Raw genomic sequence first — 56,364 nt, 5'->3', positions numbered from 1 at the left:
GCGGTCTCGCCACGGTGCGCGGCGCGTCGCCCATTCAGGGAATTCGTCGGCTGAGGCGACGATATCGGCGTAGGTGGGTTCGGACGCCACGTCCGAGGTGACGGCGCCGTCTGCCGCGATCGACCACGCGCCGCCGCCGGACCCGGTCAGCGTGAGGCTCACGGGTTGGTGCATCCAGTCCTGCGGCGTTTTGCGCAGTTGGTTCGACAGCACCGCCAGCATCCACTCGATGACCACCGACATCCGGCTGGCATCGGTCGGTGGAGACACCTTGCCGATAGCCGGGGCCATGTCAAAGCGCAGGTGGGTGTGTTGATCGAAGACCATTGCTGCACCAAGGAGCAATCCGGTTGGGAAGGAACCCAATTCGGCTAAGGGGAGCCGAACTTGGGCAATTGGGGTAGCGCCGATCAAGCCCGACAACCGGGTGACCCACCCGCTCCAGCGGGTGTACTCGTCGAGCACCTGCCCTGGTTCCCACGACCGACGGGTCGCGACCATGGTGTCGTTGGTGCTCTCGATGTCCTTGCTCAACAACACTGCCGCTGCCGAGGGGGTGAACAGCGAGTGGCATCCGGACCCCATGTGCGCCAAAACATCTTGGACCCGCCATCCGCTGGCGTTGCTTGGTGCGGACCATTCTTCGGGGCTCAGCTCAGAACAGAAGCGCAAGACTTCGAGACGTTCGGCGCGCAGGGCCGACGTACGGTTCGGGATCGATTGGAGTGGCATCGCGGCTCAGGCCCCCTTCTGGCTGACGGCGTAGTGGCTCGTCCCGTCAGACTCCGTGCGCTCCAATATCCCGCGGGTCGCCAGAAGCTCAACATGGGCCAATATCTCGAGGACGGCAGTCATGCCGTGTACCGGACCGAGCTCGTCGACGGTGCGTTCATGTCGGGTCCACAACATCTGCTTGGCGATTTGATAGGCGGTCGAGTTGCCCGCCGCCACCAGCTCGCGGGCTTGATCGAGACGTTCTCGGTGGTGTTCGATGAGTGCTTCGGCCCGTGTCTTGACACTCGGGCTGACGTCACCGTGGGCAGGGAGCATCAACGTGTCCGGCAGATCGACGAAGAGCTGCAACGACGCCAGATATGACCGCAGCGGCAACGCTTCCGGTACCCGTTCCAGGGCGATCGACGGCGTGATCCTGGGCAGGATGTGGTCGCCGGTAAACGTGAGGCCTGCTCGGTGGTCCTCATAGACCAGGTGACCCCGGGTGTGGCCTGGCGTGGCCCGGGCAACGAGATCGATTCCACCGCAGTCGATGTGCTCACCGTCGTCCAGCCAGACGTCGGCGGGTCCCAGCGGGACATTTCGTTCGAAGGTCTCCAGCGGATAGTCGGCAATGGTCTGCGAGAGGTCGGTCGCCCCGGCCGCGAGTAGGAGTCGCGCCTGTAAGGGGTAGGCACGGGTTCGCTCGTCGAAGGCTTCGATCGAATGCCGCTCCTCCCGGCCGATCATCACCACGGTCCCGTAACGCCGTTGCCAATCGATGGCTCGTGAGTAGTGATCCCAGTGGTGGTGAGTGACAACGATGCGCCGTATGTCGGCGGGGGTGTAGCCGAGCCGGTCGAGGGCGTCGACCAGGACGGTCTCACTGTGTCCGTCGGACCAGCCCGAATCCACCAACGTCACGCCGTCCGTTCCCAAGATTGCGTAGACGTTCACCACCTTCAGGTCTTTCATCGGCAGGGGTAACGGAATCTTGACGACGTGAGGTGGCAGATCAGCTGCGGTACACGTCTCTCGGTCGTCGGCTAAACGATGGTTCGACATCTTGGCGAATCCCTCTCCTCCGACGGCAAAATCGCAATTTAACACACAGTAAAAAGAGTGGGTTGCCGTGCGTTGGCTGGACAGTGAACCGTCGAGAAAGTGAGCGGGGTGGTTGAACCAATCTCGCGGGTAGTTTAATATTGATTAGAAAGTAGTCCCTCTCAGGTTTGGAGCCGCATAACCCATGGTCGATTCCCTGCTTGCCGAGCGCGTCGCCATCGTCACTGGGGCAGGTCAGGGGATTGGCCGCGAGATCGCCCGGTCGCTGCACGCACATGGCGCACACGTGGTGCTCGTCGACCTAGACGGGGACGCAGCCAAGGCCGCTGCCGACGAGATCGGTGGTCTCGGGTTGGCCTGCGACGTCACCTCCGAGGATCAGGTGAAGGCGGTCGTCCGCGACACCGTGGGCCAGTTCGGTCGCCTCGACGTGTTCGTCAACAACGCCGGTATCACCAGGGACGCCTCCTTGAAGAAGATGACCGTCGATCAGTTCGACGCCGTCATTACCGTGCACCTGCGCGGCACCTGGCTAGGGGTGCGCGAGGCGTCGGCGGTGATGCGAGAGGCCAAGACGGGCAGCATCATCAACATCTCGTCGCTGTCCGGAAAATCCGGCAACCCCGGACAGACCAACTACAGCGCCGCAAAGGCCGGCATCGTCGGATTGACCAAATCCGCGGCCAAGGAGTTGGCGCACCACAACGTTCGGGTCAACGCCGTGCAACCGGGACTCATCCGCACTCCGATGACCGAGGCCATGCCCCCGGAAGTCTTCGCTCAGCGCGAAGCCGACGTCCCGATGAAGCGCGCGGGGGAGCCGGCCGAGGTTGCGGGTGCGGTGGTTTTCCTGGCCTCGGATCTGTCGAGCTACATCACCGGAACGGTGATCGAGGTCGGCGGGGGCCGATACATATGACATCGGTGTTGGCCACGGCCGCTGCCGGAGTCGGCCGGATCACCCTGAGCCGTCCGGATCAGCTGAATGCGATCAACGTCGAGTTGGCGGAAGCACTCCAGCGGGCACTTCACACGTTGGGATCGGATCCGGCGGTGAACGTGATCCTCATCAGAGGCGCAGCGGGAAACTTTTGCGCCGGAGGCGATTTCGCGGAGGTGGAACGGCTTCGCGAGCAGGGCTCAGACGCGCTGCGTACCTTGTTCGAGGCTTTTCGACGGGCATGCGACGCCATTGCCAGCGTCAACATTCCCGTGGTGGCAGCCGTGGAGGGCGTCGCCGCGGCCGGCGGGTTCGAGTTGCTGCAGGCCGCCGACATCGTGCTCGCCAGCGACGATGCGCGGATAGCGGACAACCACGTCCGATTCGGAATGATCCCCGGTGGGGGCAGTACCGCGCGACTACCACGACTCGTTGGCATGCAGCAGGCGATGGGGCTACTGCTCAGCGGAGACAGACTCTCGGGTACCGACGCCGTGCGGTTGGGCCTGGCCTACCGCAGCTTTCCGCAGTCCGAATTCGATCGGGCCACAGAGGAATTCGTGACCACCATGGCAGGGCGGCAACGTGACGCGCTGGTGACCATCAAACGATTGGTGATCTCCGGCCTAGGCGAATCCCTGTCCGCCGCACTGGATGATGAACTCAACGCGGTCGTCAACCACATCAGCCACGGAGCCGGCCGCAACGGCGCGTCGGCGTTCAGCGAACGAGGAGCAACACGATGACCGCCATCGACAACACGACACCCGTCGCGCTCGACGTCGACGGCGGCATCGCGCGCCTGCGGCTAAATCGGCCCGAGGTCTCCAACGGACTGAACGTCGAGCTGCTGAGGTCGCTGCATCAAGCGATCCTCGACTGTCACGCCGATCCGAGGGTGCGCGTGGTCCTGTTGACCGGCGAAGGACGCAACTTTTGCGCCGGCGGCGACATTCACACCTTCGAATCCAAGGGCGCCGACCTGCCCAACTACCTGCGCGAGGCAACAGCGTGGCTGCAGCTCGCGTCTGCGGCGTTGATTCAGCTTCGCGTCCCGGTGGTGACCGCAGTGCAAGGCTTCGCCGCCGGCGGTGGCGGGCTCGGACTGGTGTGCGCCTCCGACATCGTCATCGCCGCTGAATCGGCCAAATTCTTCTCCGGCGCGGTGCGGGTAGGCATGGCCCCCGATGGCGGGGTGTCGGTGACGCTGACCCAACTCGTTGGTCTGCGGCAGGCGATGCGAATTGTGCTGACCAACCCGACCATCACCGCCGCCGAGGCCCGCGACATCGGATTGATCACCGAAGTCGCTGCGGACGACCAGTTTCAGGTGCGAGCCGAGGAGGTTGCCGCACAGCTCGTCGAGCTGCCCACTCAGGCGCTGTCGGCGAGCAAGCGCCTGGTCTGGAACGGGGTGGGTGCATCCGTTGAGCAACGGCTGGCCGAGGAAGCGCGTACCGTTTCAGAGCTTTCCGGCACAGCTGATGCACTCGAAGGATTGCGAGCCGTCATCGAACGCCGGCCGCCGAGGTTCCAGAAGTGACCACCGCTGCTGTGCTGACCGAGCAGATCGGTGCCGTTGCGGTGGTGACGCTGAACCGCCCCGAGAAGCTCAACGCGATCGACATCCCGTTGCGATTGGCGCTGGCTGACGCGATCGAGGCCGCCGCCGCTGACGCGGGCGTCCGCGCCATCGTCTTGACCGGTGCCGGCCGGGCATTCTGCTCCGGCGGCGACATCGCATCGATGCAGCGAATGGGTACCGAGGAGGCGCTACAGCGCGCGAATCTCGCGCAGCGCGTCATCCGCGCCATCTGGAGCACCGGTAAGCCCGTCGTCGCCGCGGTCGAAGGAGCGGCGTTCGGCGCAGGCACCGCTCTGGCCGCCGCGTGTGACCGCGTGGTGGCCGCGCAGGATGCCAAGTTCGCAACGACGTTCACCAGGGTCGGACTGGCCGGCGACATGGGCGCATACGTCTCGCTGCCCACACGCGTCGGCATCGCACGTGCCCGCCAGATGCTGCTGCTTCCCAAAACAATTGGAGCGCAGGAAGCGTTGGAGATCGGGCTCGTCGATGCGCTCGTCGAGACGGGGACCGCACGCGCCGCTGCGCTGGAGGATGCGACGCGCCTGGCTGCCGGTCCGGCTGAGGCGTTGGCCGTCATCAAGTCGTTGCTTGCCGAAGCGCCCGGTCTCTCACCGTTGGCCGTCCTCGACCGGGAGGCGGCCGAGCAGGCTGCACTCTTCGGCAGCGACGACTTCGTCGAGGGCATCACCGCGTTCGCAGAAAAGCGTTCTGCCGTTTTCGGTACCACTAGAGGAGTTGGGGAATGACTTCAGGACTGACGGGGACCAGCCGAGTCGCACCGCTGATCCAGCGGGACAAGGTGCACGCTTCGCTTTATACCGACCCAGGGCTCTTCGCCGAGGAATTGCGGAAGATCTGGTACCGCACATGGGTATTCGTCGGTCACGAGAGCGAAGTCAGCCAACCCGGTGATTACGTGCGCAAGAAGCTCGGCCTGCAGGACGTCATCATGACCCGTGATCGCGACGGGCAGGTCCACCTGCTTCTGAACAGGTGTGCACACCGCGGTAACCAGGTGTGCGACGACGCCAAGGGCAACTCGTCGACCTTCCGCTGCCCGCTACACGGGTGGACGTTCCGCAATACCGGCGAGCTCATCGGGTTTCCGTTCTACAAGGGTTACGGCACTCGCAAGCTCGATCTCGCGATGGGTCGCGTGACACGGGTCGATTCGTATCAGGGCTTCGTGTTCGGCAGCTTCGCCGAGGACGGTCCCTCGCTGATCGAGCATCTCGGTGCTGCCGCCGGTGAGATCGACCGGTTGGTGCGACTCTCACCGGAAGGCCGCGTCGAACTGACGGCCGGCTGGCTCGGGCACGAGACCCACTCGAATTGGAAGTTGTTGGCTGAGAACGAGACCGACGGTTATCACCCGCAATTCGTGCACGGGTCGATCTTCGGTGTCACTGGCAGCACCATCGCTCCGCTCTACAGCGACGCCTCGACCGCCGTCACGCGCGACCTGGGCAATGGCCACAGCGAGAACGACCTGCGCCCCGAGTTCCGCAAGTTCGCCGAGCCCATGCGCTGGTTTGGCACCACCGAAGAGCGGGTGCCGGACTACGTCGCGGCGATGCGGGCACTGCACGGCGAAGACGCCGAGCAGATCCTCATCGAGGGTGCACCCCACGTGATGGTCTTCCCCAACCTGTTCATCGCCGAGATCCAGGTGTTCAACATCCAGCCCGTGGCGTTCAACCAGTGCACCCAGTACTCCACTGCGGTCCAACTGGTAGGCGCACCGGAGTTGAACAAGCGCATGGTGTCCCAGTGCGTCGGGTCGGTGGGACCGGCCGGCATGTTGCTGGCCGACGACACCGAGATGTATGAACGCAATCAGTTGGGTCTGGAAGCGCTGCAGCCGGAATGGCTGCAGATCCGTCGAGGCTTGCAACGCGAGACCACCGACGAGAACGGTTTCACCATCGGTGGAGCGACCGACGAGACCGGCATGCGCGGCTTCTGGTCGCACTACGCATCGTTGATGGAGGCGGAATGACCAGCGCGATCGACGCAACCTCTGAGTTGGTTTCGGTACCCGAGGGATTCGACGTCCGCGAGGTCGAGCAGTTCCTGTTCCGCGAGGCGCGCTTCGCCGACGAGAGCGACTATGACTCGTGGGAGGCGTTGTGGACCGACGACGCGTTGTACTGGGTTCCGGCCGGTAACGACGGACCGGATCCGCTGCAGGTGATGTCGGTGTACTACGACAATCGCAGCCGTATCTCCACCCGGCTCAAGCAGTTGCGGACGGGCCGACGCTATGCGCAGGCACCGCCGTCGAATCTGCGGCGGCTGATCTCCAACGTCGAAATCCTTGGCGGACGGGCGGTTTCCAATGGCGGCGTGGACCTGGAAGTTGGCGCCAACTTCGTGGTCTTCGAATCCCATGACCGCGCCGACCGGTCCTGGGCCGGCCGGGTGACCTACCGCCTGCGCCGCGTCGACGGCGAGCTGCGGCTGTCGTACAAGAAGGTGGTTCTGGTGAACAAGGACAAGCCGCTCCCGACTCTCGGGTTCTTGATCTGATGTCCATCGAGTTCAGCGGGGACGTACCCCTGAGCGTGCCGGGTATCGGCCCGTTGGTGGAAAGCGAATTCGCCCAGGTATCGGTCAACATCGACAATGCGGGGAACTCGCCACGGCTTCGGCTCGAGGACCTCCGGACCGGACGGGTGCGTTATCTCGACGCACTGGAGCTGGAGACCATCGTCTGGCTGCCCGAGGGCAAGATGGCCCAACTGCTCGATCCTTCCGCCGATCGGTGGAGCGGCGAATGAGGCGCGCAGCGATCGTCGCCCCGGTGCGCACTGCTGTCGGCACCTTCGGCGGCAGCCTGAGGCCCATGCGTGCCGAGGATCTGGCCGCCAAGGTGGTCGAGGCCACGGTGCAGCGCAGTGGCGTCGACCCGGAGCGCGTCGAGGACGTCGTCTTCGCGCAGTCCTATGCCAACTCCGAAGCCCCGTGCATCGGACGGTGGGTGGCCCTGCACGCGAACCTGCCCATCACGGTGCCGGGTCTGCAGATCGACCGCCGCTGTGGCGGCGGACTGCAGGCCGTCATCACTGCGGCGATGACCGTGCAGACGGGCGCCGCCGATGTCGTGATCGCCGGCGGTGTGGAATCGATGAGCAATATCGAGCACTACACGACCACCGCCCGCTGGGGTGCCCGGTCGGGCAACCAGGTGCTCTACGACCGTCTTGATCGCGGTCGCGAAAGGTCGCAGCCCACCTGGCGTTTCGGTGAGATCAGCGGAATGATCGAGACCGCCGAAAACCTCGCAGCTGACTACGGCATCGACCGCGAGGCCGCTGATGCCTTCGCCGCACGCAGCCACCAGCGGGCAGCCGCTGCCGTGGCCCGCGGTGCCTTCGATGCCGAACTCGTGACCGTCGAGGTTCCGCAGCGCCGGGGCGAGCCCTTCGTGTTCGACCGTGACGAGGGCATCCGCCCCGACACCACGGCGGAATCGTTGGCGAAGTTGCGCACGATCACGCCCGGTGGCACGGTCACCGCAGGCAACTCCAGTCAGCAAAACGACGCTGCCGCAGCATGTTTGGTGGTGGCCGAAGACAAACTCGAAGAGCTCGGTCTGGAACCCATCGGATACCTCGAGGGCTGGGCGGCGATGGGATGCGAGCCGTCGCGGATGGGTATCGGTCCGGTCGGCGCGGTGGACAAGCTGTTCGGCAAGACCGGATTCGGCTTCGACGATCTCTCCCTGATCGAGATCAACGAGGCTTTTGCGGTGCAGGTGCTCGCGGTGCTGTCCGGATGGGGGCTCAAGCTCTCCGACGTCGAAGACCGGCTCAACGTCAACGGCTCCGGAATCTCGCTCGGCCATCCCATCGGTGCCACCGGCGTGCGAATCCTCACCACCATGCTGCATGAATTGCAAACCCGTGGTGGGGGATTGGCGCTGGAGACCATGTGCATCGGTGGCGGCCAGGGTATCGCCGCAGTCTTCCGGGGAGTCTGATGGCGACCACGGGATTGCTGGCCTACGGCGCCTACCTCCCGCGTCGCCGGTTGGCTGGCGGTGACATCGGCCTGCGCAAGGGTGACCGCGTCGTCGCGTCCTATGACGAGGACAGCACGACCATGGCGGTCGCCGCCAGCGCCCAGGCCATCCGCGGACAGTCGCTACCGACCAATCTCTACTTCGCCACGAGCAGCCCGGCCTACGCCGACAAGACCAATGCCGTGGCGATCCACGCCGCATTGGGATTGCCCGAGAGTGCATTCGCGACCGACCTGTGTGGCACTGGTCGTAGCACGGTCGCCGCGTGGCGATCGGCGGCGTCGACCGGAGGCCTGGCGGTCAGCGCCGATGTCCGGGTCGGGCGGCCCGGATCCGCGGATGAACGTCTCGGTGGTGACGGCGCCGCGGCCCTGCTGTTCGGTGCGGGCCCGGCGATCGCCGAGATCGTGGCGAGCAGTTCACTGTCGGCGGAGTTCCTCGATCGGTGGCGGTCGCCGCGATCGGTCACCGGTGAACAGTGGGAGGAACGCTTCGGCGCCGATCACTATGCGGCGCTCATCCGTACGGCGGTTGACAGGATTCTCGACGAGGCCGGTCTGGCTGAGGTCGATCACGTTGCGGTCGCCTGCCCCAACAGTGCGATCACCAAGCGAATCCCGACTCTGGTCAAGGCGGGCAAGGCCACCCACGTGTCACCCGTCGGGTTCTCCGGCGCTGCCGATGCCGCTATCGCACTGTGCTCGGCTCTCGATGTCGCCGCTCCCGGCGAGACGATCCTGGTGATCACCGCATACGACGGCTGTGACGCCCTGTTGTTGCGTACTACGGAGTCGTTGCCGTCGGCTCGGCAGGCGGCGCCGGTCAGCGCGCAGCGCTCAGGCGGCATCACGGTGCCGCACTTGACTTATCTGTCCTGGCACGGACTGGTAGAACTCGAGCCGCCGCGGCGACCGGAGCCCGATCGCCCTGCCGCGCCTCCAGCTGCCCGTGCCGGGCAATGGAAGTTCGGCTTCTCCGGAACGCGTTGCCGCAATTGTGGTTTCGTGCATCTTCCGTCCATTCGGGTCTGTCGAAACTGCGGAGCCCTCGATGAGATGGACCCCGCTCCGGTGTCGAAGTTGCAGGGCAGCATCGTCACCCACACGGTCGACCATCTTGCGTACTCACCGTCGCCACCGATGATCCAGGCCGTCGTCGACGTCGACGGCGGCGGACGCTGCACCATCGAGGTCACCGATGCTCAGCCGGCGGAACTACGAGTGGGTGCCAGGGTGGCCTTCACGTTCCGGCGCCTGTTCACCGCCGGTGGTGTGCATGACTACTTCTGGAAGTCGCATCTGTTGAACGACGGAGAATCGGGGAACGATGGCTAGCCGCGGGATTACCGACAAGGTCGCAGTCGTCGGGATGGGATGCACACGCTTCGGCGAGCGCTGGGACAGCTCGACCGAGGACCTCATCCTCGAGGCGTTCGGTGAGTGCATCGGGTCGACGCCGAACATCGCCAAGAACGATATCGACGCGTATTGGCTTGGCACGCTGAATTCCGGTCAGTCCGGTCTCACGCTGAGTCGGGCGATCTCGACCGACGACAAACCCGTCACGCGGGTCGAGAACTACTGTGCCACCGGCTCCGAGGCGTTTCGCAATGCGTGCTACGGCGTGGCCTCGGGCGCCTATGACGTCGTGATGGCCGTCGGCGTCGAGAAGCTCAAGGACTCCGGTTTCTCCGGTCTGATGCGCAGCGACCCGCCCGGCGATGGCACCTCGCCGGAATTGTCGATGACCGCGCCAGCGGCGTTCTCGCTGCTGGATCCCGCCTACTGCGCCAAACACGGCGTTCACCCCGACGAAATGCGGGCGGCGATGACTCACGTCGCCTGGAAGAATCACGACAACGGATCACGAAACCCCAAGGCGCAGTTCCGCTCACCGGTGGCCCCGGAGACCATCGAGAAGGCCGTCAAGGTCGCCGGCCGTCTCGGTGTCTTCGATTGTTCGGGCGTCTCCGACGGTGCGGCATGTGCGCTCATCGTCCCGGCGGACCGGGCTTTGGAGTACACCGACACCCCGATGTACGTCAAGGGCCTGTCTCTGGTAGCGGGTTCAACCCGGGGCTCGTTCGACTCGGCCTTCGACTACACCACGTTCCCCGAAGTGGTCCGCGCCGCGCGAGATGCGTACGACCAGGCCGGAATCAGCGATCCGAGCAGCCAGCTGTCGATGGCCGAGGTGCACGACTGCTTCACCCCGACCGAGATCGTGCTGATGGAGGACCTGGGCTTCTCCGAGAGCGGGCAGGGCTGGAAGGACGTGCTTGGCGGCGAATTCGACGCCGACGGCCGCCTACCGATCAATCCCGATGGTGGACTCAAGTCCTTTGGTCATCCCGTCGGTGCCAGCGGCCTGCGCATGCTCTATGAGGCATGGCTGCAGTTCAAGGGTGCGGCGGGGGAGCGTCAACTCTCCGATCCGCACACTGCGCTGACCCACAATCTGGGCGGGCGTCCTGGCGGCTGCGTCTCGTTCGTCTCGATCGTCGGACGCGAACTCGGGCGCTGAGGTCGGTGCTGGGACGCGCGCCACGAAGTTGGCGAGCAGTTCGCGCCGGCTACGTCGACGTATTCGGTATCGAGGGTCTCACCTGATTCGTGACCGGTCGACCTATGTTGGGGTCATTGTGTGGCGGAACGATCGACATCCTCGGCGACTACGTCACGGGTTGGCGCATGAGGGACCGTCTATGCGTCGTGGGTTTCAGCCCGTCACGTCACGCCCAATGAGCTGACGAGCGATGATCCACTGCTGGAGTTCGTTTGCGCCTTCGAAGATTTCGAGAATCTTGGCGTCCCGGTACATTTCTTCGAGTCGGACGGACTCGCCGGATTCCGCGACCTGCCGGGCGAAGCCCACTGCGCCGTGGATCTGGATGGCTTCGCGCACCAGGTCGTTGGCCAGGCGGGTGCCGTAGGCCTTCGCCATGGCCGCTTCAGGTTCGGCGCTGCGGTCACCACGGTCGAGCAGGGTCGCCGCCTTCTGATACAAGGTGCGGGCACACTCGATTTCGGTGGCGCGCTGGGCCATGGTGAATTGCCAGTGCTGCATCGCGCCCAGCGGGCCGCCGAAGACCTGCCGGGTCCGCAGTCGTTGGACGGCGAGGTCCAGGGCGGCTTGCGCCACTCCGACCCCGGCAGCGCCGATCCCGATCCGGCCGCGCACGAGTGCCGACAATGCGACACCGAGCCCGCCGCCCGCGGCACCTAGGAGATTCTCGTGCGGGACGACGACATCGGTGAACACGATATCGGCGGTGATCTGACCGCGGTGTCCCATCTTGAGGTCGGGTGCACCAATTCGTACGCCGGGTGAGGATAGGTCGACCAGTAGCATCGTGGCCCGGTTGCTCCCGGCGCCGGCACGTACCAGCACCGAAACCCAGCCGGCCACAATGCTGTTGGTGATCCACCGCTTTCGGCCGTTCACGACGAAGCCTTCGCGGGTCTCCTCGGCGACGGTCTGCATCCGTTCGGCGGTCAGATCGGAGCTGGTCTCGGGCTCGGTGGTCGCGAACGAGAACGCCGTTCGGCCGCTGATCAATTCCGGGATCAACCGGGTACGCAGGGCGTCGCTGGCATAGGTCAGGGTCTGCGGAACCAGAATGCACTGACCGTCGTACACGCCGGCCATCGACGACGAATGGTAGGCGATCTCCTCGGTGACGGTGCACGTGCCGAGCATCGGATGCTGCAGGCCCCGGCCGAAATCGGAGCCAAAGGGCACGGCGAACAGTCCTTCGTCGGCCAGTCCGCGAAAGGCATCCCAGGGAAAACTGTCGCGGGATTCCTCCCGCTGCCCGATCTCCCGCGCCCGGGGAGCCAGCTGCTTTTCCACCGCGGCCCGGGCCTGCGCGCGCAACTCGACGATCTCATCCGGTAGCCACACATCGTGTGACATGCGGTCTTGAGTCCTCGGCACCGCGGGTACAGGTGGCAGAGTGTCAGCCGACGTCATTGGGTCCTCCTCTTGCCTAGCGGCGTTCGTGAAATTTGGGCGGGAATTGCAGCCGAAACTCGCCGAGGTTTCACGAACGGCGATCGAGAATGAAATCGGTTGCGCGAAAGGCGATCATCATGGTGGGGGCGTTGGTGTTACCGGAGGTGATGGCTGGTATCACCGAGGCATCGGCGACGCGTAGACCCTCGACGCCGTGCACGCGCAGGTCCGGGCCGACGACAGACCCGTCATCGGTTCCCATCCGGCAGGTGCCGACCGCGTGATAGATGCTGCCTTCGACGGTCGACAGCCAGCGGCGCGCGTCGTCTTCGATCGGGGTCAGATTGGCGCCCGTCACCCCGCGCATGGCCGATTGGGATTCGATGAGATCGCGGGTCAACTCCGCACCTTCCAGGAGCCTGCGCACGTCCTCAGGGTGCCCCAATCGGTCGAATTCGATATACGGTGTGCCGTTGCGAACGCCGACCCGCCCGCGGCCCTCGGGATGCATCAGCACGGTGTAGGCAGTGAAGGCGTTGGCGCGTCTTATCACGGCTCGGCCGGTTACGGGATTGAGCTCGTATCGCATTGGGGTCACCGCGATCTGCAAGTCCTCGGTGAAGATTTGGGCTTCGAATGGGGTGGTGGTCATCGGACCCTCACCGCGGGTGAAGAATTCGCGAAGAGCCTTGGAGGCGCCGATCGGGCCCATGCTGTTGATCGTCGGCACCTTCGATGCCCAGCACTGGGAGACAACCAGGTGGTCATGAAAGTTCTCGCCGACTCCTGGCAGGTCGGCGACGCTTCCGCCCGCGGCGATGCCGGAGTTCATCAACAACGCCGCAGATCCGATTGCGCCGGCGCACAACACGACTTCTTGGCGTGCCCTGATGACGCGGTCACCGATGCGAACGCCGACGGCCCGCCCGTTCTCGACAACCACGCCCGTGGCGGTGGCCCGGGTCAGGACACGGGGACGCTGCTCACGGGGGAGTCGGCGGAGGAATTCCCGGCCCGATGAGCTGCGATAGCCTCGCCGCTGGTTCACCTGGCTGCGCGCCACCCCCAGTTGGTCGGCACCGTTGGGATCCGGGTTGAGGCGGTGACCGGCGTCCACAGCTGACTGGATGAAGGCACCGTCGACCTCGTGGTGATGACCGCACCAGGACACCGCGATGGGCCCGGAGTCGCCGCGGTACTCGTCGGCACCGCCGACCCAGCTCTCCAGCGCCTTGAAGTGGGGGAGTGTGTCGCGGTAGGACCAGCCAGCCGCCCCGGCTTGCGCCCAGCCGTCGTAGTCGGCCCGTCGGCCCCGGGCGTAGACCATCGCATTGATGGATCCGCTTCCGCCGACGATTCGCCCGCTGGCAAAGGCGCTTGCCTTTCCGTCCTTACCCGGTTCCGGTGCGGTGGGGTACTTCCAGTTGGCCGTCAGATAGAGCGAGGCGATCCCCAGTGGGAGGGCCACGTCGGGGCGTCGATCGGTACCGCCCGCTTCCACCACGGTCACGCTCGCGCCCGCCGCCGCCAGTCGGCTCGCGATGATCGATCCGGCCGATCCCGCACCGACCACGATGTAGTCCGCGGTGTACTCCGGTGTCATGTCGACCTCTCCTCAACGCGTGAATGGCGCCGGGCCCACGACGATGGTCAACACCGCCGGTCGGTGACGCAGAAGTCATAATTTAACATGGATTCGAAACGTGTTTTTGGCGATCTCCAGAAGTGGTCGGCAGACATCGGCCGCATTCTGAAAGCGATCTTTCACCGGTCCGCCAGGGCTCGCCGTGCCACCTCGATCACCGCTGCTGGACCGATCACCATAGAGTGCTCTATGGTGATCGGCATCACCGCGCCGAACACATTTCGGTTCAGCTGCCCGAGAGGAGCGCCCAATGGCACCCAGTCTTGACGTCACGGCGGAGAGCGACGTCGCAGGCTCCGACGAGAGTGTGCTAAAAGCAGATTTCCGAATGCTGCGCGTGGCGACGTGGTCGGTAGTTGTCTACTGCGGGCTCGGACTGCTCGGATTCGCGGTGCTGGCCGGCTTCTGGCCCCCGCCAGGCGAATACCTGGGCGCCGTCGACATCGCGGCCTACTTTCGTGAGCACGAGACGGCCATTCGCATCGGCATGGTGATGATGGCGATGGGTGCGCCGTTCTACTTCGTGTGGAGTGCGGCCCTGTCGAAGATCATTGGCCGAATCGAGGGTCCGATGGGGGTGCTGTCCACCGTCGAACTACTCGGTGGTCTCCTCACCGCCATCGTCACCCTCGTGCCGCCGACGATCTGGTTGACCGCAGCGCTGCGGGCCGGCACGCGCACCGATGGGTCAATCCAGTTGTTCTACGATTTTGGTTGGATCTTCTTCGATCTCACGTTCATGTGCTCGGTTCTGCAGAGCGTCGCTCTTGGTCTGGCGATCCTGCGTGACCGACGGCCAATCCCATTGTTCCCCCGCTGGGTCGCATGGGTTGCCTTCCTCGTCGCCGCCACCTACTTTCCGCTCGTCTTCGTTCCGTTCTTCACCGACGGTCCGTTCGCGTGGCACGGCCTCATTAGCTTCTGGGCGGTGTTCGTCATGTTCTTCGTGCTGATCGCCATTGTTACGCCCTACGCGCTCAAGGCATTACGGACTCTCGAAACCGAGATGACAACCTCGGCGTGAGCAGCGTCTGAAGGACTCAGACGTCTGACGCGCAGCCGCGCACCAGCTCGATGAACTGACCAAGCATCTCATCGAGCACATCCGCGTCGAACGGATCACTGAGCTGCTGCCAGCCGACGATGATGCTCAGGCCGTGTCGTGCCAGGAGGTCCGCTCGAGCATCGGTCACCCCGGCGGCGGCGACGGCCTCGCGAATGATCGCCAACCGCTGGGCGTCGACGTGACGCTGGGCTGTCGTCACCGCCGGGTCCGTCGCGCTCCAGGTGCGGATGGCTACCTCAGCGGCGTGTGGCACCGAGGCGGCGAGTCGTCGCAGGATCTCGAGGCGGTCGAAGGGGGCGGACTCCTGTTGCGCCTTGGCTGATATCGCGGCGGTCTGCGCGATCCAGCTGTCGAGAAACTGCGCGACGAAATCGCCCCAACCGTGGAAGAAGTGGTAGAACGACCCGCTGGATACCTTCAACCGCCGGTGCAGCGCGGTCATCGTCAGGTCTCCAGAGCCGTTCTCGGTCAATATGTCGAGGGCGGCCCCAAAATATCTGTCCGGGGTGGCGTTTCCTGGCGCCACGCTCACTCCTTGAATTCGGCTGTTCTGAGGCGGCCATCGTATGACGAATCAACCGTTCCGAGGTGGTCGGCGGTTGCCTGATCGTATAGTGAGTCGAGCTTGTACGCGCTGACACCAGCCGTAGTCGGCATCGGGGGGTGTGTGAGCGGGTTCGTTTCGTGGTGGCGCCGGCCCGATCAGTACGGTGAGCTGTCCTCCTACTTGGAAGCTCGCGGGATGGCGTTGGCGATGCGGCTTCGTGTCGCCGGAATCGCCGCATCGCTGAGCATCATCGTGGCTGCGTCGATCTGGAGCCCCTCTGGCCCCGAGGGCACCGTGGCGGTGACGTGCGCTGCGGTGGCCAGTCTGATAGGTGCCGCCGGCGCCTTGCTATGGATGGTCGGCTGGCCGTCGCGCCGGCACGCAATCGCGTTCGCCATGGGTTCGACTACAGCCATCGCTGTGGCCGCACTCGCCCAATCCGCGCCGGTGGCCGGTCTTTTGGGTTGCACTGCGCTGGCCGCGCTGGCCGTGCACATTGCTTTCTTCTACGCGGCCCCGGTCGTGGTCTACAACGTGCTCTGTGCCGCCGCGGTCGCGAGCATCGAGGCTTACCGGCTCATTCCCTCAGCCGGTCTGAGCAGTGCGCTCGCGGCGTGGTGGCTGATGGTGTCGGTGAACCTGGCCGCGCCCGTCGGACTGCACATGACCAGTCGGATCATCGGACCCGACGTCGTCCTGGCGGATCGAGACCCGCTCACCGGCTTGTGGAACCGTCGGGCATTTCTGCTCCGCGCAGAGCAGCTGTTGCGTGCCATCGGCGATGAGGGTGGCGTCTTCGTGGTGGCGGTCGTCGACCTCGACCGCTTCAAACAACTCAATGACCGGTGTGGGCACCTTGTCGGTGACCAAGCGCTGGCTGCAGTCGCCCGGGCGCTACTCGAAAGTTGCAGCGAGGATGCGGTGGTGGGCCGAATCGGCGGGGAGGAATTCGGCATCGCCGACACGTCCCTGCAGCCGAGGCATTCGCACGTCATATCTCAAGCGATGTGCGAAGCCATCGCCGCATTGCCGTTCGACGTCACCGCAAGCGTCGGTGTAGCCAGCATCGACGTGTGTGCGGAGACCGCCCTGGGCAGTCCGCAGCAGTTGCTGTCCCGGATGGCATCGGGTGCGGACGCGGCGATGTATGCGGCCAAGGCCGCAGGCGGTAACCGCGCGCGTCACTGTGACTAGGTTCGTGGTCCGCCGAGCGCACGATCAACGAACGTCAGATTGTCGGTACCGCCGACCAGTCGATTGGTTGCACGCGGAAACCGCGGACATCGCGCATCCCGTGCTCGATGAGCTCGATCTGGCGGCGGACGCGGCGGCTGAGCAGGCGGACGATATCGCGTTCCCGTTCGGCGCCATGCTCGGCGACGAACTTCTCAAGCCGCCGGTCGGCGTCTCGCCAATCGTCCGGGCGCACTCCGAGCAACTGCTTTTCGTCCTCGCGATCAGCGTCCTCCACCGACGCCGATGCCTTGGCGCTGCGGTGCAGGCCCGGCAGCAGGTCGCGCACGATCGCGAGGCGGAAGGCCACGTGGTCATCGGGATCCAGGTCGTCCAGGACGTCGGCGAGGATGCGCTCGACGGAGACGAAGCCCGGGTCGTTGCGTGGGGTCGCCGACGTCACCACCGGCGGTGGATCGAGCGAGTAGCCGCCTTCTTCGGCGATGATCTGCAGGCAGATCATGAAGGACATCAGGGACCAGGCCTGCCACTGGGCCAGATCGAATTCCGCCGGTGGATCGGCACGCGTGGCCGCTGACAACATGGGTGTCAGGAGCGCGAAGCGCACCGCATGGAAGTTGACCACACTGCGGTCGATCGGTTGACCGGCAGCTTCTGCGTAGGCCGCATAGGCCGCGGTGAGATCTCCGATGGGTTGGGCCGTGTCGCGCATGCGCATGGCGCCCAGATCTGCGAACGGATCACCCAGGCAGGAGAATTCGACGTCCATGAGTGCTGTCACCCGGTTGTCGGCATGAAGAAACTGCCCTGCGTCGAAATGAATCCACGACGTCTGCTCGCGATGCATCGGCACGTGCCTGTGCAGCCACGACACGATGAATTCGATCGTCGGATCCGGGCCCGGCTTGATCTCCCGGTACCACTTCTCCGAAAGGCCGAAGCCCATGTAGCCGATATCGCGGGGAGTTGCCGGACGCGACAGGCCGATGGCTTGGAACAGCGCCGGGTCCAGGCGATGCGCGTCGGCGAGCCGGGCGACGTAATCGTTGATGACGGTGCTGCGGGTCGCAGCGTCATCTTGCTCGTCGAAGCGGTCCCGGCCCGGGATCGACTCCATCAGGATCGATTCGGGCTCGGTGCAGAAGCCCAACGGGGTGGGCACCGCGACGCCGTTGTCGTGCAGGACGCGCATGATCTCGTATTCGCGGCGCAGCGAGAGTGTTTGCGTCCACGGCATGGACTCCTCACGCTGGCAACGGGCATACAGTTCGCGTCGCGCGCCGTCGACCTCGACGGTGAGGAACCACGCCGGACGCCATCGCGCTTGGCGGCGCCAGGATATGACCCGGCCGCCGGTCAGCTCTTCGACCCACGCGAAAAGGCGGGGCCACGGAGCCGGCAGTGCCTGCCACGTGTCGGTCACACTGTCGACTGTCATATCGAATCCTTTGGTGCAAAAGAAGTTTCGGCAGATCTCGTCAGGCCTGTGATTGTGCGTTCAGCTGGGTGATCATCTGGGCGATATCCCAGAAGTCGCGATGGCTGGTCAGCTTGCCGTCTTCCCCGAAGCGGCAGGCGGCGATCCCGGGGACGCTGAAGCGCTGCCCGTTCGACGGGATGAGCGAGCCGTCGGCCAGCCGGAGCGAGCCTTCGAAGGATCCACCCCACACCCATTCGAGGTAGAGCACGCCGTCGCGGGCGGCGGGTGCGAGGAACTCGATGACCGAGTCCGGCGCGAACTTCAGCATCCACCGGTGAAAGCGCGCAATATCGTCGTGCCCGGTGTAGGTCGTACCCATGGCCATATCGGAGTAAGTCCCCGCCGGATCGAAGAATTCGAGTAGGCCGGCAGGATCTTTCGTCCACGCGGTGGAGTATGCGGCGGCATAGTGATCGAGGTCGTCTGTCGGGTGGGGAGTGGTCATGACGGCAGGTCCTTCGATCGCAGGAATTATTTTGACTTTGCATTCAAATCGCCGGACTCATGCATGTCGGCTGGCCGTGGGGCGACCCCGTGTCTGCGACGGTTGAACGGCAGTTCCCGGTGCCAATTCGACCGACATCAGCCGGTGTCGAAAGCAAAATCTATGCTACATTTGAAAACGTGAATCAGGCCACACTAGCAGCCGACAGCGATGTAGTTCACAAGCGGACGTGGTGTTCGGTCTGTGAGGCGGCGTGCGGATTGATCGCGACGGTGAAAGACGGTCGCCTACAGTCGCTGAGTCCCGATCCCGAGCATCCCGCCAGTGCGGGCTTCGCATGCGCCAAGGGGCTGGCATTTGGTGCCGTGTTGTCCGATCCCGACCGGGTGACCACGCCCTTGGAGCGGCAAGCCGACGGTTCGTTTCGCCCTATCAGCTGGGATGCCGCGCTTGCGGGAATCGGTCAGCGACTGCGGGGGATCGTCGCTGAGCACGGTACCAAGGCGGTCGGCCTGATCGAAGGCAATCCGGTGGCGCACAACTATGGCGCCTTCCTGACGGTCGCGGGCATGGCAAAGGCGCTGAAGACGCAGCACCTCTATTCGGCCGGCTCGGTGGACATCAACAACTACTTCGTCGCCAACGAGCTGTTGTACGGCAGCACGTTGTGCACACCGCTGCCGGACTTCGAGAACACCGACTTCGCCCTGATCATTGGTGCGAATCCGCTGGTGTCGCACGGGTCGATGGGAACCTTTGGGCGCGTGCAGGATCACTTGCACGATCTCGTGGCCCGCGGCGGTCGATTGGTCGTCGTCGATCCGCGCCGCACGGAGACGGCGAAGCTCGGTGAGCACATCGCGATCCGTCCCGGCGGTGACCCTTGGTTCCTGGCCGCCTTGCTGCACGTGATGATCCTGGAGAATCTCGTCGACCGCGCCTTCATCGGCGAGCACACCACCGGTTACGCAGCGTTGTGCGCGCTGGTCACTGATCTCGACATGCCCCGTGCGGCAACCGAATCGGGTGTCGATCTGGAGACCATCCATAGCCTGGCCCGGGATCTCGCCGCAGCCCGCACCGCGGCGATCTACGGCCGCTGCGGGGCATCGCTCGGCCAGTTCTCCACGCTCACCAAGTTCCTGTTGGACTGTCTGGCTGTCGTCACCGGGAACCTGGACCGCCGAGGTGGCATGGTGTTCTCGCAACCGTACTTCGACGCCGAGAGATTGATGAAGCTGATGAAGGGCAACGGTTTCGACCGGTGGCGGACCCGGGTCGACAACCTGCCCGAAGTGCTCGACCAGGCACCGCTCATCACCCTGGCCCGCGAGATACAGACACCCGGCGAGGGCCGGCTGCGCGCCCTCGTATCGGTGATGTCCAACTTCGTCCAGACCTCGCCCGGCCCACTCGAAGAGGCAGTCCAGCAGCTGGACCTTTTCGTCGCGCTCGACCCCTACGTCAACGATTCGAGCCGCTTCGCCGACTACATCCTCCCGCCGACGCTGATGCTGGAGCGCGACGGATTTCCGCTCTTCTCCCAACTGCACGCCACCAGGCCCAACGTGCAATGGTCCGATGCCGTGGTGGCACCACGCGGGGAATCCAAGCCCGACTGGTGGATCCTCGATCAGATCTGCCGGCAGATCGACTTGGTACCGTCTCCGGCTCCCGGCGCGCAACTGCTGGGCCGGCTCGGACTGCGGATGCCGCCGCACATCACCTGTGATCTTGCGATCAGGCTCGGACCCCAGGGCGACCTGTTCGGCTTGCGGCGGAAGGGGTTCAGCCGTCGCAAGCTGATGAAAGACGGTGTGTCGCATCGGTACGCGGAGCTTCCGCGGGTCGGTCGGCTCAAGAAGCGGATCCACACCCGCGACGGCAAGGTACACCTGGCTCATGCCCTCATCGCCGAGGAGATGCGACGACTGGGTGCGGCCCCCGACGCTGAATTCGACGATGGATTTCCCCTGCGGCTGTTCACCATTCGCGAACTGCGCTCCCAGAACTCGTGGCTGCACAATGTGCCGAAGCTGATGGCGGGCGGACGAACGTGCCGGCTGAGTATCCATCCAGACGATGCGCAGGCCCGCGACCTGCCCAACGGGTCGCAGGCCGAGATCGCCTCGCCGTGGGGCAAGACGATCGCCACTGTCAACGTGACCACCGATGTCATGGCGGGATCCGTAGGAATGCCGGCCCATTGGGGTCACGCCGCCGGCAGCGGTTGGCGTCGCGCCCGGGACGCCGGAGGCGGCAGGTACAACGATCTGGTCCCCACGGATGCGGCGTCGGCGGACCGCGCCTCCGGCAACGCGTGGCTCAACGGGATCCACGTCGAGGTGCGCCGGGCAGATCTCGTCGGCACCCTGGCCACCTCGTCGCATGGAACCGAAAGTGGTGACTTGTCATGACCTTCGTGATAGCCGGATCGTGTGTCTCGGACTACTCGTGCGTAGAGGTATGCCCCGCCAACTCCATTCACCCCACAGCTGACGAGCCGGATTTCATGACAGCCGAGCAGCTCTACATCGACCCGGCGACGTGCGTCGATTGCGCCGCGTGCGTCGAGGCGTGCCCGGTCGGTGCGGTATCGGACACTGCTGATCTGGCTGCCGGACTGGCCAGGAAACTGGAGCTCGTGAATGCCGAGTACTACGAATTCGCCGGCAGCCGTGGGTAACCGGTCGCTCCGGGTGGCCGTGGTGGGAGCCGGCCCCAGCGGTATGTACGCCGCGGGGCATCTCGCGGAACACCCCGCAGGCACCTGGATGAACGGCACTCTCGTGTCGCGTGCACCGCGGCGGGTGGAAGTGGACGTCTACGACCGACTTCCCACGCCGTGGGGGCTGATACGCAGTGGGGTCGCGCCCGACCACCCGCAGAAGAAGGACGTGGCGAACGCCTTCGACGAGATCGCCACGCGTGACGGTGTGCGGTTCATCGGAAATATCGAGGTGGATCGCGACGTCACCGCCGACGAACTCGCACAGTGGTACGACGCGGTCGTGTATGCGGTAGGTGCTCACGAGGGGCGCAGACTCGACGTGCCGGGAGCTGAGCTGGCGGGCTCGTGCACCGCGCACGACTTCGTCGCCTGGTACAACGGGCACCCCGACCATGCCGGTGGCGGGCCCGTTTTGCGTGGTGAACGTGCCGTAGTGATCGGCAACGGCAATGTCGCCCTCGACGTTGCCCGCGTGTTGAGCATGTCGCCCGAGGATGCCGCACGCACCGACATCGCTGCGCACGCCGAAACCGCCTTGCGGACCTCTGCGATTCGGGAGGTGGTCATCGTCGGCCGGCGCGGGCCGGAGCAGGCGGCGTTCACCAACCCCGAACTCGAGGAGCTCCTGGCGCTCGACACCGTCGACGTCATGGTCGACGGCGCCGAGTTGCGAACCGACGACCAACCGGCGACGACGGCGGCCGGGGCCCGGCGGAAGCGCCTGATCGCCGAGCTTCTTTCGCGAGAGCCGCGCGGGTTGTCGCGGCGTATCCGATTCATGTTTGGGCACAAGCCGTCTCGAATCATCGGATCGGATTTCGTCACAGCCGTCGAGCTGACGTCGACCGGCGGTCAGTCCACCGTTCTCGATACCGGTCTGGTGATAGCTGCGATCGGCTATGCGTCGGTTGCCATCCCGGGACTGCCGTTCGACGACGCCGCGAAGATCATCCCCAACGTAGGTGGCCGGGTCCAGGATTGCGCAGGCGCCTATGTCACCGGCTGGATAAAGCGTGGCCCATCGGGGGTTATCGGCACCAACAAGTGGTGTGCACGGGAGACGGTGGGCTCCTTGTTCGAGGACGTCAACTCTGGCCTGATCGGTGGCCGTCAACCGCTTTCGCACGGGGAAGTGCTGGAAGCACTGATCTCTCGCGGCGCGCAGCCGGTGGGATGGCACCACTGGCGTGAGATCGATGCGCACGAGAAAGCCCAGGGGCGCGCCGCGCAACGCCCGCGACTGAAGGTGACAGCTCGATCGGAACTACTGGAAGTGGCGCACGGCTGAGGGTCGCCTGGCTGGCCGGGTTGGTTACCGTGCGACCCGATGTCGACCGCGGTCGGTAAACTTGCGCACGTGCAAGTAGGGGCTCGCTCGCAAATGACGGCCAACCGGCATTCGTCGTGCCGGTCGCGCGCCCAGGTCGAAGTTCCGGCCGGGACACGATGAGCGTCCCGTCGCGCCGTTCGCAGCGCGAACGCGTCGAGGAGTCTTCGCGCCGGCTCGCCGAAGCGGCCATCGAGCTGATCGCCGAGAAGGGCTACCTCAATACCACGGCCCAGGAGATCGGTATTCGGGCCGGCTACAGCCGAGCGATGGTGCGGGAGCGGTTCGGATCCAAGGAAGCGCTGCTCGAGTCGATCCTGCAGGACTACGAAGACCGCATCTATGTGCAGCAACAGCTCGGGACGCCCGGCTTGCAACGGGTGCTGGCACCGATTCTGGCGTTGCGGGATTTCGCATCCGAGGATCCGCGTTTGTTGCGCGCGGTGCTCAGCTTGAATTTCGAAGCGCTGCACAACGAGGACATGCTCAGAGAGCGTGTCGCGGGCTGGCTCGCGCAGGTGAAGGACGGTACCTGTCGCGCGGTGATCGACGGTCAAGCCGACGGCTCCATTTTGGGCACGTGCGATGCCGACGAGTTCGCCGCGGAGATGAGCGCCACCGCGATCGGGTACGCCTATGCGTGGGTTCTCGACCCGGGTGCCGTCGACTTCGAAGGTGTGCTGACGCGCTGGCACGACCGCCTCATTGCACGGCTGACCCGGTCGTGAGTCTCGTTGCGGTCAGGTAGTCGTCGGCAGCGCCCGCACAGCCTTCACCGCGTCGGTGTCGGCGATGATTGCAAAGCTGCGTTCCATCAGGACCTGAAGTAGCTCTTGGCCTCTCGCATTCTGGGTGTCCCAGGACAGCATGGCGAGCAGTGGCAGGGCGATTTGCGCGACGACGGCGATCTGGAACTGCCGCCAGGCCTGGTCGAACGGATAGTCGATACCCGAGTCGGCCAGGGCCGCGAGATACCGGGTGACCAGCTCCCGCTCGCGTCCGTCGCGCTCCTGAGGCGTCAGTCCCTGTCCGACGAGATATGCCACGTCCCACATGCCGCAACCGCGACCGGCGAACTGATAGTCGACGGTGACATGCGGCCCGGATTCACCGAAGAAGAGGTTGTCGGCGCGTAGGTCGCCGTTGACCAGCGTCGCCGGTTCCGTGAGCGCCCCGAGCAGGCCGGGGGCCAGGGCGGCGTACCGCTCAAGGATGTCGGCCAATCCCTCGGGGGCGCTGGCGCGGCCATGCTCGGTGTAGATCGGCCAGCCGGCACCGGTCCCAACACCGAACAGACCCGCCATGCGAGCGTCGTCGATCGCCAGGAAGGCCGGGCTCTTGGCGGCAGTCGGCTTCGTGTCCCAGCCCCAGGCGTGGAACTTGGCCAGCTCGTCCAGCACGGCCCGCGCGCGGTCGATGCTCAAACCTACGAGGTGGTCGGCGTTTTCGAGTCCTGCGAGGTCTTCCATCACGATGACGAAGTCGGTGCTGTCATCCTCGATCGCGGCGAAGTAGGCCCGCGGTGCACTGACTGGGGCGACAGGCGCCACATCGCTGTAGAACGCCACCTCACGGTTGTAGAGCTGGATCGACTTGGCCAGCTCGAGAAAGGCTGGGTAGTCGGTCGGCCACTTGATGATGACCGTTGCCGGGCCGTCACCGTCGAGGTCCAGGTGGGCCCGGTAAAGGAAGGAAGCGAAGCCAACCCCCTCGGCGATGCGATCCAGCCGAACGTTTCGGATGCGGGTACCCGGCGCGAAGGCGCCACTGGAGGCGAGGACGTCGGTCAGCCAGTCGGCGGTCAACTCGGAGGCGGCGCGAGGGAAGCGGGAGATTGTTGAAGTCATATTAGAAAAGTAGTTGTTAACTTGCGCACAAGCAAGTAAGAATGTGGCCATGGTTACACATCGATTGAAGGTCGCGGGCAGCCGCGCACTCGTCACAGGCGCCAGCCGGGGGATCGGAGCCGACCTGGCTCGCGGACTGCGACGCTCGGGCGCGACTCTGGCCCTGGTGGCCCGTCCATCCGAGGAGTTGTCCGCGTTGGCCGAGGAACTCGGCGCCAAGGCGTACCCCACCGATCTCACCGATCACGCGGCTGTCGCAGGACTGCTGGATCGCGTCGAGGCCGACGGGCCGATCGACATCCTGGTCAACAATGCCGGCGATGAGAAGATCGGCCGCTTCGATGAAATGACCTCCGAGACATTGGATTTCATTCTGGATCTGAACGTCCACGCAGTGGTGGAGCTGACGCGTCAGGCGGTACCGCGGATGGCGGAGCGGGGTCGCGGCCACGTTGTCAACGTATCGTCCATCGGCGGGATCATCTGCCCGCCCAATCTTTCCGTCTATGCGGCGACCAAGGCGTTCATCACCCATCTCACGGTCAACCTGGCCGCCGAGTTTCATGACAGCCCAGTCGGTTTCACGAAGGTTGAGATCGGCGAGGTGGCCGATACCGGGCTGATGGAGAAAGGGCGCACCGATGAGGTCTTCACCGCGTTGGTGCAACGGATGTACCGGCTGCACCTGAGCAGGCTGATCACACCGGCAGAGATCACCAGCGCAACGCTTGCGGCCATCGAGCACGGACGACTGTCGGTGCGGCTTCCCAGGCGTATCGGTGCCAGCTCGTACCTGGTCGACGCCCCACGCGCGCTGACCAGCCTGCTGGCCCGGGATCTGCGTCGTAAGCAGCGATCGACGGTGGCCCGATGAGTGCGGCAAGTCCGAGGACGGTCGTCGAACGCTACAACTACGAGCTGTGGAACGACCAGAACTATGCCGTCGCCGAGGAGATCATCGGTTCCGAACTCGTTCGGAACACACCGGGCGGTCGGACCGTACTGACGCACGATCAGGTGGTCCAGCGCGTTCGGGACATGTGTGCGGCGGTCAAGCACGTCCACTTCACCCTGTTGCGCATTGTCGCCGACGACGAACTCTGCACGATCGTCTACCAAGCTGACATCGTCCATCACGACGACACCGCCGATGTCATGTCATCGATCGAGGTGTTCCGAGTTCACCAGGGGCGCATCGTCGAGGTGTGGAACCCGTGCAACTACGACCATGATCGCTGGCCCGAATTGACCAAGGAGACACACGTATGACGACGACCATTCGGCCGGAACTGGGTTTCTATGCCCTTGGCGGACAACCGGAATCGCCGAGGGTGCTCATCGACGAGATTCGGCACGCCGAAGCGCTGGGGCTGGGTCACGCATTTCTTTCCGAGCGGTTCAACACCAAGGAGGCCTGCACGTTGTCCGGTGCGGCTGCCGCGGTGTCCGAGACCATCGGCATCGCCACCGGTGCGACCAACCACAACACCCGCCACCCCATGGTCACGGCGGCCTACGCCCTGACCATGCACGGCATGAGCAACGGCCGATTCACCCTGGGCATCGGCCGGGGCGTACCGCCGCTGCAGGATGCATTCGGGATGTCGCGGATCACGACTGCGCAGATGGAGGATTTCGTCGGCGTCATGCGCAGACTCTTCCGCGGCGAAACCATCATCGGCCACGACGGCCCGATGGGGCAGTATCCGCTGTTGCGGCTCGGCCAGGACTACGACGTCGACATCCCGATGGGCATGGTTGCCTTCGCGCCGAACTCCTTGGAGATGGCCGGCCGGGTGATGGACCAGGTAATTCTGCATACCTTCTTCACCGACGAGACGCTGGCCCGATGCGTCCAGACGGTGAAGTCCAGCGCCGAACGTGCCGGCCGCAATCCCGATGACGTCAAGGTGTGGTCGTGTCTGGCCACCATCGGTGACCACATCCCCGAGGAGATGCGGCTGCGCAAGCTGGTCGGCCGGCTCGCCACCTACCTACAGGCCTACGGCGACCTATTGGTGCGAACCAACAATTGGGATCCCGAAGTGCTGCAACGCTTCCGGGCAGACACCGTGGTTCAGAGCTTCAGCAAGGGCGGACTGCAGGTAATCGACAGCCCGACCACGCCCATCGAGAAGCTCGAGCACATCGCGACACTGCTGCCGCCGGAGTGGACCGCACCGGCGGCGACGGGCAGCGCGCAGTCGTGTGTGGCCACCGTCCGCGAGCAACTCGCGCTCGGCGCCGACGGTGTCATCCTGCACGGAGCGACCCCCGCCGAGTTGGAGCCGATCCTGGCTGCCTATTAGGCCCACGCCTACAGTGAGCGCAGCGCGTCGAAACTGTCGTTGGCGATGATCTGTTCGGCGGCACGTCGCGCCATTGCGCCGAACATCGCATCACCACGCTCTGTCGCCTGCACACCCATCGAGACCGGGATCGTAAGCACCAGTGCGAACAACGCGTGCGCCCGGTACTCCCGCCAGCACTGCTCGAACGAATAGTTCTCGACGCCGTAGGCCGAGAGCCGCCCGTGGTACTCGGTCACCAGATCGCGTTCGTGCTTCTCTCGGTCCGACTCCGTCATGGAGGTGCCGAGGAAGTAGGAGACGTCGATGACACCGGGTGCGGCGGCCACGCTCTGCCAGTCCACCACGGCCACCGGAACCGCGCCGCCCTGTGCGTCGAACAGCAGGTTGTCCAGCCGGAAATCGCCGTGCCACAAGGTCCGGTGGATGCGCAGCGTCTCCAACCAGGTGCCGACCTCATCGGCCAACCGGTTCACCGCGGCGACGTGTGTGGGCTCGAGGTACTGGCCGAATCGGTCCAACCACGGTGCCGCGACCGCGGGGATGGCAGCGCCGAGCATGTTCCAGACCGACTCCACCGGCAGCCACTCCTGCTGGAGGTAATCCCGCTGCCACGAACTGCCGTGCAGCGCGGCTGCTTGTCCCAGCGCCAGGGCTGCCTGGTCCGCGGTGCAACCACCGATCTGCTCGACAGTCTTCGCTGGGCCCATATCCTCCAGCAGGGCGACGAATCTGACGTTGTCATCGGAGATCTCGGCGTGGAAGCATTCCGGCGTGCGGGTCCGCACCTGGGCGGTCAGTCGCTGATAGAACAGCACCTCGCGGCGATAGGCGCCGGTGGTGGCAGCCATCTGGCGGCTTGCCTCGTCGGCACTGGCAACCTTGGCGACCACGGTGGTCGGAGCCTCGGGAACGGCGGTGGCGTAGCTGAGCTCGAGCCGGTAGCTCGCGGCCATCTGGCCGGTACCGATCGGTGACGCCGTCACGTCCGCGACGGTGGCGTCCGGGAATCGGTCCGAGTTCCGCAACATCGCGGTGATGCGTTGCGGAGTCAACGATTCCACGGTGTATTCGGTAGTGGACAGCATGGTGTTCTCCTGTATGCGAATTAACGTGTCGGTGAGTTGTCTTGGTGTGAGCGACGGCTCCTACGTGGCGAAAACCGGCAACTGGGCACCCGGTGGCACGAAGATCGGACTCGGCTCACCGGCCGGCCTTGGCCAGTGCCACGCACTCGATGGGATCGACCAACTGCAGCGCCCGCATCAGCCCCGGACCCTTCCATCGGAGGTGGCGACCCGGCGAAGGAACGCGATCTGGTCGCGCAGCACATGCCCGTGCCAGGCTGCGCCGGAGTAGACGTCGAAGTGGTCGCAGGGATAGTGATGCACGGTTGCCTTCATCCTGGTGGCGGCTTCGGTGGCACAGGCCGGTGGCGCAGAGCGGTCGCCGTCGGCAATCTGGACCAGCACCGGGCAGTGGACCTTCCCGGCGCTGCGGCCCGGGCGGTAGCCGCCGACGGTCAGGACCAGGCGCGCCGCGAACTCGTTTCGCCAGGACGGACCGGCGGTTGCGTACATGCCAGCCACGGCGCCTGGGGAGTTGAGCGCGGCCAGGTCGCCGGGCGCGCCCACCACCGGCAGCAGGATTGGCGGTCGGTGGCGCACCGCGGCCGCCACGTCCGCCAGTCCGCGTGCCGAAACCCGCAGTGCATAACGGATCCCGTGGTCGCGCACCATACCGGCGATGACCGGCAGCCCATCGGTTGCCGGAGTCAACGACAAAACGCCCGCGATCCGTTCGTCCCTGGCCGCTACCCGGATGACGTGCCCACCGGACAGGGAGACACCCCAGACGAAGATGCGTTCGGGATCCACACCGGGCAGTCGGCGGGCATGGTCGACCACGGCCTGGTAGTCCTGGAGCTGTTCGGTGATGGAGACCAGTTGGCGTGGAACGCCACCGGAACCGGCGAAGTGCCGGTAGTCGAAGGTGATGGCGTCGGCGCCGGCGGAGGCGAATGCTTCGGCGAAGGGATGCAGTCCACTGTCCTGGGTGGCGCCGATGCCGTGGGCCAGTACCACGCAGGGGCGCCCGCCCGCCGAGGCAAGCTCGTCGTGTGATGCTGGAAAGTGTTTGGCCGACAACGATACTCCGCTACTTGTGATGCTCAGCGGATTGCCTCCGGCGGCGGTCCGGGCCGCCGATGGGGCAGTGGTCATGGAGACCTCCTCAGGGCTGCTTGCCAGACATGGACCAGCGCTTGGTGCAGTTGGTCCGCCGCGGCGCGACCCGCGCCCGAACGCAGATGGCGTTCGAGGGCACGTTCGTTCATGGCGATCAATACGTGGGCGAGCGCTCGGCTGTCGGCATCGGAGCGGGCCGTGACGACGGCGATGAAGTCGGCGGCGAACTCCTCGTACCGCTCGATCCAGCCGTCCCAGATCAGCTTCGCGTCGGCATCGCCGTCGCGGGCATCGAGCATCGCCGCCAGCAACGTGGCGCGCTCGCGCCAGGAATCGACGATGAATGCCAGCGCGTCGCCGATGTTGACAGCGACATTGCCGGGCCGCCGCAGAATCGCACCCACCTGGGTGATTTCGTCGTCGAAGACGTCACCCAGGAGTTGAGTCACCGCATCGTGCTTGCTGCTGAAGTAGAAGTAGAACGCCGACCGCCCCAGGCCCGCAGCGTCGGCGACGCCGGCGATGCTGATCGCTTCGAAAGGTTGGGTCTGCAACTGTCTTTCGAGTGCAGCCAAAAGACGAGCCCGACGTTGCTCACCCCGCGGTTGGGGGCGCCGGGGGTGCCAGCGTGCGCCGGCCACCACCTCAGCTGACACCGGCACCGGCCCGTTCGGCGCGCCCGGCCAAGACCACCGGACCGAACTTCTCCACCCGGCGCCGCCCCGCGGGGAGTTCGCGCTTGCGCATGTCTCGCTCGTAGTCGTAGTAGTCCACCTGCTGGGTGTGCCGGGGTTTGTCGGCGAAGTGGCCGACGTATTTTCGTTGATCGGCCGCGATCGTGCGGTGCATCTCCTTCTCCGACGGTGGACGGTAGGTGCCGGCCAGATAGGCGGCCGTGAGCCGGGCCTGGCACTCCACGAACGGGAACAGGGTGGGCACCGCCTGCGCGAAGCCCGCGAAGATCAGGTCGTCGAGGCCAGGGGAGAGCATGCGCTTGTAGAGCGGCAGGTGGTTGTCTGGCGCGGACAGGAAGTCCTCGTCGAAGAACGGGAAGGTGATGTTGTACCCCGTCGCGTAGATCACCACGTCAGCCTCGATCGCCGAGCCGTCGACGAAGTGCACTGTGCTGCCGTCGAATCGGTCGATATTCGGCTTGGCCGTGGCGTCGCCAGCGCCGAGGCGCATAAGCAACTCTGCGGATTGGGTTGGGTGGGCTTCGAGGAAGTTGTGGTTCGGTGTCGGCAGGCCGTAGTCCTCGGGATTGCCGAAGAGCAGGCGGGGGACGGGTCGCATGGCGCGCCGCTGCCACGACAGCGGAATGACCGGCAGGGTGCGCGCGATCTTGTCGGCGGTCTTGCCAAAGATGTACTTGGGCACGATCCAGGCACCCGAACGGGTCGACAGATAGACGGTGTTCTGCCAGGACTTCTGCGATAGTTCGGAGACCAGGTCGGCGGCCGAGTTTCCGATGCCGACCACCACGATGCGCTTTCCGCGCAGGTCCAGCGGTTCGGTGGGATCGATGTAAGCGTGCGCGTGAATGCTCTCCCCGGTGAACTCACCGGGGAAGACCGCGGTGCGTGGGTCCCAGTGGTGGCCGTTGGCAACCACCAGGGCGTCATACCGTCGGATCTGTCCGTCCCCGGTGCGCAGTTCCCAGCCACCGCCGTCGAGCCGTCGCGCATGCCGGACCGGATTCTCGAACTGGATGTGCGATAGCAGGCCGAAGGCGTCGGCATAGTCGTCGAGATAGGACTTGATCTGGGTGTGATGCGGGAAGTCGGGGAGATCATCGTTCATCGGAAAGTCTTTGAAGGACAAGCAGTCCCGCGAGGTATCGATGTGCAGTGACCGGTAGGCGCTGGAGTGGCCGTTGGGATTGCGGAACGCCCAGTTGCCGCCGATGCGGTCAGAAGATTCGAAACAGTCGTATTCGATGCCGGCGTCGGCGAGGTTCTTGGCGGAGGTGAGGCCGCTGATGCCCGCCCCGATGATGGCGGTCTTGGGTGTGGCGTGCATGACTCTCCCTGGATGGTGTGACTGCGGTCACGGTAACAGGGAATTCTGACAAGCGTCAACAAATCAATCTTGAATTTTCTCATCCAAAATAATTCAAGAAGATATGGAGTTATATCGCTCTGTAGTGGTGATTCCCGCCTATGTGGTGAGCACGCGGCTTCGTTTCTAACCAAGATTCATCTACCGTGTGTGAGGTGCGTCTAGGCGATCCGGCCGACGAGGAGAACACGATGGCAGTCTTATCAGGGGGCGGAACGGGTCTGCGGTACGCCCATGTGCCGGAGGATCAGAGCGCGGAGCTGATCGACCTCACCGTTGGTCAACTGTTGGCTCGGCGGGCGCAGACTCATGCCGACCACGTCGCGGTCGTCGGGGTCCGTCACGACGGCTCTTCCGGCCGCCTCACCTACGCGCAGCTCTACGACGAAGCGGCGCGGGTCGCGACGGCCCTGAGCGCACTGGCCGACCGTGGCAGCTATGTGGCCCTGTGGGCTCCAAACGTGTTGGAATGGACGATCATTCAGTACGGTGCGGCGCTCGCGGGCATGGTGCTCGTCGCGCTCAACCCTGCACTGCGGGCCGAAGAGTTGCACTACGCCCTCGCGCACTCCCGCACCACCGTGCTCATTCATGCCGACACCAACCGCGACGACGACTTGGCTGCGGTCGTGGCAGGCGTGGCGCCCGGCCTGGACGGGCTCGTCTGCATCTCTCTCTCGGAACGGGATCGGTGGCAGACCGCCCAGGCGAGCCCCACCGTCCTGGACAGTGCGCCGACCGATGCCGACGACGCGGTGATGCTGCAGTACACCTCGGGCACGACGGGTCGACCCAAGGGCGTCCTGTTGAAGCACCGGTCCCTGGTCAACGTCGCCAAGCTGACGCTGGAAGTCGCGGAAGTGGAGCCAGGATCGGTGTGCCTGAACCCGCTGCCGATGTTCCACACCGCCGGCTGCGTCATCGCGACTCTCGGCCCGCTGTGGATCGGCGGAACGGTTGTCCTCGTCGAACGCTTCCGGCCTGCCCCCGTGCTCGAAGCGATTCTGCGCGAACGGGTTTCCGTGCTGTTCTACGTACCGGCGATCCTCGGCGCGCTCTTGGAATGTCAGCGGAGCCAGCCCGCCCCGGCGCCGCGTCTGAAGGTGATCATGGGGGGCGCGTCGAATGTGCCCGCCACGATGATCGAGGCTGCCGAGCGGGTCTTCGGCGCATCGGTGTTGAACCTGTTCGGACAAACGGAGCTTGCTCCCGTGCTTGCGGCAACCAGGCCTTCGGATTCGCGTGAGGACCAGCTCAGCACCGTGGGCAGGCCGCTGCCGAGGGTCGAGTGCAAGATCGTCGATCCAGAATCCGGCGAAACGGTGCCCATCGGTGAGCCGGGTGAGATCTGCGCGCGGGGGTACCAGCAGTTCCTGCAATACCTTCACGACCCCGATGCGACGGCCCGTGCGGTGGATGCCGATGGCTTCGTGCATACCGGAGATCTGGGCGCCCTCGACGAGCGGGGATACTTACGCGTCACCGGTCGTCTCAAGGACCTGATCATCCGCGGCGGGGAGAACATCTCGCCGACCGAGATCGAGATGACCCTCGTCGGCCATGACGCCGTCCTCGACGCCGCCGTCGTCGGGCTACCCGACGACCGGTGGGGCGAGATCGTCGCCGCCGTGATTCGGGTTGACGACCAGTTGCCGCAGTTCGTCAAGGACGACGTCGTCGACTACCTCGCCCAGCGGCTGGCACCGTTCAAGGTGCCTGCCCGGTGGTTCGTCACCGATGCCTTCCCGACGACCCCGACGGGCAAGGTGCGCAAGTTCGCCGTGCGCGACGCCATCGCCGCTGGCGATCTGCAGGAGCTCTGACGTGCCAGGCACCATCGACGAGAGACGTCGCGCGCTGCGGGAGGCATTCTCTCGCTGGAGGCCCACGACGCTGCACGGGCGCCTCGACTCCTGCGCACGGCAATACGGTAGTCAGCCATTGGTGATCGGCGACGACGTAACCCTGACCTACCGCGACGTGGCGTACGAATCTCAGCGTCTCGCAGCGGGATTGCGCCAACTCGGGATCGAGCGGGGAGATCGTGTCGGATTGGTCATGGCGAATCACCCGGAGTTCGTGACTCTCAAGTTCGCGATCTCGCGGGCGGGGGCCATCGCCGTACCGTTCAACTTCCTCTATCGACAAGACGAACTCGCCTATGTGCTGGCCGATTCGGGATGCCGGGTTCTCGTGACCATGACGGGATTCGACGGCCTCGACTACCAGGGCATGCTGGACGGGTTCGCGTCCGGGTGGGACCGACCCGGTTTCGAGGATCGCCCGCACGGGTCCGACGACGCAGTGCCCGAGTTGCGACACGTCGTGGTCCTCGACACCGATGGACGTACTCGCCCCGGGGTTCGATCCGTTGCCGACCTGGCAGCGCTTGGAGCTCGGCACCAGGGCCTTGGCGTCACCGGCCACGCGTCGCCGGACGATCCCGCCGACATGCTGTACACCAGCGGGACCACCGGCACCCCCAAGGGGGTGATCACCACGCACGACGCCGTACTGCGAACCGCGTACGCCTCCGCGCTGACGCGTGCCTTCGGCGATGGGCGGCGGGTCCTGTTCTCGCTGCCGTGCTATCACATGTTCGGTTACGTGGAGGGGCTCCTCGCGGTGCTCTACGTCGGCGGAGCCATCATCCCGCTCACCGCGTTTCGCCCCGAGTGGTACTTCGCGAGCATCGAACGGCACCGTGCCACGGACATGCTGTGCGTGCCGACGATGGCCGTCGCCATGGTGGAGAGTCCGGCGAGGTCGTCGTTCGACCTGTCAACGCTCACCGCCCTGCTATGTGGGTCCGCACCCGCCCCCGGGTGGCTGTGGCCGCGCATCGCCGAGGAGTTCGGCGTCCACGAGATCGTCACCGGGTACGGAATGACCGAATGTGGCGGGGCGATGACGCTTACCCGCCCCGAGGATCCCCTGCATCTGACCACCGAGACCGCGGGACGGCCGAAGATGGCAGGGGCGGCGTCCATTCCGGGATCCGATGCCCTCGTCGTGTACAAGACCGTTGACCCGGTGACGGGCGCGGATCTGCCGGTGGGGGAGGAAGGCGAGTTGGTCTCGCGTGGGCCGACCGTCATGCTCGGCTTCTGGAATCGACCCGAGCAGACCGCGGCTGCGTTGCGCGGCGAGTGGCTGCACTCCGGTGACCTTGGGACGGTGGGATCCGATGGGTACCTGCGCATCACGGGCCGCAGCAAGGAGCTCTACAAGAGCGGCGGCGAGCTGGTAATGCCTCGAGAGATCGAAGACCTCCTCGCTCGCCACGACGACATCAGTCAGGTGTTCGCCATCGGTCTGGTCGACGATCGATGGGGTGAGATCGGCTGTGCAGTAGTTGTTCTCGCGCCGGGAGCAACCTTGACCGAGGCCGACGTCGTGGCGCTGTGCCGGGCAAACCTTGCCAAGTTCAAGGTGCCCAAACGGGTCGTCTTCGTCGACGCCGACGATCTGCCGAAGACCCCGACGGGCAAGGTGCAGAAGTTCAAGCTCGTCGAGCTGGTGACGAGTTAGCCCGCGAGGTCTTTTAGACGGGCCACGTGATCGACGCGCTCCGCGTGCGTCTTCGCCAGCGGCTCGGCGACGAGGCAGGTCACTCCGGCGGCACGGTAGGCGGACAGCCGTGCCTGGACGTGCTCGACCGAACCGATGAGGGCAATCGAGCGGACGAAGTCGTCTGGCACCGCAGCGGCCGCCTCAGCCTTGTCGCCTCGAAGGTACGACGCTTGGATCGCCTCGGCCTCATCTGCGTAGCCATAGCGGGCGAAGAGGGTGTTGTAGAAGTTCGTGCCCTTGGCTCCCATGCCGCCTACGTAGAGCGCGACGTGGTTGCGTACTCCCTCGAGTGCGGCCGCCCGGACATCCGCGTCGTCGGTGACGAGGAGGAAGGTCTGGACGGCGATGCCGAGATCGCCGAGTTCCGGGTCGCGCTTGGCGCGGCCGGCGGCCAGCGCGTCACCGAAGGCGCGCTCGGCGAGTTCGGGATGGAAGAGAAAGGGTTGCCACTCGTCGAAGATCTCGGCGGCCAAGGCCACGTTCTTGGGCCCGATGGCCGCCAAGAGCATGGGAATCCGTTCGCGCAGAGGCTTGTTCATCATGCGCAGCGGCTTGCCCAGCCCGCTGCCGCCGTCATCCTCGGTCAGCGGAAGGTGGTAGTGCCGTCCGTGGTACTCGGTCTTGTCGCGGCGCCAGATCTTGCGGCAGATGTCGACGTGCTCGCGGGCCCGTCCCAGCGGGGCGTCGTACTTGATGCCGTGGAACCCCTCGACGACCTGGGGACCGGATGCGCCCAGTCCGAGGATGCACCTGCCGTTGCTGACGTAGTCCAAACCGGCCGCGGTCATCGCCAGATTGGTGGGGCTGCGGGAGAACATGGGGAGGATTCCGAAGGCCAGCTCGACCCGGTCGGTCGTCGCGGCGGCGAACCCCAGTTGAGTCACGGCGTCGAAACCGTAGGCCTCGGGCACCATGACTCGATCGAGTCCGACGCTCTCGAAGTCGCGGAGGTTCGCGATCGTCTCGCGAAAGTCACCGGCGTAACTGATGGGCATGCCGATCTTCATGTCTGCTCCTACGTCGCGTCTGCCGGGTGCAGAATCTAACACGAAATAAGTGGGGTTCCGGAACCGATGCCTATAGTGCGCTTGAGAACCTACGCGGCATGATTTAATCTGAATTAAATACGTGTTTCAGCGCAGCGATCGATGGAGGGTGTCCGGTGTCGACAGCAGGGGCGCAACACCCGTCGACGGTGCTCGTGTGCGACCAGCCGGACGTACTTGCCGCGTGGCTGCGGGCACAGGGCGAACCCGTGGCAGGCGAGGTCCGCATCGCGCGGGTGGGGTTCGGACAATCGAACATCACCACGGTGGTCACCGACGAGAGCGATCGCGAATGGGTGTTACGCGAACCGCCGCCGGGTCCTAGGGCGCAGTCGACGCACGACGTCGTCCGCGAGGCGCGCATCGTGGATCAGCTGGCCAACAGTGGGATTCCCGTACCCCGTGTCGTCGGCACGGGGGTGACCCCCGGGGGCGCCGGCTTCTTCGTGATGGAACGGGTTGCCGGCGCGCCGTTGGAGAGTGAGGCCGACGCCGCAGCGCTCAGCCCCGAGCAGCGTCGCGGCCTTGGGCTGCGCGTCATCGAGACGCTTGCTCGGCTGCATACGATCGATCCGGCAGCGGTTGGCCTGACGGATCTTGCGCGAGCCAGTCAGACGTCATACGTCGGGCGGCAGATCCGACGGCTATCGGCGTCGTGGGATCACACGGGCCGGCGCAGCGCCCACGACCAGGTGTGGCACAACGTTCGAACCCAACTCGATGCGACCCTTCCTCCGGCACCGCCCCTGGTTCTCATCCATGGCGACTTCCGACTGTCCAACCTGCTAGTTCAGGGGGCCGACATCACGGCGGTGCTCGACTGGGAACTCAGCACCCTCGGCGATCCGCTCGCCGATCTCGCGTGGCTGCTGGATGATTGGCGTCAGCCAGACGAGCCGGCGATCTCGATGCCGAGTCCCACCCGGGCCGGGGACTTCCCAGCTCGAGCCGAGCTGATCGACGTCTACCGGGGAATCACCGGATTCAACGTCGATCGCATCGGTTTCTATCGGGGGTTCACCCAATGGCGGGCTGCCACGCTCCTCCAGGGTGTCGCAGTTCGGCGTTCGTCGGGCTCGTTGGGGACCCATGGCGACCTCGACCTCGATGAACTCGACCACACGATCGCGGTGCTCCTCGACGCCGCGGCATCCAACCTGCAGGCGGCGACGTGAACCTCAGCGCGAGTGACGACGGCATCCACGACGTCGGTCCCGAGTCCAACTGGAACGAATCGATGTACTTCCAGTTCCACGACCCGATCGCTGGACTGGGTGGATTCCTTCGACTTGCCAAGCGGCCCAACGAAGGTCGAGGCGAGCGGACCGTCTGCCTCTACCTGCCCGACGGCTCAGTGGCATTCGGCTTCGCGAGGCCGTCGGCAGAAGCCGACGGGTCCTTTCACGGCGGTGGACTCCGAGTCGACGTCCTCGAGCCGTTCGAGCACGTGCGCGTCACCTTCGACGGGTCGGTCAACCTGCTGTCGGACCCGTCCGCGCTGAGTGATCCCAAGCCCGCGCTCGCGAACTCCCCGGTGAGGGAGTGCGCCGTGACGCTCGACCTGCGCGCCGCGGCGCCGCCCTACTCCGAGACGTTCGACGGGGACGGGGAGTCCTTCGCCCCGAACCACTACGAGCAGTTGACGACGGTCAGTGGCTCGGTGCGGGTGGGCGACATCGCCACTGACGTGTCCGGCTTCGGACTCCGCGATCACTCCTGGGGCCCGCGCTCCTGGCAGGCGCCCTTCTTCTACCGGTGGGTGCACGGATCTGCGATGGGGCTGGGATTCATGGGCGCCTACTTCGGCGACGCCGACGGCACCGATCGCACGGGCGGTTTCCTCTGGGACGGAACGCAATTACACGTCTGCAACCGCGTCGCCGTCACCACCGTGCGTGACGGCGAGGCCCATCCCAGCTCGGTCGAGGTCGCGCTGGAAGCGGCAGGGCGGACATGGACGTTTCGCGGCGAGGTGGACGCCGTGGTTCCCCTCCGCCATCGACGCCACGACGACGACGGCGGGCGCAACGCCACCAGGATCGCCGAGGCAGCGACGGTATGGACCGCCGAGGACGGCTCGGTGCTGCACGGAATGTCGGAATACCTAGACCAAGTCCACCATGGCCAGCTCGTTGGCCTACGGGTGTAAGGAGAAACAGAAGATGAGTGTCAACGACGTGCACGACCAGGCCACGGTGTTCGGCGACCTCGCCGCATTCGCCGCTGCCGAGGGCGCCGAACTGGGCCCGACCGGCTGGCTCGTCGTGGATCAGCCCAGGATCGACCAGTTCGCCGAGGCCACCGATGATCACCAGTGGATTCACGTGGATCCCGAGCGGGCGGCCGACGGCCCCTACGGCCGCACCATCGCGCACGGTCTCCTCACGCTGTCGCTGCTGCCGCACTTCATGCACGACCTATACCGGGTCGACAACGTCAAGATGGCAATCAACTACGGCTTCAACAAGGTTCGATTCATCAGCCCGGTGCCGGTGGGATCTCGGTTGCGCGCGGCGGCCACGATCACCGACATCGTCAAGCTCGACGGGGGAGTGCAGGCGACCTTCACCACGACGATCGAAGTCGAGGGGTCGGCCAAGCCTGCCGCGGTCATCGAGTCCATCATCAGGTACCTCGCCTGACATGACCGTCGACATGCGCAGCGACGCGACGTCCACCGCCGAGGCCCTCTACCGGGCGCTGGCGGCGGGTGACCGCGACCGGCTCGCCGAACTGCTCAGTGACGACTTCGTCGGACATGCCGCCGAAGGGCTGCCGCTTGGCATGGGCGGCGAGCATCGCGGCCGGGAAGCCATGCAGCGCAACCTCTGGTGGAAGATCGGCAAGCACTTCGCGGTCGAGGCGCAGCCCGACGAATATCGCGTCCTCGGCGACGGCGGTCTGCTGGTGGCGGGCCACTACCGGGGTAGCGCACGGCGATCCGGCCGGCCACTGGATGCCGAATTCACCCATGTGCTGACGTTCGACGCGGCGGGACGCATCACCTCGTTGCGGCAACTCACCGACACCGCAGCCTGGATCGAGGCGCTCGGTGACGGTGCGCCGCTGCAGCGCATCGATTATTCGGTCACCGACGGCGTCGCCACGATGTGCCTGAATCGGCCCGACGCCCGCAACGCCATCGACATGCAGATGGCGCAGGAGACCCTCGTCGTCGCCCGCAGGATCGCTACCGACCCGACAGTCCGGGCCGTCTTGATCTGTGGCAATGGTCCGTCGTTGACGGTTGGTGGTGATATTGCGTACTTCCGTGAGACTCCGCCTGCGGAATACGGAGACCTGTTGGTACGCATGACGAACCCGTTCCACGAAGCCTTCAGGATCCTCAGCCGGATCGACGCGCCGATCGTGACGGCCGCGCACGGGTCGGTCGCCGGCGGAGGTATCGGATATGCGTATGCGGCTGACATCGTGCTGGCAGCCGAGGGGACGAAGTTCGTCACGGCCTTCGCCGCCATCGGGCTCTCCGGCGACGGTGGTGGAACTTGGCACCTGCCCCGCCTGATCGGACCTGCGCGTGCCGCGCGCGCCTACCTCCAGAACCGCCCCATCACTGCCGAGGAGGCGTTGGAGTGGGGCATGATCAGCGAAATCGTGCCGCCTGCGGAACTGCGCGAGCGCGCGGCGGCGCTGGCCGGATCGCTTGCGCAGGGGCCGACCCGGGCCTTCGGCCGGATGCGGGCGCTGCTGCGGGACAGTTGGAACAACGACCTGTCCCAGCAATTGCTTGCCGAATCCGAAGGCATCAAGGCCACCGGCGACACCGTCGACGCCACTGACGCCGTTGCGAGCTTCATCGCACGGCAAACCCCACAGTTCGAAGGAAGGTAGAACGTGTCGAATCTCGTCGCAGACACCGAGGAGCACAAGGCAATTCGCGAGAGCGTGGCGGGGATCGTGTCCCGGTACGGGCAGGAGTACTTCCTCGAGCGCGGCCGCAGTGGACAAGGCATCGAAGAGCTCTGGAAGGACCTGGGGGCCTCGGGCCTGCTGGGTGTGCACCTGCCGGAGGAGTACGGCGGTGGTGGCGGCGGCATGGCCGAGGCCGTCGTCGTCGTCGAGGAGCTGGCCGCCAACGGGATGCCCATGCTCATCTGGGTGATCTCACCGGCGATATGCGGCAGCATCCTGGCTCATCACGCTTCTGAGGCGATGAAGCGGGAGTGGCTGCCAAGCATCGCCGATGGATCGCGCAAGATGGCCTTCGGACTGACCGAGCCCGACGCCGGATCCAACAGTCACCGGGTCTCGACCACTGCACGGCGCACGGACACCGGGTGGAAGATCTCCGGGTCGAAGTACTACATCTCGGCCATCGACCAGGCTGACGCGGTTCTGTTGGTCACCAAGGATGCCGATCACTCCACGCCCGAGAAGAGCGCGCTGTCGCTGTTCGTGGTCCCGACCAACAGCCCCGGTCTGACCATTCAGGAGATCGAGACCTCCATCGTCTCGCCCGACAAGCAGTTCACGGTGTTCCTCGACGAGGTGGAGGTCGGGGAGGATGCGCTCATTGGCAGTGCGGGCCAAGGGCTCAAGCAGGTGTTCTCGGGTCTGAACCCCGAGCGAATCCTGGTCGGCGCAATCTGCAGCGGTGTCGGACGGTTCGCGATCGCCAAGGCCGCCGAATACGCCAAGCAACGCCAGGTGTGGTCCACCCCGATCGGCGCCCATCAGGGCATCGCTCACCCCTTGGCCGAAGCGCACATAGCGGTGGAACTCGGCCGGATGGCCACCATGCGCAGTGCCGAACTCTTCGATGCCGGCGAATCAGCCGCCGAGGCCGCCAACATTGCCAAGTTCGCCGCGTCGGAGGCGTCGCTGCAGGCGCTCGACCAGGCCATCCAGACCCATGGCGGCAACGGGCTGGCGCACGAATACGGCCTCTCGGAGCTGTGGTTCATCACCCGCCTCATGCGGACCGCCCCGGTGAGCCGGGAGATGGTGCTCAACTTCGTCGCCCAGACCTCGCTGGGCCTGCCGCGCTCGTACTGACCAAAGACTCGAAAAGCATAGGAGAACAAGGTGACTGAACAACGAGAGTTCGACGCCATCGTCATCGGAGCCGGCGCAGGCGGATTGTTCACCGCTGCCCGCCTCGCCCACCGTGGCTACCGAACGCTGGTGGTCGAGCGCCTCGACAAGGTAGGTGGTCGCGCGTCGACCGACGACATCGACGGATTCAAGGTGAACAACGGGGCCATCGTCATCGAGGTCGGCGGCATCACCCAGCAGACCTGTGAAGAGGTCGGCGCACCCTTCGAGATCAGGGAACCCAGCCCACCGATCCTGTATCGGATCGGCGGCAAGGACGTCGACGTCACCGGTGGCGGCTGGGGACTCCTCCTCGGCAAGCTCACCCGCCAAGGCGCGAAGCTGGTCAAGGGCATCGGCGCGGCCCGCTCGGATGACGGGCTGCCCGAGGACGAGCTGACCACCGCGGAGTGGGTATCGAAGTTCACGAAGAACGAAGGCGTGCATGGGATCTTCAGAAACATGTGTGCTTCGGTCTTCGCGGTGGGCTCCGAAGACCTGCCGGCCAGGGTGTTCCTGACCTACTTCACCCGCAAGAGTGCCTTCAAGCGCTTCGGTTTCCACCCCGAGGGCACGATTGGCATCTGGCGGGGACTGGCGAATGTGGTGACGGCCAAGGGCGGTGAGGTCTGGCTGTCGACTGAGGTGACGAAGATCGTCGTCGACGGCAACAAGGTGACCGGCGTCCAAGTCGACCGTGACGGTACGACGGTCGACATCACTGCTCCGATCGTCGTCAGCGACGTCGGGCCATCGGCGACCGTGGGATTGATCGGAGCCGACGACGTCCCCGAGGATTACCGGGAGCTCGTGCGCAGGGGCGATCGTCCGACCGCGATGATCTCCGTGAACTTCGCAAGCCAGGAGCGCCTGATCGAGGCACCGGGAATGCTGAGCTTCGCCAAGTCACGCCGGGTGGCCTACATCGCGAACTTCACCGACATCTGCCCGGAGATGGCGCCCGAGGGCTGGCACCTCTACGTCGGCACCTCGGTGCCCAAGCCGTCCGTCGGCGACTTCGACGAAGCGGCCGAGACGGAACTGCTCATGCAGGATCTCCGGGACACCATTGACGGCTTCGATGCGCGCGCGAAGATCCTCAACGTCGCGATCACGCGGGACGGCTGGCCGCCCCAGCGTGCGGTGGCAGGCTTCGACCTGCCCCGCGATACGCCCTTCGAGGGGCTGTGGAACGTCGGCGACGCCGTCAAGGAGTACGCCAACGGTGGAACGACGGCCTGCGCAGAGACGGCGCAACTGGTCGTCGAGGAGATCGCCGCCACGTTCTCGTTGACCAGGAGCAGCTAGCCCGCCTCTCGCACAGCAGCCCGTGACGACGGCGCCGCCGGCAGTTTGCCGACGGCGCCGTCGCCCGTCGAGCTCGACGGTGTCGTGGGCGACTTCGAATGTTGACTGTGTCGAAGCCCATACGTACTATATTTTTTAATCCGAAGTAAGTTTCGGACTAGCGTCGCTACGGAGAGGGAACAATGGGGTTCAACAACTCTGAAGAAGTCACCAAGTACATCGGTGGCATCTTCGAAAACGCCTTCGGGGATCCGGAGATCGGCCCGAAGTTGGTCGACACCGGCCTGGTCGTGGCGTTCGACTTCACCGATCCCGAGGCTCAGGTCGTCATCGACATGTCCAACAAGGCGGTCAGTGCGGGCGGCCCGGGCTCGCCAGCGCCATCGGCCACCATGTCGATGACGGCCGATGTCGGCAACGCCTACTGGCAGGGCAAGGTCAACCTGCCGATGGCCATGGCCAAGCGCAAGATCAAGGTCGACGGCAACGTGGCGAGTTTGCTCAAGCTGGCACCGCTCGGCAAGAAGCTCTACGGCGACTATGTCCAGCGGCTCAAGGACGACGGCCGCGACGACCTGATCGTCTAGTCGAACAATGTATCCAGGAACGCACGCCGCCACCGCCCCTGAACGTCCGGCGGTCATCATGGCAACTTCGGGCTCGACGGTGACCTACGGTCAGCTGGACGAGAACTCGGCCCGCCTGGCCGCCGCTCTGCGGCAGCTGGGCTTGAAGGCAGGCGATGTCATCGCCGTTCTGTCGGACAATGTGCCGGAGTCCTTCGAAATATATTGGGCCGCAGTACGGTCCGGCCTCTACGTCACCTTCGCGAACTGGCACCTGTCGCCGGCCGAGGCCGCGTACATCGTGTCTGACAGTGGGGCGCAGGTCGTCCTGGCCTCCGCGGGGGTTGCGTCGCTTGGCGTCGAGGTCGCCGGACTGGTACCTCAGGTCGAGCACTGGTACGCCTTCGGTGGCGCGATCGACGGATACGAGTCCTACACCGAGCTGCTGGCGCAGGCAGGCCCGCGTCTCACCGATCAGCCTCGAGGATCGGAGATGCTGTACTCGTCGGGCACGACCGGCAGGCCCAAGGGCATCAAGCCGCGGCTGCTGCCGATCCAGGTAGACGAGCCCGGCGAGAGCGTGACCGCGCTGTTGAAGCACGGCTTCGGATTCACCGCCGATGACGTCTATCTGTCGCCGGCCCCGGTCTACCATGCGGCGCCGTTGAAGTGGTGCGCGGCCGTGCAGGCGCTGGGTGGCACGGTCGTGGTGATGGATCGGTTCGACGCCGAGGGTTCCCTTGCCGCGATCGAGGAATACCAGGTGACCGCGTTGCAGATGGTGCCCACCATGTTCGTGCGCCTGCTGCAGCTTCCCGAGGAGACCCGCGCGTCCTACGACACGTCGTCGCTGCGGCTCGCGGTGCACGCGGCGGCGCCCTGCCCGCCGGACGTCAAGGACGCGATGATCGATTGGTGGGGGCCGATTCTCGCCGAGTACTACGGGGCCACCGAAGGCCACGGCGTCACGCTGATCAGCACGCAAGAGTGGCTCGACAAGCGGGGATCGGTGGGCAAGGCTGCGATCGGCATCGTCCACATCTGTGACGACGACGGCGTCGAACAGCCCACCGGCCAGCCCGGCGTCATCTACTTCGAGCGGGACGAACCAGCGTTCGACTACCACAACGATCCCGAGAAGACCTCTGAGTCAAGACATCCCACGCACGACAACTGGGCCACCGTCGGAGACATCGGCTACCTCGACGAGGACGGCTACCTCTTCCTCACCGACCGCAAGGCGTTCATGATCATCTCCGGGGGTGTGAACATCTACCCGCAGGAGGTCGAGAACGTGCTGGCGATGCACCCCCAGATCTACGACGTCGCAGTGATCGGTGTCCCTCATCCCGAGATGGGCCAAGAGGTGAAGGCCGTCGTCGCGCTTCGCGACGGTCAGTCACCGTCCGAGGAGCTGGCCACCGAGATCATCGATTACGTCCGGGAGCGGCTGGCCCGCTTCAAGGCGCCGCGCTCGGTCGACTTCGTCGACGAACTGCCCCGGTCGGCCACCGGGAAGCTCGTCAAACGCACATTGCAGGAACGATACGTGGAGGTAGGACGATGACCGCTGGACTAGCTGCTGCCCGCTCGTACGATCCGGTCAGCATCTCGCCGCTGAGCTTCTGGGCCGGCACCGCCGAGGATCGCGAGAAGTCGTTCAAGATTCTGCGGGACGAGCGCCCACTGAGCTGGCACCCGCCACTGGCCGGTGCCCTGATGGCACCCGAGATCGACGGCATCTGGGTGGTGACGCGCCACGAGGACATCTCGTACGTGAGCAAGCACCCCGAGCTGTTCTGCTCGGGCAAGGGCGTTCAAAGCGAAGCGGTGCCGGAGGAGATGCTGGAGGCGGCCGAATCCTTCCTCGGCATGGACGGCTCCAACCATGCGAGCCTGCGCAAGCTGATCAGTTCGGTGTTCACCCCGCGGCAGGTCGCCAAGATTCAGGATCAGATCAAGAATCAGGCCGCCACGATCGTCGACGAACTGTTGCAGACCAAGGACGGCGACTTCGTCCAGCAGGTGTCCAAGCGGCTACCGATGTGGACCATCTACGAGATGATGGGCCTGCCCGAGGACATGCGGGAGGACGCAGCACACAACGCCGACGGCATGGTGTCGTGGGCCGACGAGGACGTCGCCGCCGGACGGGAATCAGGTGAGGTTCTCAGCGATTCGCTGGTCGGCCTCCTCACGGCCGGTCTCGAACTGGCGGAGTTGCGGCGTTCGCATCCGACGTCGGATCTGATGTCGCAGCTGGTGCAGGCCGAAGTCGACGGCCGCAAGCTCACCGACGAGGAGCTTGGGGCCTTCTTCGTGCTGCTGTCAGTGGCCGGCAACGACACCACTCGCAATACGATCAGCTTGGCAACCCATGCGCTGCAACAGTTTCCCGACCAGCGGGACTTGCTGGTGGCAGACTATGACGGACACATCAAGCCCGCCATGGAGGAATTCGTGCGTTGGGTGACCCCGGTGATGACCTTCCGCCGGACCGCGACGCAGGACACGGAGATGCGCGGTCAGGAGATCAAGGAGGGCGAGTGGGTGATGATGATGTACGCCTCGGCCAACCGCGATGATCGGGTGTTCACAGATCCGCACACCTTTGACATACGCCGAAAGCCGAACAATCACTTGGGTTTCGGTGGAGGCGGCCCACACTTCTGCATGGGCAGCTTCTTGGCCAAGATGCAGTTGGAGGCGTTCTACCGCGAACTGATCTTCCGGGCGCCGAATCTCCGGGTGGGCGAGCCCGAGTATCTCGTCGGCAACTTCGTGCGCGCCGTGAAGTCCCTGCCGTACACCCTCGATTAGGAGTAACGATGACTGACTTTCAAGGCAAACGCTTCGTGGTGACCGGCGCCGCCTCCGGCATCGGCCATGCCGTGGCCATCCGCCTCCTCGACGCCGGTGCCGACGTGGTGTCGCTGGACCGCAACACCCCCACGGCCTCCGTGACAGGTCACGTCGAGGTCGACCTGGCCAATCCCCAAAGCATCGACGCTGCGCTGGAACAACTCGATGGCCAATTCGACGGGCTCCTGAACGTCGCGGGCATCCCCGGCACGGCCCCGTCGGATCTGGTGCTCGCGGTCAACACCCTCGCCGTTCGTCACCTCGCGGAGGCCTTCTTCGAACGGCTCAACCCCGGCGGTTCGATCGTGATCGTCTCCTCCACAGCGGGTTTCGGCTGGCCGGCTCGGCTGGAGACCATCCGCGACCTGCTCGCCACCGACACCTTCGAAGAGGGCGCGGCCTGGTTCAAGGCCAACCCACAGCAGGGCAACGCCTACAACTTCTCGAAGGAGGTCACCACTGTCTACACCATGACGATGGGCCTGGCCGTCGTCGAAATGGGGCTTCGCATCAATGCGGTGCTGCCCGGTCCTGTCGAGACCCCGATCCTGGCGGACTTCGAGGAATCGATGGGCAAGGACAATCTCGACGGGGTGAAGGAACTCCTCGGTCGACATGCGACTCCGGACGACATCGCCTCGGCCGTGCTGTTCCTTGCCTCCGATGAGGCACGGTGGATCAATGGCCACGCGCTCATCGTCGACGGCGGGATCAGCGGTGCCGTTCTTTCCGGCGTCGTTCCCGCGCCAGAGATCTGAGGGTCGACGTGTCGATTCAGGCCGCCTCCGAGCATGCGACGCCGACCACTTCGGCGCCTGACGCCTTCGAGCTGTCCTCGCTGCGCCAGGTCTTCAACACCGGGCGCACCCGAGAGGTGAGTTGGCGGCTGGCTCAGCTCGAGGGCATCGAACGGCTCTGTGACGAAAGGGAATCCGAGATCGCCGCGGCGCTGCTCGCCGATCTAGGCCGGCCGGCCGTCGAGGCCTGGCTCGGTGACATCGCCTCGACCAAGGGTGAAGCCACCTTCGCCCGCAAGCACCTGAAGTCATGGATGCGGCCGCGTCGGCAGTCGCTTCCGTTGGCCCAGTTGCCGGGTCGCAGTTGGGTGCAGTACGACCCACTCGGTGTCGTCCTGGTCATCGGGCCGTGGAACTACCCGCTCTACCTGAGCCTCGGCCCCCTGGTCGCCGCGGTAGCTGCGGGAAACTGTGTCGTGATCAAGCCGTCTGAACTGGCACCGGCCACCTCCGCGCTGCTGGCCCGGCTGGTGCCGCAATATCTGGATGGCGAGGCAATCCGCGTCGTCGAGGGTGACGGCCAGACGACCCAGGACCTGCTGGCGCAGGGCTTCGATCACGCGCTCTTCACCGGTGGCACCGAGATCGGCAAGAAGATCATGGCGGCAGCGGCGCCGACGTTGACGCCGGTCACCCTGGAACTCGGTGGCAAGAGCCCGGTGATCGTGGCCGCCGATGCGGATCTGGACGTCGCCGCGCGCCGTATCGCGTGGGTCAAGCTGCTGAACTCCGGTCAGACCTGCATCGCGCCGGACTACGTGCTGGCGGAACGCTCGATCGCCAAGGAGCTGACCGACAAGATCGTCGCCAACGTCACGGTCTTCCGGGCCGAGGACACCGCCGGGATGCGAATCGTCAACGCCCGCCAGTTCGATCGGTTGACCTCGTTGATCGATACGACCACCGGTGCGATCGTCGCCGGAGGTCGCTACTCGCGCGAAGCGCTGACGATCGAGCCCACCGTGATCCTCGACCCGTCAGCCGCGGACCCGGTGATGGCGGATGAGATCTTCGGACCCATTCTGCCGGTCATCACCATCGAATCCATTGATGCCGCCGTGGATTTCGTCAATCGCCGGCCGAAACCCTTGGCGCTATACGTCTTCACGGCGTCTCGTCAGCGGGCGAAGAGACTGATCGACACGATTCCGTCCGGGGGCGCGGTGGTGAACCACGTGGCGATGCATTGCCTGGTCCCGCAATTACCCTTCGGTGGCGTGGGCGCAAGCGGCATGGGCGCCTATCACGGCCGCTGGGGTTTCGAGGCACTGAGTCACCGGCGCGCGGTGTTGTCGAAGACCACCTGGCCCGATCCCCGGTTGGTGTATCCGCCGTACACCAACGGAGCCATCAAGATCATGCGGAAGATGTTCTAGCCCCTGATCGATCGAACACATTACCCATCAACAGCTTTCACCGAATCAAGAATGAAGAGGACGAATACATGGCAGGGCTGAACGGCAGGGTCGTCATCATCACCGGCGCGGGCGGTGGTTTGGGCCGGGAATACGCGCTGCTGGCCGCCGATGAGGGCGCGCAGGTCGTCGTCAACGATCTTGGAGGAGCCCGCGACGGATCCGGGTCGGGTCAGGCCATGGCGGACACCGTCGTCGAGGAGATTCGTCAGCGCGGTGGCAAGGCGCTGGCCAACTACGACAACATCGCGACCGAGGCTGGAGCGCAGGCGTTGGTCGACGCCGCGGTTGCCGAGTTCGGAACGGTGGACGGCATCGTCAACAACGCCGGCATCCTGCGCGACGGTGCATTCCACAAGATGAGCGTGGAGAACTGGGACGCGGTTCTCAAGGTTCATCTCTACGGCGGCTACTACGTCACCCGGGCGGCCTGGCCGCATCTGCGCGAGAAGAAGTTCGGCCGGATCGTCATGGCGACCTCGACCAGCGGCCTGTTCGGCAACTTCGGCCAGGCCAACTACGGTGCGGCGAAGCTCGGACTGGTCGGGTTGATCAACACCCTGGCCATCGAGGGCGCGAAGTACGGGATCCTCGCGAATGCCGTTGCGCCGATGGCAGCCACCCGGATGACCACCGACATCGCCCCGCCGGAACTGCTCGAGAAGCTGCCTGCGGCGCAGGTGGCGCCGGTCGTGGGTTACCTCCTGAGTGAACAGTGCACCGATTCGGGCAGTGTGTACGTCGTCGGCGGCGGAAACATCCAACGCGTGGCCCAGTTCCAGAACAAGGGCGTGTCGTTCGCCGAGCCGCCGACCGTCGACGAACTGACCGAGCGGTGGTCCGAGATCTCCGATCTGTCGAACGTCGAGATGGGTAGAAACCCCGTCGGCTGATTGGACGGTTCACCGACATCCACGATCGTAGGAGTGACGTTGACTAAGCGGATCTTGTCGCTGTGCGCCTGGTCCGGCCCGGCCACCGTGGTGATCGCGTTGATCGGTTGGCTCGTAGCCGGCGTACTGCCCATTCCACTGGGCCCGGACAGTTCGACGCAGGAGGTCGTCGACTTCTATAGCCAATCCCGGGTTCTCGTTGGAATGTCGATCGCCTCGGTGGGGATTTGTCTGGTGTTCCCACTGGTCGCGCTGATCGGCGTGCACATGGTGCGCATGGAGGGGCGGACGCCCATCCTCACGTTCCTGCAGTTGATCACCGGGGCCGCGACCGGCGTGCTGTTGCTTCTTCCGATGTTGTTGATGGCCGTGATTGGGTTCCGGCCGGACCGCAGCCCGGAGTTGACGGTGACCCTCAACGACATCGCGTGGCTGATGTTCATCACGCCGATCGCGCCCTTCATCATTCAGAACGTCGCGATCGGCGTCGCGATCCTCAACGACGAACGGCGGACGCTGCCTCGCTGGGTGGGCTACGTCAACTTCTGGATCGCGTTCTCGTTCCTGCCCGACCCGTTGGCCTTCTTCTTCCACAGCGGTCCCTTCGCGTGGCGGGGCATCTTCATCTTCTGGCTGGCGCTCACCACGTACGCCGTCTTCCTCGTCGTCATGGGTGTCATGCTGCGCAAGGCGGTCATCGAGGAGTACTCGGATCTGGACGAGTCGCCGGCTCCGGTGAATGCGACATGACGCAGCCGAGTCCTCGAGCCGAGTCCGAGCTGCCCGAATTCCTTGGTGGCGCAGCCGACGACATCACCCGAGCGCCGGCCCGAGCGGCGACCACGAGCCAGGGTCACATTCCTGGCGAGGCCGGGCTGTGGATATTCCTGTTCGGCGACATGACGATCTTTGCGGCGATCCTGCTTGCCTTCCTGTGGGACCGTCGAGCCGACGTCGACGGCTTCAAAGATGCATCCCACCAGTTGATTCAACCCATTGGCGCGGTCAACACACTCGTCTTGCTGCTGAGTTCCTATCTGGTGGTTCGAGCCCTGTTCGCCCACCGCGCGGACCGGCACGTCGTTGCCCGACGATTGATCGCCGGAGCGATGGCCTGTGCAGCCGTCTTCGCCGGGTTGAAGGCAGTCGAGTACTACGCCGAGATATCCGCGGGACATACACCGGCGACGGGGCAGTTCTTCACCTTCTACTTCATCCTGACTGGATTGCACCTGCTGCACGTCGTCATCGGGACCGCGCTACTCGGGGCCTGGCAGCTGATGTGCCGACGTCGGCGAGCGTGGAGTGCTACACAGCGGGTCGTCGAGGGGACCGCGTCCTACTGGCACATGGTCGATCTGCTGTGGGTGGCGATCTTCGCCATCGCGTACCTGGTGAGTGCCGAATGACCGCCATCGTGCGCGACCGGGTCGGCAGAGTGTTCGCCGGCCTCGTCCTCGCGACGTGCATCACCTGGTGGCTGGGCAGCGGATCGGGTTGGCTCGGTGGCGGATTCGAACTTGCGGCGACACTCACCATCCTGATTGCCTTCGTGAAGATCGCCTTCATCGGCGCAGACTTCATGGAGCTGCGGGCCGCACCGATTCTCCTTCGGACGGTGTTCTTCGCCTGGGTCGTCGTGTTCGCCGTTGCGGCGACTGCGATGGTGGTGGTCTGACGTGGACGCGTTCACCGGTGCGCGCACGCTGTTGTTCGTGCCGGGGGATCGACCCGATCGATTCGCGAAGGCCGTGGCATCTGGTTCCGACGGCGTCATCCTCGATCTGGAAGACGCAGTGGCCCCGTCCGAGAAGGACGCCGCGCGTTCCCATGTCGTCGAATGGCTGGCGGGCGGGCTACCCGCCGCGGTCCGCATCAATGCGGTCGACACTCCGTGGTTCACGAAAGACATAGCGGCGCTTCGCGGCTCGTCGTGCGTCGTGATGCTCCCAAAGGCGTCGGCCGAGGGGGTCGCGGCCGTCGTCGACGCTCTCGGTGACCAGATCCGGGTACTGGCCCTCGTCGAAACTGCCGCGGGCGTCATTCAGGCGTCGTCGATTTGCGAATCACCCCAGGTCGTTCGGCTTGCCTTCGGCAGCATCGACTTCAGCACCGAAGTCGGGGTGGAGGCAGACGATCGCGAAGCCCTCCTGCACGCGCGATCGGTCCTCGTCATGGCCTCGGTTGCGGCAGGCATCGCACCGCCGCTGGACGGCGTGACGACGGATGTGACGAGCGGAGAGCCCGCCCGACTCGACGCCGAATACGCGGCGCGCCTTGGCTTCACGGGCAAGCTGTGCATCCATCCCGTTCATGTCGAACCGGTCAATTCCGCGTTCATGCCGAGTGCCGCGCAGCTACGCTGGGCGCGCACCGTGCTGGACGGATCGTCGACCGGCGCGTCACGGGTGGACGGACACATGGTCGACGCTCCCGTGCTGGAGCGGGCCCGCCGACTGATCGAACGCCACGACGCGCACCACCCCGAATTGCCAACGAAAGGGCAGAACCAATGACACGACCACGGGTCGAGCGACTGGCGCTGAGCGCGGCATTCCTGGCGACCTCGGTCGTGCTGGCCACCGCGCCACCCGCCAACGCGGACAACAAGCGGCTCAACAACGCCGTGGCCCAGAACGTCTACACGATCCAGCACCAAGCCGGCTGTACGACGGATCTCAAGGTCAACCCCCAACTGCAGCTGGCGGCCCAGTGGCACACGAACGACGTGCTCAACAACCGGAGCCTCGACGGCGACCTCGGCTCCGACGGCACGTCACCGCAGGATCGGGCCAACGCTGCAGGCTTTCACGGCAAGGTCGCCGAGACCGTTGCGATCAATCCCGCCCTGGCCATCAGCGGCATCGAACTGATCAATCAGTGGTACTACAACCCGGCCTACATGGCCATCATGCAGGACTGCGCGAACACCGCAATCGGGGTGTGGTCGGAGAACTCATTCGATCGGACCGTCGTCGTCGCGGTCTACGGACAGCCGGCCTGAGCGATCCGCTCAGGCCGGCTGCCCGCGAAAACTCAAGACTTCGACGCGATTTCGCGTCCGATGATTTCCTTCATGATCTCGGTCGTGCCGCCGTAGATCGTCTGGATCCGGGTGTCGACGTAGGCACGTGCCACCGCGTATTCGGACATGTAGCCGTAACCACCGTGCAGCTGGAGGCACCGGTCGATGACGCGCTTCTGCAGTTCACTGACGAACCACTTGCCCTTCGCCGCATCGGTAGCGGTCAATTCGCCTGCGTTGTAGGCCAGCACCGACTTGTCGACGTACGCCTCGGCGATGTCGATCTCGGTGGCCATGTCGGCGAGTTCGAACCGGATGTGCTGATTGGCCGTCAGCGGCTTGCCGAATGCGTTGCGCTGGCGACAGTACTCGGCGGTGATCTCGAAGATCGCCCGTGTGGTCGCGATTGCCTTCGCAGATACGCCGAGGCGCTCGCGGGGGAGGTGGCTCATCAGGTATTGCAACCCACGGCCTTCCTCGCCCAGCATGTTCTTCGCCGGTACGACGGCATCGTTGAAGAACAACTCCGAGGTGTCCTGCGCAGGCAGACCGATCTTCTCCAGCTGACGACCACGTTCGAACCCTGGGGTGTCCCGCTCGACCACGAAGAGGCTGAGATCCCCTGAGCCGCCCTCGTTACCAGTGCGCGCCGCCACGACGACGACGTCGGACATGATGCCGCTGGAGATGAACGTCTTCTGGCCGTTGACGATCCAGTCGTCGCCGTCCCGTCTGGCAGTCGTGCGAATACCGCGCAGGTCGCTTCCCGTGCCGGGCTCGGTCATCGCCAGCGCGCCGATGATTTCACCGGATGCAAAACTTGGCAGCCAGCGCTGCTTCTGCTCGTCGTTGGTGAGGTCGAGCAGATAGTGCAACACGAGATCGTCCTGCAGGCTGACCGTCAGCCCGAAGGACAGGGCGTTGATCCGAGAGACTTCCTCGCAGACGATCATCCGGTAGCGATAGTCCGATTCCCCGGCGCCGCCATAGGCCTCGTCGACCTGCAGGGCGTAGATGCCCGCCTTGGCTGCCCTTGCGAAGACCTCCCGGTCGATCCAATGCTGGCGGTCCCACTCGTCCTTGTGGGGCTCGACTTCGCGGGCCAGGAACTCCCGCACCGTCTCGCGATAGGCCTCGTGATCGGCTTCGTAGAGCGCGCGCTTCACACTCAGAGCCGTTCGATGATGGTGACATTGGCCTGTCCGCCGCCCTCGCACATGGTCTGCAGGCCGTACCGGCCGCCGGTGCGTTCGAGCTCGTGCAGCAGCGAGGTCATCAGGCGGGCGCCGGTGCAGCCGATCGGGTGGCCAAGGGCGATGGCGCCGCCGTTGGGGTTGACCCGCTTGGGGTCGGCGCCGAGTTCGGCGAGCCAGGCCAGCACGACGGGCGCAAAGGCCTCGTTGATCTCCACGGCGTCGATGTCGTCGATCGACATGCCAGCGCGCTTGAGTGCATGCTGGGTCGCGGGGATCGGAGCCGACAGCATCATCACCGGGTCGGCGCCGCGCACCGACATGTGGTGGATCCGGGCACGGGGAGTGAGGCCGAATCGGTCGACCGCGTCCTGCGAGGCGATCAGCAGGGCAGCGGCGCCATCGGAGATCTGGCTGGCGACGGCAGCGGTCAACACACCGTCCTCGGTGAGGGTGGCCAGGGTGGCCATCTTCTCAAGGGAGGTGTTGGCACGCGGGCCCTCGTCGACGGAAATTCCGGCGTACGGCGAGATTTCGCGTTCGAAGTGTCCGTTGGCGATGGCTGCGAGTGCCCGCTGGTGGCTCTCGAAGGCGAACCGCTCGTTGTCTTCTCGGCTCAGGTTCCACTGGCTGGCGATCATCTCGGCGCCGCGGAACTGGGAGATCTCCTGGTCGCCGTAGCGTTCCGCCCATCCGCGGCAATTCGTCCAGGGATCCGTGCTGCCGAACGGTTCGCCTGCGGCGAATGCACTCAAGATGGGGTACTGGCTCATCTTCTGAACGCCGCCGGCCACGATGAGGTCCGAGGTGCCACTCATGACGGCCTGGGCCGCGAAGTGCACGGCCTGCTGGGCAGATCCACACTGCCGGTCGATCGTGACGCCGGGCACCGATTCTGGTAGCCCCGCGGCCAAGGCGGCGGTGCGAGCGATGTCACCGGCCTGGGAGCCGATGTTGTCGAGACAACCAAGGATGACGTCGTCGATGGCGGCGGGATCTACGTCGTGGCGTCCGACGACGGTCTTGATGACGTGGGCCGCCATGTCTGCCGGGTGTTCGGCGGCGAATCCGCCGTTTCTCTTACCCACTGCGGTGCGGACGGCGTCAACGATGAAGGCTTCAGGCATGCCCGTAATTTAACACAGATTTGAAAATGGTCTAGTGCGGGGTGTGATCTTGATTGATCTTCGGCGCATTGCCGCCTTGGGCGACGGGCAAGAGGGCGCTCCTGATGAACTTCTGCGCGGTGTCGACGATGGCGTCGAGGGCAACACGGCTGCTGGAGTCCCACCACTCCGCGGTCCAGTTGAGTGCACCCATCACCAGCATCTGGGCGACCCGGGCGTCGACGTCGGTCCGTAGTTCACCAGCCCGTGCTGCGTCGTCGAAGAGTTGGCGCCACACTGCGCCGTAGTTGTCGCCCTCCTCGTCGGCTCGCACTCTCACCTGTGCCGGCACCTGGCCGTGGTTGCGAATGGAAGCCGTTGTGTAGTCGGAGAGTTGGAGCTCGTGCCGCAGATGTGCTTCGGCCGCGACCACGATCCTTTCGATGGCGGGAGTTCCCGGCGGCAGCGCAGCGAGCGCTTCGGTGAGGTGGTTGCGCATGTCGGCAAGGCCGCACGCCATCACTTCTTCGATCAGGTCGTCGCGCGAGGTGAAGTAGTAGTAGATCGCGGGCGTCTGGATTCCGGCACGTTCGGCGACGTCGGATAGTCGGGTGCCGGCATAACCCTTGCGGCTCAACAGGTGAGCCGCGGCGTCGAGGATCCGGGTTCGCGTCCGGTCGTACTTGGTCCCGGTCGGCTCTGCCGTGCTCATCTATGGGCCGTCACGAATGGGTGGCCGGCAGAGTGATTGCGTCACGGCATGGTGTACCCGCCGCTGACCGAGATCAGCTGGCCGGTCACCTGACGGGCGGCTACCGGCGAGCTGAACCACAGCACGGCGCGACCGACGTCATCGGCGGTGGTGAGGCTGCGCGTCGGGGTGTCCTTGAGCATGAACTCGATCTGCTTGGGGTTGAACACCTCGTCCTCGCCGACCGACCACAGGCTACTTGCGCCGATGGCATCGGGGCCGTCGGGCATGACGAGTCCTGGGCAGACCACGTTGGACCGGATGCCGTGGCGGCCGTGCTCGCGCGCGGTGGTTCTGGCGAGTGCCACCATTGCCGCCTTCGAGGCGCCGTAGATGCCCTGCCGGATCTGGCCGAATGCCGCATCGCTGGCGATGAACACGATGGATCCGCTACCGGCGTCCTTCATCGGGCCAAGGGCAGCCTGAGTGGCCGCCACCGCCGAGAAGAAGTTGACCTCGATGGTCCGCTGCCACTTGGTTCGGTCGGTATCGGTGGCGATGAAACCCGGGACCGACCACCCGGCATTGTTGACCAGGACGTCGACGCCACCCCAGGTGTCGACCGCCCTGCCGATGGCCTGATCCGCCCCATCGGGACCGGTGAGGTCGGCGATCGCCAACTCGACGGCGGCGGCCCCCCGCTCGAGAGCTTCACCCCTGACCTTCTCTGCCTGGGGCCCGTCGATGTCGCTGATCACGATTCGCGCACCCTCCGCGGCGAACTGGTGCACGATGCCACGCCCGATGTTGGACGCTCCTCCCGTGACGACGACACGGGCGTTGGTCAGTCCGAGGTCCATTGGTCTCCCATCTGGTGACGCGGCAGTGCCCGCTTGCCAGGGCACGTCCGCCAACTCGTACTTTAACGCAAATTAGAAACTGGGTGAGCGGTATCGCGGCATCGACGCGACCTTGACAGGCCACTGCGAATTATTTTAATGTTGATTAGATAAAGTTGGTGGGGCAATCAAGAGGAGTGAACATGAAGGTCGCCGTCGATTTCGCCAAATGCACGGGACTCGGCATCTGCGAGTCGATGGCGCCGGAGTTCTTCGAGGTCAACGACGACGGTGACCTCGTCCTCCTCAAGGAGGACATCACCGACGACGAGCTGCAGTCCGTCGAGGAAGCCGTCGCCGGATGCCCGACCGAGGCCCTGCGAATCGAGCGCTGAATGCGGCTCGTCGTGGTCGGGGCATCCTTGGCGGGCTTACGCGCCGTCGAGGCGGCGCGTAAGACAGGCTTCGACGGTGCAATCACCCTGATTGGCGCCGAGCCGCATCTTCCCTATGACCGCCCGCCGTTGTCCAAGGACTTCCTCGACGTCACCGAACCTGGTGCCGAGACGTCGATCCCCTTCTTTCGTAGTGCCGAGGTCTTCGCCGACGAGTTGCAGGTCGAGCTCGTACTTGGTTCGCCGGCAACGAAATTGGATGCCGAGCGCAAGATCGTCTTCATCGGTGACCGGGAGGTGCCCTTCGACGCCTTGGTCATCGCCACGGGCTCGAAGCTCCGCACGCTGCCCGACACCGAACACCTCGACGGCGTTCACGGTCTGCGTACGTTGGACGATTCACTCGCCATTCGCACCGCACTCGATGCGGGCGCCCGGACCGTCGTCATCGGCGCGGGCTTCATCGGCTCCGAAGTCGCC

At 65.1% G+C, this 56,364-nt stretch carries 56 protein-coding genes and 2 pseudogenes (2 of these 58 only partly in view); 40 read left to right on the top strand and 18 right to left on the bottom strand.

The features are described 5' to 3' along the window. The 3 genes and pseudogenes from B1790_RS04400 to B1790_RS04395 all read right to left on the bottom strand — a co-directional run. Window positions 1–465: the 5' portion of a hypothetical protein gene (locus tag B1790_RS04400; protein WP_233164932.1), read on the bottom strand. Its footprint begins 66 nt before the window's first position; 465 of the gene's 531 nt are visible here — the first part of the coding sequence; the start codon lies at window positions 463–465; its stop codon lies beyond the left edge, outside the window. Window positions 466–585: 120 nt separating this feature from the next. Then, window positions 586–732 (bottom strand): annotated as a pseudogene (locus tag B1790_RS35765) (maleylpyruvate isomerase N-terminal domain-containing protein); the annotation flags it as partial. Between the two features lie 6 nt (window positions 733–738). Next, window positions 739–1,689: an MBL fold metallo-hydrolase gene (locus tag B1790_RS04395; protein ID WP_233164931.1), complete on the bottom strand. Its 951-nt coding sequence runs from the start codon at window positions 1,687–1,689 to the stop codon at window positions 739–741. A 274-nt stretch (window positions 1,690–1,963) separates the two neighbouring features. Between B1790_RS04395 and fabG the strand changes: the two genes are divergently transcribed. The 10 genes from fabG to B1790_RS04345 are packed head-to-tail and all read left to right on the top strand — an operon-like array spanning window position 1,964 to window position 10,854. After that, the gene (fabG, locus tag B1790_RS04390) at window positions 1,964–2,698 is read left to right on the top strand and encodes a 3-oxoacyl-ACP reductase FabG (RefSeq protein ID WP_079921983.1); all 735 of its coding nucleotides are present in this window, start codon (window positions 1,964–1,966) and stop codon (window positions 2,696–2,698) included. Further along, a complete protein-coding gene (locus tag B1790_RS04385) occupies window positions 2,695–3,465 on the top strand; it encodes an enoyl-CoA hydratase/isomerase family protein (protein WP_079921982.1) in 771 nt (256 codons plus the stop codon). Before fabG ends, B1790_RS04385 begins: the two co-directional genes overlap by 4 nt. Next, window positions 3,462–4,262 carry an enoyl-CoA hydratase/isomerase family protein gene (locus B1790_RS04380; protein WP_079921981.1) on the top strand — a complete coding sequence of 267 codons (801 nt, stop codon included), beginning with the start codon at window positions 3,462–3,464 and terminating at the stop codon, window positions 4,260–4,262. The genes B1790_RS04385 and B1790_RS04380 overlap by 4 nt, the downstream gene beginning before the upstream one ends. Continuing rightward, entirely contained in the window at window positions 4,259–5,053 is a 795-nt protein-coding gene (locus B1790_RS04375; RefSeq protein WP_079921980.1) for an enoyl-CoA hydratase/isomerase family protein, read from the top strand. The genes B1790_RS04380 and B1790_RS04375 overlap by 4 nt, the downstream gene beginning before the upstream one ends. Next, window positions 5,050–6,306: a Rieske 2Fe-2S domain-containing protein gene (locus tag B1790_RS04370; RefSeq protein ID WP_079921979.1), complete on the top strand. Its 1,257-nt coding sequence runs from the start codon at window positions 5,050–5,052 to the stop codon at window positions 6,304–6,306. The genes B1790_RS04375 and B1790_RS04370 overlap by 4 nt, the downstream gene beginning before the upstream one ends. Then, the gene (locus B1790_RS04365) at window positions 6,303–6,836 is read left to right on the top strand and encodes an aromatic-ring-hydroxylating dioxygenase subunit beta (protein WP_079921978.1); all 534 of its coding nucleotides are present in this window, start codon (window positions 6,303–6,305) and stop codon (window positions 6,834–6,836) included. The genes B1790_RS04370 and B1790_RS04365 overlap by 4 nt, the downstream gene beginning before the upstream one ends. After that, complete coding sequence (locus B1790_RS04360) at window positions 6,836–7,087, top strand: hypothetical protein (protein ID WP_079921977.1); 252 nt, start codon at window positions 6,836–6,838, stop codon at window positions 7,085–7,087. The genes B1790_RS04365 and B1790_RS04360 overlap by 1 nt, the downstream gene beginning before the upstream one ends. Beyond that, on the top strand, window positions 7,084–8,289 hold the full coding sequence (locus B1790_RS04355; protein WP_079921976.1) for an acetyl-CoA C-acetyltransferase: 1,206 nt from the start codon (window positions 7,084–7,086) through the stop codon (window positions 8,287–8,289). Before B1790_RS04360 ends, B1790_RS04355 begins: the two co-directional genes overlap by 4 nt. Continuing rightward, window positions 8,289–9,665, top strand: a complete 1,377-nt coding sequence (locus B1790_RS04350; RefSeq protein WP_079921975.1) for an OB-fold domain-containing protein — start codon at window positions 8,289–8,291, stop codon at window positions 9,663–9,665. Before B1790_RS04355 ends, B1790_RS04350 begins: the two co-directional genes overlap by 1 nt. Beyond that, window positions 9,658–10,854, top strand: coding sequence for an acetyl-CoA acetyltransferase (locus B1790_RS04345; RefSeq protein WP_079921974.1), 1,197 nt, complete (start codon window positions 9,658–9,660; stop codon window positions 10,852–10,854). The genes B1790_RS04350 and B1790_RS04345 overlap by 8 nt, the downstream gene beginning before the upstream one ends. 195 nt (window positions 10,855–11,049) lie before the next feature. On the opposite strand, the gene B1790_RS04340 is transcribed toward B1790_RS04345, so the two are convergent. Beyond that, the gene (locus B1790_RS04340; RefSeq protein ID WP_079921973.1) at window positions 11,050–12,246 is read right to left on the bottom strand and encodes an acyl-CoA dehydrogenase family protein; all 1,197 of its coding nucleotides are present in this window, start codon (window positions 12,244–12,246) and stop codon (window positions 11,050–11,052) included. Between the two features lie 127 nt (window positions 12,247–12,373). Next, a complete protein-coding gene (locus B1790_RS04335; RefSeq protein WP_079921972.1) occupies window positions 12,374–13,888 on the bottom strand; it encodes a GMC family oxidoreductase in 1,515 nt (504 codons plus the stop codon). A 292-nt stretch (window positions 13,889–14,180) separates the two neighbouring features. On the opposite strand from B1790_RS04335, the gene B1790_RS04330 reads away from it, so the two are divergent. Continuing rightward, window positions 14,181–14,954: a hypothetical protein gene (locus tag B1790_RS04330; protein WP_142271024.1), complete on the top strand. Its 774-nt coding sequence runs from the start codon at window positions 14,181–14,183 to the stop codon at window positions 14,952–14,954. Window positions 14,955–14,970: 16 nt separating this feature from the next. Here the strand turns inward: B1790_RS04330 and B1790_RS04325 are convergent, their stop codons facing one another. After that, window positions 14,971–15,522, bottom strand: a complete 552-nt coding sequence (locus tag B1790_RS04325; protein WP_142271023.1) for a TetR/AcrR family transcriptional regulator — start codon at window positions 15,520–15,522, stop codon at window positions 14,971–14,973. Between the two features lie 141 nt (window positions 15,523–15,663). On the opposite strand from B1790_RS04325, the gene B1790_RS04320 reads away from it, so the two are divergent. Further along, a complete protein-coding gene (locus B1790_RS04320; RefSeq protein ID WP_079921969.1) occupies window positions 15,664–16,737 on the top strand; it encodes a GGDEF domain-containing protein in 1,074 nt (357 codons plus the stop codon). A 34-nt stretch (window positions 16,738–16,771) separates the two neighbouring features. Here B1790_RS04320 and B1790_RS04315 read toward each other — a convergent pair whose 3' ends face one another. Beyond that, complete coding sequence (locus B1790_RS04315; protein WP_079921968.1) at window positions 16,772–18,175, bottom strand: phosphotransferase; 1,404 nt, start codon at window positions 18,173–18,175, stop codon at window positions 16,772–16,774. Between the two features lie 40 nt (window positions 18,176–18,215). Then, entirely contained in the window at window positions 18,216–18,662 is a 447-nt protein-coding gene (locus tag B1790_RS04310; RefSeq protein WP_079921967.1) for a nuclear transport factor 2 family protein, read from the bottom strand. 89 nt (window positions 18,663–18,751) lie between these two features. Between B1790_RS04310 and B1790_RS04305 the strand changes: the two genes are divergently transcribed. The 4 genes from B1790_RS04305 to B1790_RS04295 all read left to right on the top strand — a co-directional run bounded on the left by B1790_RS04305 (window position 18,752) and on the right by B1790_RS04295 (window position 23,448). Next, window positions 18,752–21,079, top strand: a complete 2,328-nt coding sequence (locus B1790_RS04305) for a molybdopterin-dependent oxidoreductase (protein ID WP_233164930.1) — start codon at window positions 18,752–18,754, stop codon at window positions 21,077–21,079. Next, a complete protein-coding gene (locus B1790_RS35185; RefSeq protein ID WP_233164929.1) occupies window positions 21,076–21,348 on the top strand; it encodes a ferredoxin family protein in 273 nt (90 codons plus the stop codon). The genes B1790_RS04305 and B1790_RS35185 overlap by 4 nt, the downstream gene beginning before the upstream one ends. Further along, window positions 21,341–22,681, top strand: a complete 1,341-nt coding sequence (locus B1790_RS04300) for an FAD-dependent oxidoreductase (protein ID WP_233164928.1) — start codon at window positions 21,341–21,343, stop codon at window positions 22,679–22,681. Before B1790_RS35185 ends, B1790_RS04300 begins: the two co-directional genes overlap by 8 nt. A 158-nt stretch (window positions 22,682–22,839) precedes the next feature. Then, window positions 22,840–23,448 carry a TetR/AcrR family transcriptional regulator gene (locus B1790_RS04295; protein WP_079921965.1) on the top strand — a complete coding sequence of 203 codons (609 nt, stop codon included), beginning with the start codon at window positions 22,840–22,842 and terminating at the stop codon, window positions 23,446–23,448. A 12-nt stretch (window positions 23,449–23,460) separates the two neighbouring features. Here the strand turns inward: B1790_RS04295 and B1790_RS04290 are convergent, their stop codons facing one another. Further along, window positions 23,461–24,567, bottom strand: coding sequence for a phosphotransferase (locus tag B1790_RS04290; protein WP_158083752.1), 1,107 nt, complete (start codon window positions 24,565–24,567; stop codon window positions 23,461–23,463). A 49-nt stretch (window positions 24,568–24,616) separates the two neighbouring features. On the opposite strand from B1790_RS04290, the gene B1790_RS04285 reads away from it, so the two are divergent. From B1790_RS04285 to B1790_RS04275, 3 genes are read left to right on the top strand one after another with little or no spacing between them, the layout of a single operon-like run. Continuing rightward, on the top strand, window positions 24,617–25,441 hold the full coding sequence (locus B1790_RS04285; protein ID WP_079921963.1) for an SDR family oxidoreductase: 825 nt from the start codon (window positions 24,617–24,619) through the stop codon (window positions 25,439–25,441). Beyond that, on the top strand, window positions 25,438–25,836 hold the full coding sequence (locus tag B1790_RS04280; protein WP_079921962.1) for a nuclear transport factor 2 family protein: 399 nt from the start codon (window positions 25,438–25,440) through the stop codon (window positions 25,834–25,836). The genes B1790_RS04285 and B1790_RS04280 overlap by 4 nt, the downstream gene beginning before the upstream one ends. Beyond that, a complete protein-coding gene (locus tag B1790_RS04275; protein WP_079921961.1) occupies window positions 25,833–26,876 on the top strand; it encodes a TIGR03857 family LLM class F420-dependent oxidoreductase in 1,044 nt (347 codons plus the stop codon). The genes B1790_RS04280 and B1790_RS04275 overlap by 4 nt, the downstream gene beginning before the upstream one ends. 8 nt (window positions 26,877–26,884) lie before the next feature. On the opposite strand, the gene B1790_RS04270 is transcribed toward B1790_RS04275, so the two are convergent. From B1790_RS04270 to B1790_RS04255, 4 genes are all read right to left on the bottom strand, one after another. Further along, window positions 26,885–27,964: an ecdysteroid 22-kinase family protein gene (locus tag B1790_RS04270; RefSeq protein WP_233164927.1), complete on the bottom strand. Its 1,080-nt coding sequence runs from the start codon at window positions 27,962–27,964 to the stop codon at window positions 26,885–26,887. Between the two features lie 177 nt (window positions 27,965–28,141). Further along, the gene (locus B1790_RS04265; protein ID WP_079921960.1) at window positions 28,142–29,098 is read right to left on the bottom strand and encodes an alpha/beta hydrolase; all 957 of its coding nucleotides are present in this window, start codon (window positions 29,096–29,098) and stop codon (window positions 28,142–28,144) included. Continuing rightward, window positions 29,095–29,637 (bottom strand): TetR/AcrR family transcriptional regulator, encoded by a 543-nt coding sequence (locus B1790_RS04260; RefSeq protein ID WP_158083750.1) that lies wholly within the window; start codon window positions 29,635–29,637, stop codon window positions 29,095–29,097. Before B1790_RS04260 ends, B1790_RS04265 begins: the two co-directional genes overlap by 4 nt. Before the next feature lie 70 nt (window positions 29,638–29,707). Beyond that, window positions 29,708–31,081 carry an NAD(P)/FAD-dependent oxidoreductase gene (locus B1790_RS04255; protein ID WP_079921958.1) on the bottom strand — a complete coding sequence of 458 codons (1,374 nt, stop codon included), beginning with the start codon at window positions 31,079–31,081 and terminating at the stop codon, window positions 29,708–29,710. A gap of 230 nt (window positions 31,082–31,311) precedes the next feature. Between B1790_RS04255 and B1790_RS04250 the strand changes: the two genes are divergently transcribed. Together B1790_RS04250 and B1790_RS04245 are read left to right on the top strand one after the other, a co-directional pair. After that, window positions 31,312–32,943, top strand: coding sequence for a class I adenylate-forming enzyme family protein (locus B1790_RS04250; RefSeq protein ID WP_079922008.1), 1,632 nt, complete (start codon window positions 31,312–31,314; stop codon window positions 32,941–32,943). A 1-nt stretch (window position 32,944) separates the two neighbouring features. Then, entirely contained in the window at window positions 32,945–34,651 is a 1,707-nt protein-coding gene (locus B1790_RS04245) for a class I adenylate-forming enzyme family protein (RefSeq protein ID WP_233164926.1), read from the top strand. Here the strand turns inward: B1790_RS04245 and B1790_RS04240 are convergent. After that, on the bottom strand, window positions 34,648–35,700 hold the full coding sequence (locus B1790_RS04240; RefSeq protein WP_079921956.1) for an LLM class F420-dependent oxidoreductase: 1,053 nt from the start codon (window positions 35,698–35,700) through the stop codon (window positions 34,648–34,650). The genes B1790_RS04245 and B1790_RS04240 overlap by 4 nt on opposite strands. 155 nt (window positions 35,701–35,855) lie before the next feature. Between B1790_RS04240 and B1790_RS04235 the strand changes: the two genes are divergently transcribed. From B1790_RS04235 to B1790_RS04155, 17 genes and pseudogenes are all read left to right on the top strand, one after another. After that, a complete protein-coding gene (locus tag B1790_RS04235) occupies window positions 35,856–36,914 on the top strand; it encodes a phosphotransferase family protein (RefSeq protein WP_079921955.1) in 1,059 nt (352 codons plus the stop codon). Next, complete coding sequence (locus B1790_RS04230; protein WP_079921954.1) at window positions 36,911–37,888, top strand: hypothetical protein; 978 nt, start codon at window positions 36,911–36,913, stop codon at window positions 37,886–37,888. Before B1790_RS04235 ends, B1790_RS04230 begins: the two co-directional genes overlap by 4 nt. A gap of 13 nt (window positions 37,889–37,901) precedes the next feature. Next, entirely contained in the window at window positions 37,902–38,381 is a 480-nt protein-coding gene (locus B1790_RS04225) for a MaoC family dehydratase (protein ID WP_079921953.1), read from the top strand. A gap of 1 nt (window position 38,382) precedes the next feature. Beyond that, complete coding sequence (locus B1790_RS04220) at window positions 38,383–39,591, top strand: enoyl-CoA hydratase-related protein (protein WP_079921952.1); 1,209 nt, start codon at window positions 38,383–38,385, stop codon at window positions 39,589–39,591. A gap of 3 nt (window positions 39,592–39,594) precedes the next feature. Continuing rightward, a complete protein-coding gene (locus tag B1790_RS04215) occupies window positions 39,595–40,755 on the top strand; it encodes an acyl-CoA dehydrogenase family protein (protein WP_079921951.1) in 1,161 nt (386 codons plus the stop codon). 30 nt (window positions 40,756–40,785) lie between these two features. After that, a complete protein-coding gene (locus B1790_RS04210; RefSeq protein WP_079921950.1) occupies window positions 40,786–42,102 on the top strand; it encodes an NAD(P)/FAD-dependent oxidoreductase in 1,317 nt (438 codons plus the stop codon). A gap of 182 nt (window positions 42,103–42,284) precedes the next feature. Next, window positions 42,285–42,689 carry an SCP2 sterol-binding domain-containing protein gene (locus tag B1790_RS04205; RefSeq protein WP_079921949.1) on the top strand — a complete coding sequence of 135 codons (405 nt, stop codon included), beginning with the start codon at window positions 42,285–42,287 and terminating at the stop codon, window positions 42,687–42,689. A gap of 7 nt (window positions 42,690–42,696) precedes the next feature. Continuing rightward, window positions 42,697–44,235: an acyl-CoA synthetase gene (locus B1790_RS04200; protein WP_079921948.1), complete on the top strand. Its 1,539-nt coding sequence runs from the start codon at window positions 42,697–42,699 to the stop codon at window positions 44,233–44,235. Further along, a complete protein-coding gene (locus B1790_RS04195) occupies window positions 44,232–45,488 on the top strand; it encodes a cytochrome P450 (RefSeq protein WP_079921947.1) in 1,257 nt (418 codons plus the stop codon). Before B1790_RS04200 ends, B1790_RS04195 begins: the two co-directional genes overlap by 4 nt. 8 nt (window positions 45,489–45,496) lie before the next feature. Continuing rightward, window positions 45,497–46,288, top strand: a complete 792-nt coding sequence (locus B1790_RS04190) for a coniferyl-alcohol dehydrogenase (RefSeq protein ID WP_079921946.1) — start codon at window positions 45,497–45,499, stop codon at window positions 46,286–46,288. 71 nt (window positions 46,289–46,359) lie between these two features. After that, window positions 46,360–47,703 carry an aldehyde dehydrogenase family protein gene (locus B1790_RS04185; protein ID WP_233164934.1) on the top strand — a complete coding sequence of 448 codons (1,344 nt, stop codon included), beginning with the start codon at window positions 46,360–46,362 and terminating at the stop codon, window positions 47,701–47,703. 68 nt (window positions 47,704–47,771) lie between these two features. Then, window positions 47,772–48,635 (top strand): SDR family oxidoreductase, encoded by an 864-nt coding sequence (locus B1790_RS04180; RefSeq protein WP_079921944.1) that lies wholly within the window; start codon window positions 47,772–47,774, stop codon window positions 48,633–48,635. 33 nt (window positions 48,636–48,668) lie between these two features. After that, complete coding sequence (locus B1790_RS04175; protein ID WP_198951908.1) at window positions 48,669–49,385, top strand: hypothetical protein; 717 nt, start codon at window positions 48,669–48,671, stop codon at window positions 49,383–49,385. After that, window positions 49,382–50,044, top strand: a complete 663-nt coding sequence (locus B1790_RS04170) for a cytochrome c oxidase subunit 3 (protein WP_079921943.1) — start codon at window positions 49,382–49,384, stop codon at window positions 50,042–50,044. Before B1790_RS04175 ends, B1790_RS04170 begins: the two co-directional genes overlap by 4 nt. Then, a complete protein-coding gene (locus tag B1790_RS04165; RefSeq protein ID WP_079921942.1) occupies window positions 50,041–50,313 on the top strand; it encodes a cytochrome C oxidase subunit IV family protein in 273 nt (90 codons plus the stop codon). The genes B1790_RS04170 and B1790_RS04165 overlap by 4 nt, the downstream gene beginning before the upstream one ends. A 1-nt stretch (window position 50,314) precedes the next feature. Continuing rightward, window positions 50,315–51,151, top strand: a complete 837-nt coding sequence (locus B1790_RS04160) for a CoA ester lyase (protein WP_079921941.1) — start codon at window positions 50,315–50,317, stop codon at window positions 51,149–51,151. Further along, window positions 51,148–51,633 (top strand): annotated as a pseudogene (locus B1790_RS04155) (CAP domain-containing protein); the annotation flags it as partial. The gene B1790_RS04160 and the pseudogene B1790_RS04155, both read left to right, overlap by 4 nt. A gap of 38 nt (window positions 51,634–51,671) precedes the next feature. On the opposite strand, the gene B1790_RS04150 reads toward B1790_RS04155, so the two are convergent. Genes B1790_RS04150 through B1790_RS04135 form a run of 4 tightly spaced genes read right to left on the bottom strand, consistent with a single transcriptional unit; the run spans window position 51,672 to window position 55,510 of the window. After that, window positions 51,672–52,826: an acyl-CoA dehydrogenase family protein gene (locus B1790_RS04150; protein WP_079921939.1), complete on the bottom strand. Its 1,155-nt coding sequence runs from the start codon at window positions 52,824–52,826 to the stop codon at window positions 51,672–51,674. 2 nt (window positions 52,827–52,828) lie between these two features. Further along, complete coding sequence (locus B1790_RS04145; protein WP_079921938.1) at window positions 52,829–53,980, bottom strand: acetyl-CoA C-acetyltransferase; 1,152 nt, start codon at window positions 53,978–53,980, stop codon at window positions 52,829–52,831. 31 nt (window positions 53,981–54,011) lie between these two features. Further along, window positions 54,012–54,671, bottom strand: a complete 660-nt coding sequence (locus B1790_RS04140) for a TetR/AcrR family transcriptional regulator (RefSeq protein ID WP_079921937.1) — start codon at window positions 54,669–54,671, stop codon at window positions 54,012–54,014. Window positions 54,672–54,712: 41 nt separating this feature from the next. Beyond that, entirely contained in the window at window positions 54,713–55,510 is a 798-nt protein-coding gene (locus B1790_RS04135; RefSeq protein ID WP_079921936.1) for an SDR family NAD(P)-dependent oxidoreductase, read from the bottom strand. Window positions 55,511–55,692: 182 nt separating this feature from the next. Here B1790_RS04135 and B1790_RS04130 point away from each other — a divergent pair, with 182 nt between their 5' ends. Next, window positions 55,693–55,884 (top strand): ferredoxin, encoded by a 192-nt coding sequence (locus B1790_RS04130; protein ID WP_079922006.1) that lies wholly within the window; start codon window positions 55,693–55,695, stop codon window positions 55,882–55,884. Then, window positions 55,885–56,364, top strand: the beginning of a protein-coding gene (locus B1790_RS04125) for an NAD(P)/FAD-dependent oxidoreductase (protein WP_079921935.1). The gene runs 771 nt beyond the window's last position; 480 of the gene's 1,251 nt are visible here — the first part of the coding sequence; it begins with the start codon at window positions 55,885–55,887; its stop codon lies off the right edge, out of view.

Origin of the sequence: Mycobacterium sp. AT1, from assembly GCF_002043095.1 — a bacterium.
Classification (GTDB): domain Bacteria; phylum Actinomycetota; class Actinomycetes; order Mycobacteriales; family Mycobacteriaceae; genus Mycobacterium.
This window is presented reverse-complemented; position numbering and strand designations above follow the sequence as displayed.

What these genes read in the sequence shown, in the direction of transcription:
- B1790_RS04145 (WP_079921938.1), bottom strand. Translation starts at nt 53,980, where the DNA reads ATGCCTGAAGCCTTCATCGTTGACGCCGTCCGCACCGCAGTGGGTAAG.
- B1790_RS04205 (WP_079921949.1), top strand. Translation starts at nt 42,285, where the DNA reads ATGGGGTTCAACAACTCTGAAGAAGTCACCAAGTACATCGGTGGCATC.
- B1790_RS04385 (WP_079921982.1), top strand. Translation starts at nt 2,695, where the DNA reads ATGACATCGGTGTTGGCCACGGCCGCTGCCGGAGTCGGCCGGATCACC.
- B1790_RS04360 (WP_079921977.1), top strand. Translation starts at nt 6,836, where the DNA reads ATGTCCATCGAGTTCAGCGGGGACGTACCCCTGAGCGTGCCGGGTATC.
- B1790_RS04180 (WP_079921944.1), top strand. Translation starts at nt 47,772, where the DNA reads ATGGCAGGGCTGAACGGCAGGGTCGTCATCATCACCGGCGCGGGCGGT.
- B1790_RS04345 (WP_079921974.1), top strand. Translation starts at nt 9,658, where the DNA reads ATGGCTAGCCGCGGGATTACCGACAAGGTCGCAGTCGTCGGGATGGGA.
- B1790_RS04265 (WP_079921960.1), bottom strand. Translation starts at nt 29,098, where the DNA reads ATGACCACTGCCCCATCGGCGGCCCGGACCGCCGCCGGAGGCAATCCG.
- B1790_RS04195 (WP_079921947.1), top strand. Translation starts at nt 44,232, where the DNA reads ATGACCGCTGGACTAGCTGCTGCCCGCTCGTACGATCCGGTCAGCATC.
- B1790_RS04280 (WP_079921962.1), top strand. Translation starts at nt 25,438, where the DNA reads ATGAGTGCGGCAAGTCCGAGGACGGTCGTCGAACGCTACAACTACGAG.
- B1790_RS04130 (WP_079922006.1), top strand. Translation starts at nt 55,693, where the DNA reads ATGAAGGTCGCCGTCGATTTCGCCAAATGCACGGGACTCGGCATCTGC.
- B1790_RS04355 (WP_079921976.1), top strand. Translation starts at nt 7,084, where the DNA reads ATGAGGCGCGCAGCGATCGTCGCCCCGGTGCGCACTGCTGTCGGCACC.
- B1790_RS04340 (WP_079921973.1), bottom strand. Translation starts at nt 12,246, where the DNA reads ATGTCACACGATGTGTGGCTACCGGATGAGATCGTCGAGTTGCGCGCG.
- B1790_RS04190 (WP_079921946.1), top strand. Translation starts at nt 45,497, where the DNA reads ATGACTGACTTTCAAGGCAAACGCTTCGTGGTGACCGGCGCCGCCTCC.
- B1790_RS04370 (WP_079921979.1), top strand. Translation starts at nt 5,050, where the DNA reads ATGACTTCAGGACTGACGGGGACCAGCCGAGTCGCACCGCTGATCCAG.
- B1790_RS04365 (WP_079921978.1), top strand. Translation starts at nt 6,303, where the DNA reads ATGACCAGCGCGATCGACGCAACCTCTGAGTTGGTTTCGGTACCCGAG.
- B1790_RS04285 (WP_079921963.1), top strand. Translation starts at nt 24,617, where the DNA reads ATGGTTACACATCGATTGAAGGTCGCGGGCAGCCGCGCACTCGTCACA.
- fabG (WP_079921983.1), top strand. Translation starts at nt 1,964, where the DNA reads ATGGTCGATTCCCTGCTTGCCGAGCGCGTCGCCATCGTCACTGGGGCA.
- B1790_RS04315 (WP_079921968.1), bottom strand. Translation starts at nt 18,175, where the DNA reads ATGACAGTCGACAGTGTGACCGACACGTGGCAGGCACTGCCGGCTCCG.
- B1790_RS04255 (WP_079921958.1), bottom strand. Translation starts at nt 31,081, where the DNA reads ATGCACGCCACACCCAAGACCGCCATCATCGGGGCGGGCATCAGCGGC.
- B1790_RS04225 (WP_079921953.1), top strand. Translation starts at nt 37,902, where the DNA reads ATGAGTGTCAACGACGTGCACGACCAGGCCACGGTGTTCGGCGACCTC.
- B1790_RS04380 (WP_079921981.1), top strand. Translation starts at nt 3,462, where the DNA reads ATGACCGCCATCGACAACACGACACCCGTCGCGCTCGACGTCGACGGC.
- B1790_RS04350 (WP_079921975.1), top strand. Translation starts at nt 8,289, where the DNA reads ATGGCGACCACGGGATTGCTGGCCTACGGCGCCTACCTCCCGCGTCGC.
- B1790_RS04335 (WP_079921972.1), bottom strand. Translation starts at nt 13,888, where the DNA reads ATGACACCGGAGTACACCGCGGACTACATCGTGGTCGGTGCGGGATCG.
- B1790_RS04170 (WP_079921943.1), top strand. Translation starts at nt 49,382, where the DNA reads ATGACGCAGCCGAGTCCTCGAGCCGAGTCCGAGCTGCCCGAATTCCTT.
- B1790_RS04200 (WP_079921948.1), top strand. Translation starts at nt 42,697, where the DNA reads ATGTATCCAGGAACGCACGCCGCCACCGCCCCTGAACGTCCGGCGGTC.
- B1790_RS04140 (WP_079921937.1), bottom strand. Translation starts at nt 54,671, where the DNA reads ATGAGCACGGCAGAGCCGACCGGGACCAAGTACGACCGGACGCGAACC.
- B1790_RS04290 (WP_158083752.1), bottom strand. Translation starts at nt 24,567, where the DNA reads ATGACTTCAACAATCTCCCGCTTCCCTCGCGCCGCCTCCGAGTTGACC.
- B1790_RS04395 (WP_233164931.1), bottom strand. Translation starts at nt 1,689, where the DNA reads ATGAAAGACCTGAAGGTGGTGAACGTCTACGCAATCTTGGGAACGGAC.
- B1790_RS04330 (WP_142271024.1), top strand. Translation starts at nt 14,181, where the DNA reads ATGGCACCCAGTCTTGACGTCACGGCGGAGAGCGACGTCGCAGGCTCC.
- B1790_RS04240 (WP_079921956.1), bottom strand. Translation starts at nt 35,700, where the DNA reads ATGAAGATCGGCATGCCCATCAGTTACGCCGGTGACTTTCGCGAGACG.
- B1790_RS04165 (WP_079921942.1), top strand. Translation starts at nt 50,041, where the DNA reads ATGACCGCCATCGTGCGCGACCGGGTCGGCAGAGTGTTCGCCGGCCTC.
- B1790_RS04275 (WP_079921961.1), top strand. Translation starts at nt 25,833, where the DNA reads ATGACGACGACCATTCGGCCGGAACTGGGTTTCTATGCCCTTGGCGGA.
- B1790_RS04135 (WP_079921936.1), bottom strand. Translation starts at nt 55,510, where the DNA reads ATGGACCTCGGACTGACCAACGCCCGTGTCGTCGTCACGGGAGGAGCG.
- B1790_RS04270 (WP_233164927.1), bottom strand. Translation starts at nt 27,964, where the DNA reads ATGCTGTCCACTACCGAATACACCGTGGAATCGTTGACTCCGCAACGC.
- B1790_RS35185 (WP_233164929.1), top strand. Translation starts at nt 21,076, where the DNA reads ATGACCTTCGTGATAGCCGGATCGTGTGTCTCGGACTACTCGTGCGTA.
- B1790_RS04310 (WP_079921967.1), bottom strand. Translation starts at nt 18,662, where the DNA reads ATGACCACTCCCCACCCGACAGACGACCTCGATCACTATGCCGCCGCA.
- B1790_RS04295 (WP_079921965.1), top strand. Translation starts at nt 22,840, where the DNA reads ATGAGCGTCCCGTCGCGCCGTTCGCAGCGCGAACGCGTCGAGGAGTCT.
- B1790_RS04250 (WP_079922008.1), top strand. Translation starts at nt 31,312, where the DNA reads ATGGCAGTCTTATCAGGGGGCGGAACGGGTCTGCGGTACGCCCATGTG.
- B1790_RS04220 (WP_079921952.1), top strand. Translation starts at nt 38,383, where the DNA reads ATGACCGTCGACATGCGCAGCGACGCGACGTCCACCGCCGAGGCCCTC.